59 protein-coding genes and 3 tRNA genes (1 of these 62 running past the window's edge) are annotated in these 57,671 nt (G+C 28.9%); 51 read left to right on the forward strand and 11 right to left on the reverse strand.

What is annotated here, in order from left to right; translation table 11 throughout:
- Positions 1-270 precede the first annotated feature (270 nt).
- From ACTTBN_RS02210 to ACTTBN_RS02235, 6 genes are read right to left on the reverse strand one after another with little or no spacing between them, the layout of a single operon-like run.
- Positions 271-1,047: a fumarylacetoacetate hydrolase gene (locus tag ACTTBN_RS02210; protein ID WP_440680769.1), complete on the reverse strand. Its 777-nt coding sequence runs from the start codon at positions 1,045-1,047 to the stop codon at positions 271-273.
- Positions 1,048-1,058: 11 nt separating this feature from the next.
- Positions 1,059-1,919 carry a DMT family transporter gene (locus tag ACTTBN_RS02215; protein ID WP_440680770.1) on the reverse strand — a complete coding sequence of 287 codons (861 nt, stop codon included), beginning with the start codon at positions 1,917-1,919 and terminating at the stop codon, positions 1,059-1,061.
- A gap of 16 nt (positions 1,920-1,935) precedes the next feature.
- Positions 1,936-2,736: a M23 family metallopeptidase gene (locus tag ACTTBN_RS02220; RefSeq protein WP_440680771.1), complete on the reverse strand. Its 801-nt coding sequence runs from the start codon at positions 2,734-2,736 to the stop codon at positions 1,936-1,938.
- A complete protein-coding gene (locus ACTTBN_RS02225; protein WP_440680772.1) occupies positions 2,721-3,479 on the reverse strand; it encodes an SDR family NAD(P)-dependent oxidoreductase in 759 nt (252 codons plus the stop codon). Before ACTTBN_RS02225 ends, ACTTBN_RS02220 begins: the two co-directional genes overlap by 16 nt.
- Positions 3,479-4,072, reverse strand: coding sequence for a TerC family protein (locus tag ACTTBN_RS02230; protein WP_075506621.1), 594 nt, complete (start codon positions 4,070-4,072; stop codon positions 3,479-3,481). Before ACTTBN_RS02230 ends, ACTTBN_RS02225 begins: the two co-directional genes overlap by 1 nt.
- Positions 4,072-5,667, reverse strand: a complete 1,596-nt coding sequence (locus tag ACTTBN_RS02235) for a GMC family oxidoreductase (protein ID WP_440680773.1) — start codon at positions 5,665-5,667, stop codon at positions 4,072-4,074. Before ACTTBN_RS02235 ends, ACTTBN_RS02230 begins: the two co-directional genes overlap by 1 nt.
- A gap of 140 nt (positions 5,668-5,807) precedes the next feature.
- On the opposite strand from ACTTBN_RS02235, the gene ACTTBN_RS02240 reads away from it, so the two are divergent.
- From ACTTBN_RS02240 to ACTTBN_RS02270, 7 genes are all read left to right on the forward strand, one after another.
- On the forward strand, positions 5,808-6,902 hold the full coding sequence (locus tag ACTTBN_RS02240; RefSeq protein ID WP_262589327.1) for a TRAP transporter substrate-binding protein: 1,095 nt from the start codon (positions 5,808-5,810) through the stop codon (positions 6,900-6,902).
- A 71-nt stretch (positions 6,903-6,973) separates the two neighbouring features.
- Positions 6,974-7,588, forward strand: coding sequence for a TRAP transporter small permease subunit (locus ACTTBN_RS02245; RefSeq protein WP_440680774.1), 615 nt, complete (start codon positions 6,974-6,976; stop codon positions 7,586-7,588).
- A complete protein-coding gene (locus tag ACTTBN_RS02250; RefSeq protein ID WP_262589325.1) occupies positions 7,589-8,923 on the forward strand; it encodes a TRAP transporter large permease in 1,335 nt (444 codons plus the stop codon). It begins immediately after the preceding gene.
- A gap of 26 nt (positions 8,924-8,949) precedes the next feature.
- On the forward strand, positions 8,950-10,407 hold the full coding sequence (locus ACTTBN_RS02255) for a cytosine permease (RefSeq protein ID WP_440680775.1): 1,458 nt from the start codon (positions 8,950-8,952) through the stop codon (positions 10,405-10,407).
- Between the two features lies 1 nt (position 10,408).
- A complete protein-coding gene (locus ACTTBN_RS02260) occupies positions 10,409-11,413 on the forward strand; it encodes an alcohol dehydrogenase catalytic domain-containing protein (protein ID WP_440680776.1) in 1,005 nt (334 codons plus the stop codon).
- A 193-nt stretch (positions 11,414-11,606) separates the two neighbouring features.
- Positions 11,607-12,257 (forward strand): DUF3047 domain-containing protein, encoded by a 651-nt coding sequence (locus ACTTBN_RS02265; protein ID WP_440680777.1) that lies wholly within the window; start codon positions 11,607-11,609, stop codon positions 12,255-12,257.
- Between the two features lie 199 nt (positions 12,258-12,456).
- Entirely contained in the window at positions 12,457-12,873 is a 417-nt protein-coding gene (locus ACTTBN_RS02270) for a YbgC/FadM family acyl-CoA thioesterase (protein WP_440680778.1), read from the forward strand.
- On the opposite strand, the gene ACTTBN_RS02275 is transcribed toward ACTTBN_RS02270, so the two are convergent.
- On the reverse strand, positions 12,866-13,546 hold the full coding sequence (locus ACTTBN_RS02275; RefSeq protein WP_440680779.1) for a uracil-DNA glycosylase: 681 nt from the start codon (positions 13,544-13,546) through the stop codon (positions 12,866-12,868). The two genes, ACTTBN_RS02270 and ACTTBN_RS02275, sit on opposite strands and share 8 nt — an antisense overlap.
- A gap of 2 nt (positions 13,547-13,548) precedes the next feature.
- Between ACTTBN_RS02275 and ACTTBN_RS02280 the strand changes: the two genes are divergently transcribed.
- Positions 13,549-14,106 (forward strand): histidine phosphatase family protein, encoded by a 558-nt coding sequence (locus ACTTBN_RS02280; RefSeq protein ID WP_440680780.1) that lies wholly within the window; start codon positions 13,549-13,551, stop codon positions 14,104-14,106.
- 10 nt (positions 14,107-14,116) lie between these two features.
- The gene (locus ACTTBN_RS02285) at positions 14,117-14,254 is read left to right on the forward strand and encodes a hypothetical protein (RefSeq protein ID WP_179850441.1); all 138 of its coding nucleotides are present in this window, start codon (positions 14,117-14,119) and stop codon (positions 14,252-14,254) included.
- Here ACTTBN_RS02285 and ACTTBN_RS02290 read toward each other — a convergent pair.
- Genes ACTTBN_RS02290 through ACTTBN_RS02300 form a run of 3 tightly spaced genes read right to left on the reverse strand, consistent with a single transcriptional unit; the run spans position 14,251 to position 15,080 of the window.
- On the reverse strand, positions 14,251-14,679 hold the full coding sequence (locus tag ACTTBN_RS02290) for a hypothetical protein (RefSeq protein WP_440680781.1): 429 nt from the start codon (positions 14,677-14,679) through the stop codon (positions 14,251-14,253). The two genes, ACTTBN_RS02285 and ACTTBN_RS02290, sit on opposite strands and share 4 nt — an antisense overlap.
- Positions 14,666-14,836: a hypothetical protein gene (locus ACTTBN_RS02295; RefSeq protein WP_179850442.1), complete on the reverse strand. Its 171-nt coding sequence runs from the start codon at positions 14,834-14,836 to the stop codon at positions 14,666-14,668. Before ACTTBN_RS02295 ends, ACTTBN_RS02290 begins: the two co-directional genes overlap by 14 nt.
- The gene (locus tag ACTTBN_RS02300; RefSeq protein WP_428080217.1) at positions 14,829-15,080 is read right to left on the reverse strand and encodes a DUF1289 domain-containing protein; all 252 of its coding nucleotides are present in this window, start codon (positions 15,078-15,080) and stop codon (positions 14,829-14,831) included. Before ACTTBN_RS02300 ends, ACTTBN_RS02295 begins: the two co-directional genes overlap by 8 nt.
- 83 nt (positions 15,081-15,163) lie before the next feature.
- Between ACTTBN_RS02300 and ACTTBN_RS02305 the strand changes: the two genes are divergently transcribed.
- The 42 genes from ACTTBN_RS02305 (at position 15,164) to lpxB (ending at position 56,920) form a co-directional block, all read left to right on the forward strand.
- A tRNA-Leu gene (locus ACTTBN_RS02305) sits at positions 15,164-15,248 on the forward strand.
- Between the two features lie 9 nt (positions 15,249-15,257).
- Positions 15,258-16,706, forward strand: coding sequence for a trigger factor (gene tig, locus ACTTBN_RS02310; RefSeq protein WP_440680782.1), 1,449 nt, complete (start codon positions 15,258-15,260; stop codon positions 16,704-16,706).
- A gap of 42 nt (positions 16,707-16,748) precedes the next feature.
- Positions 16,749-17,360: an ATP-dependent Clp endopeptidase proteolytic subunit ClpP gene (gene clpP, locus ACTTBN_RS02315; protein WP_440680783.1), complete on the forward strand. Its 612-nt coding sequence runs from the start codon at positions 16,749-16,751 to the stop codon at positions 17,358-17,360.
- A gap of 89 nt (positions 17,361-17,449) precedes the next feature.
- On the forward strand, positions 17,450-18,718 hold the full coding sequence (gene clpX / locus ACTTBN_RS02320) for an ATP-dependent Clp protease ATP-binding subunit ClpX (protein ID WP_428080214.1): 1,269 nt from the start codon (positions 17,450-17,452) through the stop codon (positions 18,716-18,718).
- Between the two features lie 60 nt (positions 18,719-18,778).
- Positions 18,779-21,157 (forward strand): endopeptidase La, encoded by a 2,379-nt coding sequence (lon, locus tag ACTTBN_RS02325; protein WP_075506633.1) that lies wholly within the window; start codon positions 18,779-18,781, stop codon positions 21,155-21,157.
- Between the two features lie 50 nt (positions 21,158-21,207).
- A tRNA-Val gene (locus ACTTBN_RS02330) sits at positions 21,208-21,283 on the forward strand.
- A gap of 12 nt (positions 21,284-21,295) precedes the next feature.
- Positions 21,296-21,372 (forward strand) — tRNA-Asp (locus ACTTBN_RS02335).
- Positions 21,373-21,460: 88 nt separating this feature from the next.
- A complete protein-coding gene (locus ACTTBN_RS02340; RefSeq protein WP_075506634.1) occupies positions 21,461-21,829 on the forward strand; it encodes an NADH-quinone oxidoreductase subunit A in 369 nt (122 codons plus the stop codon).
- 10 nt (positions 21,830-21,839) lie between these two features.
- Entirely contained in the window at positions 21,840-22,355 is a 516-nt protein-coding gene (locus ACTTBN_RS02345) for a NuoB/complex I 20 kDa subunit family protein (protein WP_425321967.1), read from the forward strand.
- A 2-nt stretch (positions 22,356-22,357) separates the two neighbouring features.
- A complete protein-coding gene (locus tag ACTTBN_RS02350; protein WP_075506636.1) occupies positions 22,358-22,963 on the forward strand; it encodes an NADH-quinone oxidoreductase subunit C in 606 nt (201 codons plus the stop codon).
- Positions 22,947-24,122, forward strand: coding sequence for an NADH-quinone oxidoreductase subunit D (locus ACTTBN_RS02355; protein WP_218836792.1), 1,176 nt, complete (start codon positions 22,947-22,949; stop codon positions 24,120-24,122). Before ACTTBN_RS02350 ends, ACTTBN_RS02355 begins: the two co-directional genes overlap by 17 nt.
- Entirely contained in the window at positions 24,119-24,727 is a 609-nt protein-coding gene (nuoE, locus tag ACTTBN_RS02360) for an NADH-quinone oxidoreductase subunit NuoE (protein ID WP_440634898.1), read from the forward strand. The genes ACTTBN_RS02355 and nuoE overlap by 4 nt, the downstream gene beginning before the upstream one ends.
- The gene (gene nuoF / locus ACTTBN_RS02365) at positions 24,720-26,051 is read left to right on the forward strand and encodes an NADH-quinone oxidoreductase subunit NuoF (protein ID WP_440651301.1); all 1,332 of its coding nucleotides are present in this window, start codon (positions 24,720-24,722) and stop codon (positions 26,049-26,051) included. Before nuoE ends, nuoF begins: the two co-directional genes overlap by 8 nt.
- Positions 26,044-28,074: an NADH-quinone oxidoreductase subunit NuoG gene (gene nuoG, locus ACTTBN_RS02370; RefSeq protein WP_440680784.1), complete on the forward strand. Its 2,031-nt coding sequence runs from the start codon at positions 26,044-26,046 to the stop codon at positions 28,072-28,074. The genes nuoF and nuoG overlap by 8 nt, the downstream gene beginning before the upstream one ends.
- Position 28,075: 1 nt before the next feature.
- A complete protein-coding gene (gene nuoH, locus ACTTBN_RS02375; protein WP_440680785.1) occupies positions 28,076-29,074 on the forward strand; it encodes an NADH-quinone oxidoreductase subunit NuoH in 999 nt (332 codons plus the stop codon).
- A 2-nt stretch (positions 29,075-29,076) separates the two neighbouring features.
- Positions 29,077-29,562 carry an NADH-quinone oxidoreductase subunit NuoI gene (nuoI, locus tag ACTTBN_RS02380; RefSeq protein ID WP_075506642.1) on the forward strand — a complete coding sequence of 162 codons (486 nt, stop codon included), beginning with the start codon at positions 29,077-29,079 and terminating at the stop codon, positions 29,560-29,562.
- Complete coding sequence (locus ACTTBN_RS02385) at positions 29,563-30,195, forward strand: NADH-quinone oxidoreductase subunit J (protein WP_440680787.1); 633 nt, start codon at positions 29,563-29,565, stop codon at positions 30,193-30,195.
- Complete coding sequence (nuoK, locus tag ACTTBN_RS02390) at positions 30,188-30,499, forward strand: NADH-quinone oxidoreductase subunit NuoK (protein ID WP_075506644.1); 312 nt, start codon at positions 30,188-30,190, stop codon at positions 30,497-30,499. Before ACTTBN_RS02385 ends, nuoK begins: the two co-directional genes overlap by 8 nt.
- A gap of 2 nt (positions 30,500-30,501) precedes the next feature.
- A complete protein-coding gene (nuoL, locus tag ACTTBN_RS02395; protein ID WP_440680788.1) occupies positions 30,502-32,415 on the forward strand; it encodes an NADH-quinone oxidoreductase subunit L in 1,914 nt (637 codons plus the stop codon).
- A complete protein-coding gene (locus ACTTBN_RS02400; RefSeq protein ID WP_440680789.1) occupies positions 32,415-33,896 on the forward strand; it encodes an NADH-quinone oxidoreductase subunit M in 1,482 nt (493 codons plus the stop codon). The genes nuoL and ACTTBN_RS02400 overlap by 1 nt, the downstream gene beginning before the upstream one ends.
- A 1-nt stretch (position 33,897) precedes the next feature.
- A complete protein-coding gene (gene nuoN / locus ACTTBN_RS02405; protein WP_440680790.1) occupies positions 33,898-35,316 on the forward strand; it encodes an NADH-quinone oxidoreductase subunit NuoN in 1,419 nt (472 codons plus the stop codon).
- On the forward strand, positions 35,316-35,852 hold the full coding sequence (locus tag ACTTBN_RS02410) for a biotin--[acetyl-CoA-carboxylase] ligase (protein ID WP_440680791.1): 537 nt from the start codon (positions 35,316-35,318) through the stop codon (positions 35,850-35,852). The genes nuoN and ACTTBN_RS02410 overlap by 1 nt, the downstream gene beginning before the upstream one ends.
- A 5-nt stretch (positions 35,853-35,857) precedes the next feature.
- On the forward strand, positions 35,858-36,604 hold the full coding sequence (locus tag ACTTBN_RS02415; protein ID WP_075506649.1) for a type III pantothenate kinase: 747 nt from the start codon (positions 35,858-35,860) through the stop codon (positions 36,602-36,604).
- A 1-nt stretch (position 36,605) separates the two neighbouring features.
- Complete coding sequence (locus ACTTBN_RS02420) at positions 36,606-38,264, forward strand: ribonuclease J (protein WP_440680792.1); 1,659 nt, start codon at positions 36,606-36,608, stop codon at positions 38,262-38,264.
- The gene (locus ACTTBN_RS02425) at positions 38,264-38,509 is read left to right on the forward strand and encodes a DUF1467 family protein (protein ID WP_075506651.1); all 246 of its coding nucleotides are present in this window, start codon (positions 38,264-38,266) and stop codon (positions 38,507-38,509) included. The genes ACTTBN_RS02420 and ACTTBN_RS02425 overlap by 1 nt, the downstream gene beginning before the upstream one ends.
- A gap of 1 nt (position 38,510) precedes the next feature.
- Entirely contained in the window at positions 38,511-39,845 is a 1,335-nt protein-coding gene (gene proS / locus ACTTBN_RS02430) for a proline--tRNA ligase (RefSeq protein WP_440680793.1), read from the forward strand.
- Positions 39,842-41,071: a lipoprotein-releasing ABC transporter permease subunit gene (locus ACTTBN_RS02435; RefSeq protein WP_440680794.1), complete on the forward strand. Its 1,230-nt coding sequence runs from the start codon at positions 39,842-39,844 to the stop codon at positions 41,069-41,071. Before proS ends, ACTTBN_RS02435 begins: the two co-directional genes overlap by 4 nt.
- Positions 41,064-41,741 (forward strand): ABC transporter ATP-binding protein, encoded by a 678-nt coding sequence (locus tag ACTTBN_RS02440; RefSeq protein ID WP_440680795.1) that lies wholly within the window; start codon positions 41,064-41,066, stop codon positions 41,739-41,741. The genes ACTTBN_RS02435 and ACTTBN_RS02440 overlap by 8 nt, the downstream gene beginning before the upstream one ends.
- On the forward strand, positions 41,734-45,150 hold the full coding sequence (dnaE, locus tag ACTTBN_RS02445) for a DNA polymerase III subunit alpha (protein ID WP_440680796.1): 3,417 nt from the start codon (positions 41,734-41,736) through the stop codon (positions 45,148-45,150). The genes ACTTBN_RS02440 and dnaE overlap by 8 nt, the downstream gene beginning before the upstream one ends.
- Before the next feature lie 130 nt (positions 45,151-45,280).
- Positions 45,281-46,090 carry a 30S ribosomal protein S2 gene (gene rpsB / locus ACTTBN_RS02450; protein WP_440680797.1) on the forward strand — a complete coding sequence of 270 codons (810 nt, stop codon included), beginning with the start codon at positions 45,281-45,283 and terminating at the stop codon, positions 46,088-46,090.
- Positions 46,090-46,941 carry a translation elongation factor Ts gene (tsf, locus tag ACTTBN_RS02455; RefSeq protein ID WP_440680798.1) on the forward strand — a complete coding sequence of 284 codons (852 nt, stop codon included), beginning with the start codon at positions 46,090-46,092 and terminating at the stop codon, positions 46,939-46,941. The genes rpsB and tsf overlap by 1 nt, the downstream gene beginning before the upstream one ends.
- Positions 46,942-47,493: a ribosome recycling factor gene (gene frr, locus ACTTBN_RS02460; protein WP_440680799.1), complete on the forward strand. Its 552-nt coding sequence runs from the start codon at positions 46,942-46,944 to the stop codon at positions 47,491-47,493.
- A complete protein-coding gene (gene uppS, locus ACTTBN_RS02465; RefSeq protein ID WP_440680800.1) occupies positions 47,490-48,164 on the forward strand; it encodes a polyprenyl diphosphate synthase in 675 nt (224 codons plus the stop codon). Before frr ends, uppS begins: the two co-directional genes overlap by 4 nt.
- Complete coding sequence (locus ACTTBN_RS02470; protein WP_440680802.1) at positions 48,164-48,811, forward strand: phosphatidate cytidylyltransferase; 648 nt, start codon at positions 48,164-48,166, stop codon at positions 48,809-48,811. The genes uppS and ACTTBN_RS02470 overlap by 1 nt, the downstream gene beginning before the upstream one ends.
- Positions 48,811-49,971, forward strand: coding sequence for a 1-deoxy-D-xylulose-5-phosphate reductoisomerase (locus tag ACTTBN_RS02475; RefSeq protein WP_440680804.1), 1,161 nt, complete (start codon positions 48,811-48,813; stop codon positions 49,969-49,971). Before ACTTBN_RS02470 ends, ACTTBN_RS02475 begins: the two co-directional genes overlap by 1 nt.
- Before the next feature lie 5 nt (positions 49,972-49,976).
- Positions 49,977-52,223, forward strand: coding sequence for an outer membrane protein assembly factor BamA (bamA, locus tag ACTTBN_RS02480; RefSeq protein WP_440680805.1), 2,247 nt, complete (start codon positions 49,977-49,979; stop codon positions 52,221-52,223).
- Positions 52,223-52,732: an OmpH family outer membrane protein gene (locus ACTTBN_RS02485; protein WP_440680806.1), complete on the forward strand. Its 510-nt coding sequence runs from the start codon at positions 52,223-52,225 to the stop codon at positions 52,730-52,732. Before bamA ends, ACTTBN_RS02485 begins: the two co-directional genes overlap by 1 nt.
- A gap of 6 nt (positions 52,733-52,738) precedes the next feature.
- Entirely contained in the window at positions 52,739-53,185 is a 447-nt protein-coding gene (gene fabZ / locus ACTTBN_RS02490) for a 3-hydroxyacyl-ACP dehydratase FabZ (protein ID WP_440680807.1), read from the forward strand.
- 52 nt (positions 53,186-53,237) lie between these two features.
- Complete coding sequence (gene lpxD, locus ACTTBN_RS02495) at positions 53,238-54,218, forward strand: UDP-3-O-(3-hydroxymyristoyl)glucosamine N-acyltransferase (RefSeq protein ID WP_440680809.1); 981 nt, start codon at positions 53,238-53,240, stop codon at positions 54,216-54,218.
- Positions 54,215-54,991 (forward strand): acyl-ACP--UDP-N-acetylglucosamine O-acyltransferase, encoded by a 777-nt coding sequence (gene lpxA, locus ACTTBN_RS02500; protein ID WP_440680811.1) that lies wholly within the window; start codon positions 54,215-54,217, stop codon positions 54,989-54,991. Before lpxD ends, lpxA begins: the two co-directional genes overlap by 4 nt.
- 1 nt (position 54,992) lies before the next feature.
- Entirely contained in the window at positions 54,993-55,787 is a 795-nt protein-coding gene (gene lpxI / locus ACTTBN_RS02505) for a UDP-2,3-diacylglucosamine diphosphatase LpxI domain-containing protein (RefSeq protein ID WP_440680812.1), read from the forward strand.
- Positions 55,784-56,920, forward strand: a complete 1,137-nt coding sequence (lpxB, locus tag ACTTBN_RS02510) for a lipid-A-disaccharide synthase (RefSeq protein ID WP_440680813.1) — start codon at positions 55,784-55,786, stop codon at positions 56,918-56,920. The genes lpxI and lpxB overlap by 4 nt, the downstream gene beginning before the upstream one ends.
- On the opposite strand, the gene gltX is transcribed toward lpxB, so the two are convergent.
- A protein-coding gene (gene gltX / locus ACTTBN_RS02515; RefSeq protein WP_440680814.1) for a glutamate--tRNA ligase crosses the window boundary here: on the reverse strand, positions 56,897-57,671 show its 3' portion. 626 nt of this gene lie beyond the right edge of the window; 775 of the gene's 1,401 nt are visible here — the last part of the coding sequence; the start codon falls outside the window, past its right edge; it ends in the stop codon at positions 56,897-56,899. The genes lpxB and gltX overlap by 24 nt on opposite strands.

Genomic DNA, 57,671 nt, shown 5'->3' on the forward strand with positions numbered 1-57,671 from the left:
GTATTAAATAACTTAAAATTATAAGAAAAAATTCATATTTAAATTGAAATAAGTAAGATTTAATTATTGATATGTCGGAATGAATAAAAAAACGATAATCTATTAATTCTCCTTGAATATAATAGCTTATAAATTCTATTATAAAAAAAAATACTAATATAACGCTTGTTAAAATTTTAATTAATATATTTTGAGAAATATTCGAGGTTAATAAAGCAAATAATAATAATAAAATTAATTGTGTTTCAACAAACATTGTTAAAAAATATATTAAACAATATTAGCCTTTACAGATCCAAGCTTATCTATTTTTGCAGAATACATTCCTTTTTTAATTATTGGAACAACTCCAACTGTAGATCCTGTAAAAACATAAAAATCTTTATCTAAAATTGTTTTATCTTTTTTAACTTTATTTAAAACAAATCTTAAAGAATTTATTGGATTAATATAAACAGCGCCAGTATTTCCATCTACACTTTGCTTAGCTTTTTTATTTGAAATATTAGTTTTTAAATTTCCTATATTTATTTTTTTAAATTTTTTCTTTTGACCTATTAAAAATTTTATATTTCCACCAAAATCACTACTTAAATCACCAAAAGAAGTAATACCTTTTCTTTTTTGTCTATATCCAACAACCTCAATGCAAGGTGCCATGTGAGAAATATATTTTGTTACATTCTTGTTAGTTATTTTGCCTTTTGTTGAAAAAAAAGTTTTTTTGATTAAATAACAAACTTCAAGTTCAATCCCTAAAGTGGATTTATTTATTTTTACTTTTTTTCCACTTTTAATTAAATTTTTTTTGAAAACGGAAGCTATAAACGGTTCTTTTTCTTTTAGTTTTTTCATTAATGGAATGCCTGTTCCACCAGCTTTAAAACCTATAATTGGGTCTTTAATTTTGCTTTCACATAATTTTCTAAATTTATTTGCCTCATCAAGTTTTTTTGTAAATTTTATAGGTATTGGTGAAATAATTTTATTTGTTAAAAAAGCATTTACTAATTTATCTGAAATTTTATCTTTAAGTGTTTTTGCCATAATTTTTTAATTTATTTGTTTGATGTTTGATTAATAACAAATATTCCTGAAGTTGTAATTATTATTGCACCTATAACAGTAAATAAATCTGGTATATCATCGTAAAAGAAAAATCCAAAAATTATAGCCCAAAATATTAATGTATAATGAAATGGCTGAATTATGCTAGCTCTTGCGTTTTTCAAAGCTAATATTTGAAAATAAATACCTAATGAAAAAAACAAACCAATTGGTACAAAGAAGTATAAAGATTCAAAGTCTACTGGTTGCCAAAAGCTAAATGCCAATATTGAGGTTATAACAATCCCAACTAAAGAAGAGTAGAACAAGGATACTTCAGGAGCATCATATTCAGTTATTTTTTTTGTTGCGATTTGATAAAGACCCAGAAAAAAAGCTGCTAGCAACGGAATAAAAGAATTTACACTAAATACATCAGATGCAGGTCTAATAATTATCAATACTCCAATAAAACCTATAAAGATTGCTATCCAAGTTTTGATTGATACTCTCTCATTTAAAATAAATACAGATAAGGCAACTATAATTATAGGTGCTAGTGCACCTATGCTATGAGCGTTCGCTAAAGACAGGTGTTTAAAAGATAAAACAAAAAAACCAGATTCTAAAATAGATAATAGACTTCTTATAATTTGAAGTTTTAAATTATTAGATCTATAAAAATTATTATTGTTAGCTCTTTTTGCTTCTATCAAGCTCAACAAAAGCACAAAAGTATATTTGATAAATAATAATTGAAATATAGAGTAATGAATAACAGCAGTTTTCTGAATTGCATCAAGGATTGAAAATGAAAAGTAAGCAATTATTGCAAAAATAATTCCTATTGTTTCTTTTGATTTGTAATTCATTTTTATTTTGTAAAAATTATTTTAAGACAGACATTGGATCCAATCTTGTTTGGAACCAATTTATTCTAAAATCTAAATGAGGTCCTGTAGATCTTCCTGTTGATCCTACCGTTCCAATAATATCACCTTGATTTATTAAATCACCTACAGAAACCAAAACACTTTCTAGGTGAGAATAAATAGTAGAAATTCCATGACCATGATCCATGATTACCGTTCCTCCTGTGTAGTACAAGTCATCTTCTGCCATTGTAACTACTCCTGATCCTGAGGATTTTATCATCGTTCCTTGTTTTGCAGCTATATCAATTCCGTAATGCGGCCATCTAGGCTTGCCGTTTAAAATTCTTTGACTCCCATAAACACCACTAATAATTCCTTCAACAGGCATAATAAATTTTTGTTTAAAAAACTGTAATTCAGAATTAATTGCTCTTGCTTCACCAATTGTATTATTTTCTTTTTTAATTCTTTTATAGACTGACTCGGGTGGGGTTACTTTGCTTTCTTCTAATCCATCTATTCTTTGAATGTTGTATTTTCTTTTTAAAACTTTTTTAGTTATTGTAGTTTTTTTTTCATCAAAGATTTTTGTAAAAGTAAGATCATATTTTTGATCTCTATCAATACCAAAAACGAAAAAACCATCCTTTGATACTCTTACTTCTTTTTTTCCAACAATTATCTTTGCACCAGGATTTGTTTTTCCTAAGATAAAATGGCCTTGTAAGAATTTACCTTGAAATTCTATTGCGTTTGCAGTTGAAAAAAAAAAGAAAAATATTAAAAAAAATCTATTTATTACTGAGCTGTCCATCCACCATCTATTATAATTGATGTTCCAGTTATCATTGAGGAAGCAGGTGAGGCTAAGAAACAAACTGTTGTTGCTACATCACTTTCAGTTGCTGCTTTTCCCATTGGAATATTTCCAAGTGCTAGTTTTTTAAATTTTTTATTTTTAAAGAAATTTTTAACCATTGGAGTTTCAACAAACGTAGGAGCTACTGTGTTAACTCTTATATTCCTTTTAGCTAACTCTACACCCATACCTTTTGTTAAACCTTCAATTCCAAATTTAGTCATATTGTAAACATTTCTTCCACCCATACCAACATGACCCAATTGAGAAGACATATTAATAATAGAGCCAGGTCTCTTTTTATTTTTAAGCATTTTTTTAACTACTAGTTGTGCAACATTAAATGCAGCTTTTAGATTTAAATCTACCAAGTAATTCATGCTTTTTTGTTTAATTTTTTCAAAAGGTTCGGGAATATTAGTTCCAGCATTGTTTACTAACACATCAATAATTTTGATTTTTTCTAATTTTGCTTTTAGATCTTCATAATTCATTACATCACAAGGAACTTTGATTACTTTACCTTTAATTTTTTTAATATCTTTTTCTAATTTATTTAAATCAGTTGGAGTTCTGCTTAATGCTATTACAGTTGCACCAGCTTCTGCGAGTGCAATAGAACAAGCTCTTCCAAGTCCTTTACCAGCACCAGTAACTAACGCGTACTTATTTTTAAGATTAATTTTTTGAAGATACATTAAAAGAATATTATTTTAATATCTGTATAAATCAACTCAACAGCTACTATTAATATTGCTAATAACCCAACCCATGCAATCCATTTGTATTTTTTTATCCATCCAGAAATTAATGTTGCAGCAGTTGCCATTAAAACAATCGATAGAACCAGTCCAAATACAAGTAATCCATAATGATCACCTGCAGCACCAGCAACACCCAAAACATTATCTAAACTCATTGTGAAATCAGCAAGTAAAACCGTCCAAATTGCTTTTAAAAAGCTTGAGTTATCTACTTTTATATCTTCCTCTGAATCTGATCCTTTGATTACATCAACATAAAGTTTGTAGACAATATAAAGAAGTAAAATTCCACCAATAAGTCTTAGTCCAGTAATTTGTAACAAATAAGCTGTTAGTAACGTTAATATTATACGTAATATTACTGCACCACCAATTCCCCAAAATATAACTTTCTTCCTTTGTTCAACAGGAAATTTTGAAGCTACCATTCCAATTATAATGGCATTGTCACCAGCTAGAACTAAATCAATAAAAATAATTTGTGTTAAAATAGCAATTTGTTCGGGAGTAAAAAATTCTGCAAACATTATTGTTGTAGTATCATGTCAGCACCTTTTTCTGCAATCATAATCGTAGGTGCGTTAGTATTTCCCGAAGTAATGTTAGGCATTATCGATGCATCAATAACTCGAAGATTTTCTATTCCTCTTACTTTTAATTTTTCATCAACTACTGACATCTCATCTTGACCCATTTTGCATGTACCAACAGGATGAAAAATTGTTTGTGCAAAATTTGATGCTTCTTTTACTAATTCCTCGTCATCATTAATATGAATACCTGGTCTATATTCCTCAGGTGTATATTTCTTAAAAGTTTCAGATTCCATTATAATTTTTCTTGTCAATTTTAATCCTTTGGCAGCAATCATTCTATCGTGATCAGTTGACAGGTAATTTTGTTTTATTTTTGCGTAAACGCGCGAATCTTTATCAATAATACTTACGTGACCTCTACTTGTGGGTCTTATATTAGAAACAGTTGGAGTGAATGCGTGAAAATCGTGATTTTTTGTAGCTCCCAATGTATCCATACTCATTGGTTGGACGTGCCATTGTAAATCAGGTAATTCTAAAGAAGGGTCACTTTTTGCAAACATACAAAGCTGACTCGCCCCCATAGTCATTGGGCCACTTCTTTTAAAAACATACTCTAATCCGATAAGTAAATTTCCAAATAAGCTATTAATTTTTTTGTTAAGAGATTTTAAACCATTAATTTTATAAATAGGTCTTAACATTAGGTGATCGTGTAGATTTTCACCAACACCATTTAAATTATGAACCATATCAATTCCTAATTTTTTTAGTTTTTCTGGATCTCCAATTCCTGATACTTGCAATATTTGAGGAGAACCAATTGCTCCAGAAGAAACTATAACTTCTCTGTTTGCTTCAGCTGTTTTCAATTCATTATCTTGCCAATACTCAACTGATTTTGCCTTTTTATTTTCAAAGTTAATTTTTTTAACATGAGCGTGAGTAATAATTGTTAAATTTTTTCTATGCTTAACAGGATTTAGATAACCAACAGCAGTACTACATCTAAATCCATCTTTTTCTGTTACCTGAAAATAACCACAACCATGATTATCACCTGTATTAAAATCTTTCGTTTTTGGTACACCAAATTCCTCAGCAGCGTTTTGAAACTCATCTAAAAGAGGAAGATGTATTCTTTGATCTGAGACAGAGAGAGGTCCACCAACTCCATGATATTCACTTTTGCCTCTTTCTTGATTCTCTGCTTTTAGAAAATAGGGAAGAACATCATCCCAACCCCAGCCAGTATTTCCAAGCTGTCTCCAAATATCATAATCTCTGTGTTGTCCTCGTATATATAAAAGTCCATTGATAGAAGAGCTTCCTCCTAAAGTTTTTCCACGGGGATAACGTATTGAAATATTATTCATGCTTTCATCTGGTTCTGTCTTGTAGCACCAGTCAGTATTAGGATTGTGCATCGTTTTAAAATAACCAACTGGAATATGGATCCATGGGTAATTATCTTTACCTCCAGCCTCAATCAAAAGAACTTTGTGTGAAGAGTTTTCTGATAGCCTATTTGCTAAAACACAGCCTGCAGATCCAGCTCCTAGTATAATAAAATCAAAATTATTCATAAATTAGAACTCTTATAAATTAAAAAAATTATATTTCTAACAAATCTGTTAAAAATTTTAAAATATACCAATATTAACACTTGTTTTAGTTTTCATTCTTTGACAAAGTTTCGACTTTAAAAATAAAGAGAGGGAAACAAATGAAAAAAATCATTTCAATGTTATTTGCAGTTGCAATGGTGTTTGGATTTATTTCAAATGCTAATGCTGCAAAAACACTAAAATGTCAGACAGTTCTTAACACAAAAGCTGATGAAGTTAAGATGTTAAAGGACTTTACTGACACAGTAACAGCGTTAACTGGTGGATCTCTTAAGTTTGAAATTATGCCAGCTGGAGCTGTTGTTGGTGTAAAAGAAACTTTAGATGCAGTTGACAAAGGCCTAATCGATTGTGGTTTCGCATGGACTCACTATTGGTCAGGTGACCATCCTGCAGCTATGCTATTCGGTTCTCCAGTAGCTGGTGGTGGTGTTGGTATTGACAACATTGCATTCTTATCATGGTTTCAGTATGGCGGTGGAAAAGAGTTATACGACAGACTATGGAAAGAAATGGGAAGAGACATCAAAGGATTTATGATTCAACCAGTTGGACCAGAAGCTTTAGGTTGGTTTCCAAAACCAATTAAAGATATGGCTGACTTTAGAAAATATAAGTTCAGAACTCCTCCAGGAATTCCAGGACAAACATATAAAGACATCGGTATCGCATCTGTAGCTATGGGAGGTGGAGATATTCTACCAGCTTTAGAAGCAGGAACAATTGATGCTGCTGAATGGTGTTGTCCAAAACCAGACTTAACGTTTGGTTTCCAAAAAGTATTAAAGCACTACTACCTACAAGGTTTACACCAAGTAGTAGTAAATGCTGACTTTTATATTACTGGAAAAACTTACAATGCTATGAGCGATCATGAGAAGAAGTCTCTTGAAGTTGCAGCTAATGCTTCATTAGCTAAGTCTTTAAGTTACAGAATCTATGAAAATGGTAAAGCTTTAAGAGAGCTTACTGAAGTTCATGGAGTTAAATTAGAGGACACACCTTCTGATTACTTCACAGAATACATGGCTGCAGCTAAGAAAAGTTTGGAAACAAACGCTGCTAACAATGCATTCTTTGCAGAAGTATGGGACTCTATGAAAGAATTTGCTGATATAGCAGTTCCTTTCTGGAGTGGTGCTCAAATGTCTAATGCGAAGCTAGGAATGGCTCACGCAGCAACATTAAAGTAATCCAATAATTAATCTATAATTCAATTAGAGCGGACTTAATTGTCCGCTCTAGTTTTTCTAAAAAAATTTTTATGGCTGAAGAACCGACCAAACTAGATATATCAGATGAAATGATAGCCGAGAGGCGAGGGGGTTCAGGAAAAATGCCAAATGACATGCCATCATGGATGGCAAGCTCAATTGTAAATATTGATAAATTTAGCAAATGGATAGGTAATGTTGTTTGCTGGATACTGATGCCACTTATTTTTGCTATGACTTATGAAGTTTTGGCAAGAAAACTTTTTCATGCACCCACAATATGGGCTTATGACATAAGTCGATTTTTATATGGTGCACTATTCATGCTAGGCGCAGGTTACGCACTTTCAAAAGGTGTTCATATAAGAGCAGATTTTTTATACAGAAATTTCAAAACAAAAAACCAAGGCATAATTGATTTTTGGTTATATTTATTATTTTATTTTCCAGGACTAATCGTCTTTCTTTACATGACAATTGGTTATGTAGGCGAATCTATTCAAAGAGGTGAAAGAGGAATGGATACTACATGGATGCCTTATATGTGGCCAATTAAAACTTGTTTATTGGTTGGTATAGTATTTTTATTAATCCAAGGTATTTCAGAATTATTTAAAAGTTATTGGGCCGCCACAAGAGGAAAATGGCCAGGAGAACATGAATAAATGTTAGCTGAATTTATAGATCCAGCATACTTAGGTTTTATTTTAGTAGGAGTAATGCTTTTTGCAATTTTCGTAGGATTTCCTATTTCATTTACACTTATATTTTTAGGTTTTGTGTTTGGGTATTTAGGATTTGGAAAATTGGTTTTCTATTTAATGACACTCCAGTTTTCGATGGTCATGACCGAACAAACCCTCGCCGCCGTCCCGCTTTTTGTCTTTATGGGTATTATGATGGAGCAGGCAGGTTTGATGGAAAGATTATTCTCATCATTCCAAATGATGCTAGCAAGAGTTAGAGGTGCATTATATTACGCTGTTCTTTTTGTTTCAGTTATTTTTGCAGCAGCAACAGGAATTGTTGGCGCTTCAGTAACCATACTCGGTATCATGGCTGCAAAATCAATGAATAGATCTGGCTATGACGTTAGACTTGCTGCAGGAACAATAACAGCAGGTGGTACTTTAGGAATTCTAATTCCACCAAGTATCATGCTTGTTGTGATGGGCCCAATTATGGAAATTCCAGTTATTGATTTATTCGCGGCAGCTATAATTCCAGGAATTCTTCTTGCAAGTTTATACGCTGGTTACACTACAATAAGATGCATGATCAATCCTAAATTGGGACCTGTAATTCCTGAAGAGATGAGAGCCGCTAGTATGAAAGAAGTTTGGATTGAATTTTTCTTAGGTCTAGTTCCTCCAGCAGCCTTGGTTTTTGCAGCATTAGGAAGCATCCTTTTTGGATTTGCAACTCCAACAGAAGCAGCTGGTTGTGGTGCAATGGGAGCTTTATTGCTTTCTTTAGCATACAAAAAATTAACTTTTTCAAAACTTCAAGAAGCTCTTGTTAAAACTTTAGAGATAACAGCTTTAATTATGGTTTTAGTCGCTGCATCAAACTTTTTTGGTGCTGTTTTTGCAAGATTAGGTACTCCAACTTTATTAACTGAATTTTTGTTAGGTTTAGAAATGAACAAATATTTAATATTAGCCATTGTAATGGTTGCTATATTTTTATTGGGTTGGCCTTTAGAGTGGGTACCAATCGTAATGATTATTGTGCCAATTATTTTACCATTGATTGAAGCTCTTGGCTTTAATCTTACTTGGTTTGCAATATTAGTTGCCGTCAATCTCCAGACCGCCTGGCTGTCCCCTCCAGTGGCACTGTCTGCGTATTTCTTAAAAGGGGTAGTACCTGAATGGGATTTAAAAGATATTTATTATGGAATGATGCAATTTATGGTTCTTCAAATAATTGGTTTAGTTTTAATCATAATATTTCCAAAAATTGCACTTTGGCTACCAACTCTCTTATATGGACAGTAGAAATTATTAGTTTAAGATAATTTTTAGTGAATCAACCAAAAGTTAAATACTCACTCTCAAATTGGGATCTAGTTTCAGTTAATCCAAATTATAAAACTTGGAATTGGAAAGACCTTTTTTGCTACTGGGGAGTAAATGTACAAAGTGTAATTGGCTTTTCTCTGATTGCCTCTCTTTACATAATGTATGATCTAAATTCTTTTGTGGTTTTACTTGGAACTTTATTAGGTTCATTTTTTGTTTATTTATTTGCTAATTTTATTGGAAAACCCTCACAAAAATTTGGATTACCTTTTGTAGTTTTGTTGAGATCTTCTTTAGGGTTTCATGGAGCTAAATTTTTTGGATTAATCAGAAGTTTAGTTGGAATTTTCTTATTTGGAATTCAGACTTATTTTTTATCAAAAATTTTAACTTATCTTATTAGAATATTTCTTTTTACCATTGATGAGTCTTTGTTAGTACAAGATATATTTATTTTTTATTTTTTTGGTCTAAATATTATTGATTGGTCTTCAATTATAATTGCAATTATTTTTCAAACCCTGTTGTTTAGTATTGGCGCTCAATATAATAGGAAAATTATTAATTTTTCAGCAATCAGTGTTTATACAGGTATAATTATCTTCTTCTTTCTAGTATTTTTAAGTGACGTTAAGTTAACATCAAAAGCATTTGTAAACATTTTAAATACCAAAAACTTTTTTGATGTTAATAATTTAGCACCACTTTTAACTGTAGCAGGAACTGTCTTTGCTTATTTCTCAATATTAATAATTAGTTTTGGAGATATTTCTAGAAATGTCAAAAATACTAAAGAGTTAGATAAAGGGAATTTGAGTTTACTTATAAATTTAATTATTTTCTCTTTTTTCTCCATCTTCATTGTTGCTGGATCAGATGCACTTTTAAATCAAAAATTTTCAGACATAAACAGAATTTTTACAAATCCAACTGATATAATTGGTAAATATGACAATATTCAAATAACTACATTAGTACTTTTTTTTATAGTAATAGCCTCAACATCTACGAATTTAGTAGCTAATTATATTCCTTCTCAATATTCGCTGATTAATTTTATTCCACGTAAATTGTCTTTAAGAAGTGCAAGTTATATAATTTCTTTCCTAGGTTTGTTGGTTGCTATTTTTTGGCTTACAATTTTAAGTCAAATTGGTATTTTATCTTTTATAGATACATTTGGTGCATTTTTTGGACCATTGTTTGGAGTGATGGTTGCTGACTATTATTTAATAAAAAACCAGACCTTGAGTAACAAAGATTTGTATTCAGTAGAAAAAGAAAGTAGTTATTATTATTCTAGAGGGTGGCATATCAAAGGTGTTTACTCAGCTTTTTTAGGTTTTATTTTTTCAGCATCAACAATTTGGAATTCAAATTTAATGTTTTTACAGTCTTATGCATGGTTAATTGGTGCATTTGTAGCCTGGATAACGTATTACTTGTTGGCAAAAAAATAATATGAAAGCTTTAGTATATACTGGAACACAAGAATTAGTTTACAGAGACGAACCTAATCCAATTGAAGTTTCGGGAGAAAGTATTTTAAAAATCCATGCTTCAGGAATATGTGGTTCTGATATGCACGCATATCATGGGCATGATGAGAGAAGAATTCCTCCGTTAATATTAGGCCATGAAGTTAGTGGTGAAGTCCAAAATGGTAAATTTAAAGGTAAAGACGTTGTTTTAAATCCTCTGATAACTTGTGGTAAATGTGAATACTGCACAAGTGGAAGAGAACATCTTTGTCCTCATAGAATTATTTTAGGCATGAATAAACCAATTGAAAGACAAGGGGTTTTTGCAGAATTTGTCTCAACGCCTGACACAAATATTTATGAAATCCCAGATGGATTAGATAAAAATGAAGCACCAGTAGCAGAGCCAACTGCAGTTTCTCTACATGCGGTATTAATTGGTGAAGAATCTTTAAAAAAACCTTTGTCAGAATGTAAAATTTTGATCCAAGGTGGTGGTGCTATAGGATTATTATGTGGTTTAATTTTATCTAAAATTAAAAATAGTAAAAATATAATTCTCTCTGATCCTAATAAATTGAGATTGAATGAGTGTTCAAAATATTTAGATGCAAAATATGTTGCACCAGACCATAACGAAATAGAAAGTAATAAATTTGATATTGTATTTGATACAGTTGGTTTAGAAATTTCAAGACAACAGGCTATTGAAGTGGTTAAGCCAGGCGGTTCAATTATACACATAGGCTTAACTCAGCCAGCTGGAACCTTTAATTTTAGAAAAATGACACTTCAAGAGGTGACCGTAATAGGCACTTATTGTTATACCAATAAGGATTTTGAGCAAACTTTGGCAATATTAGCTAACAAAGATATAGGTTCTCTAGATTGGATTGAATTTAGAGATTTAAAAAATGGTGGTGATGCCTTTAAACAAATTCATGATGGCACCTGTGTTGCACCTAAAATTATATTGATACCTTAGAATTAGAATTTAATTTTATAGCTCTAGAACTACCCATTTTGAGGTCATTAGACATAATTGGTGCAGATATCATTATTGACCAATAAATTAAAAGTAAAAAAATTGAAATTGTTTTCATATTATTTATTTAAAAATTAATTCTGATTTTTGCATGTTTAAATCTTGTCTAAATAATGTATTAACAACTTAAATTATGAAAATATTTTTTAAACTCATTTCAATTTTTTTGATTTCATTCAGCTCAGTTGTTGCAAATGAAATTGTAGTTTTTGAATTTACAGAAGCAGAACTTTCAGAATTAACTGTCAGAAAAGTAAGGGGAGCAAAGAACGAGACAAAATATACTGTTGGGAAAAATGAAAATGGAAATTTCCTTAAGGCTGTTGCCGATAATGCGGCTTCTGGTCTTGGAAAAGAAGTTAAAATTGATCTAAACAAGACTCCTTTTATAAATATTACATGGAAAATTGAGCAAGATTTATCTGGAATTAAAGAAGATACAAAAAAAGGGCATGATTTTGCTGCGAGAGTTTTTGCTGTTAAAAAAACAGGTGCAACACCATTATCAAACAGAGCAGTTAACTATGTGTTTTCAAGCAACAGGGATGTTGGACAAAGTTGGCCAAGTCCATACACAAAAAAATCTATAGACAATGTAATGGCCACAACCAAAACAAATTTAAATGAATGGGTAACAGTTAAATCAAATGTAAAAGAAGATTTTAAGAAATTCCATGATTTAGATTTAGATGAATTAGATGGCTTAGCAGTTATGGCGGATACAGATAATTCTAAAATGAAATCTATAGCTTATTTTCAGAATATTTATTTTTCAGCAAATTAATTAAAGTTTAGTATATTTTTTTAGCCCCATGCTCAGGACTGACAGTATGATTGCTACAATTACGTCTTCTATTGGAGTAGCATTAGGAACTCCAAAGTTCCATAAAATTACTCCAATCAACCAAATTATATAAACTTTCATTGTAGTTATTATATCTTAGTTTGTATAAAAATTTCTCATTATTTGATATTAATGAATAATGCATAAAACTTTTAGCCATAATGTTAAAATTTACTATGAAGATACCGACTCTGGAGGAGTAGTTTATTACGCAAATTATTTAAAATACTTTGAAAGAGCTAGAACAGAAGCATTATTAGCTATTGGTTTAAGTAATTTGAAAATTAAAGATGAGTTTAATTCTTTAATAATCGTTAAGTCATGCAATATTGAATATAAAAAATCAGCGTACTTAGAAGATAATTTAACAATAAGATCTTTTATTTCATCTTTATCAAAAACCTCTTTTGTAATGGATCAGTCAATTTACAGAGACGATTTATTAATTGTGGATGCAAAAATACATTTGGTATTTGTAAATACAATTGGAAAACCTACAAAAATTCCTGAGATAGTTTTAAACAACTTTGAGCCTTATATTTTAAAATCTAAATAGCTCTAACTTTTTTTATTTTTTTGAAAAAATTAACTATCATTTTTTCAGATATTAATTTTGTATTTACATTTCTAGGACTTGGATGATAACACGCGTACAATCTGATCTTGTTTGATAAATCATAATATTCCCCATGTTTAAAAATATACTTTCCATTTAAATTATTTTTACTTTTGTAATATTTAATGCAATTGTCAAAAGCAACTTTACCTAAAGCAACAATTGTTTGGATTTTACTTAAAGTTTCAATCTCATTTTGAAAATGATTTGAGCAATTTGATAATTCTTCATTTGTTGGTTTGTCACCAGGAGGAACACATTTCAGTATATTGGTTATAAAAGTTGATTTTAATTCCAATCCATCATTTAAACTTTCTGAATAAGGTAGATTAGAAATATTTGCTTTTTTTAAACAAGTAAACAAGAAATCACTTGATTTGTCTCCAGTGAAGGGTCTTCCTGTTCTAGTTCCACCATGCGCTGCTGGCGCTAAACCCAAAATTAATAATTTCGAGTTTGTCTTACCAAATCCAGGAACTGGTTTTCCCCAATAAGTTTCATTAATGTTTTGTTTTCTTTTTTCGGTGGATATTTTTTTAATAAAATTAATTAATCTAGGACATTTTCTACATTTAATAATTTTCTTATTAAGTTGTTTTAATTTATTATTCATTAATGAAAATTTTAAAATATTTTTTAATTATATTTATATTCTTAAATTCCCCAATTAAAGCAGATTCAAATGAAGCAATTGTTAGTGAGCTTCAAAAAGGTGGTAAATTGATATTTATTCGCCATGCTTATGCACCCGGGGGAGGAGATCCCGCTAATTTTGATGTCAATAATTGTGAAACTCAAAGAAACTTAAATGGTGAGGGAAGATTACAATCACAAAAAATTGGAAATTTTTTTAGACAAAATAATATTTCAATAAACAAAATTTACTCTAGTGAATGGTGCAGATGTAAAGAAACTGCAGAAATAGCTTTTAAAAATTATGAAACAAAAAATTTTTTGAATTCATTTTTTAGTGCAAAATTTGCTAAAAATAGAAAGCAACAAGTTATTGATTTTAATAAATTCTTAAATACGTGGGATCAAAAACAAAATATAGTTTTTGTAACTCATTACGTAGTAATATCTGAACTTTTAAACTACGCACCATCATCAGGTGAGATTGTTATTTCAGATAAAAATTTAAAAGTAATTGATACTTTGGAAATAGAATATTAAATTAGTAATTATGTCCTCAAAAAGAGCTATGCGACAAGCACAAAAACAAGCTTTTGCTAAACATAGATCAAATATTTCAAATAGTAGATTTGATTTTAAAAAAAAAAATTTAGATAAACTTAAGGAAAATAAAAAAAAGAAAACTTAACTTTGGTTTGCAAATTTTTCTATTTTTTTACATGTAGAAATTTTTGAAATCCCTTCCACATCATTCATAACACTTTTAATAAATATCTCGGGATTGTTCTTTTCAATTAATATTTGAGTATAAAACTGAGGATAACCGTGTTTTAAAGTAAAAATTTTACCATCTTCCTCATAAATATTTCTGACATACGAGTTTGATTTTTTTACACTTAAATCAGTAATTCTATATTTTTGATAAGTTTTTTCAGCATAAACATAATTTCTAGTCATAATTAATTCATTAAGATTAAATATGTATTCATTTTTTAAATATTTATCTTCTTTATGATCACATTTGCTTAAAATTATAATTTCTGAAAATGAGTGATTGATAAATGAGAAAGAAAGTAAAATGAGAGAAAAAAAAAATAAATTATTTTTTTTCATTTTTTTCAGCAAAAAATAATCCAATTAAAAAAAGTGCTGTCCACCCAATACCTAGTAAAGCTTTAGGGCTAGTCTCAGCGCTCCACATATCCAGAACCAAAGCACCAAAGATTAGTCCTATAATATAAATTATAACTACGATTGTTGATTTACTCATTTTTAAGACTTTTTTTGAATAAAGATATTCCGTTATTTATTTTATGCTCATAAGACTCGTTAAAACTATCTAACTGCCATCCAGTTAATCTTTTTCTAATACTTTCTAAATTATTTTGTTTCCATTCATCAGTAGTTTCTTCTTGTTTCCACTGTTTTTTTTCATCATTATTTCTTCCACAGCCATAACAATAACCTGTTGAAGGATCTGTTTTACAAATGCTAATACAAGGTGAAATAATCATTTTATTTATATTTTATATCCTTTTACACTATTATTCGGATTGGACAAATCGCTTCAATAATATATAAAGCACGTAATTTAACTGGGGCGATGGCGGAATTGGTAGACGCGCTGGTCTTAGGAACCAGTCGAGCAATCGGTGAAGGTTCGAGTCCTTTTCGCCCTACCATTAAAAATTATGAAAGTTACAGTAGAAAATAAAAAAGGGTTAAATAAAGATCTTAAAATTTTCATCGATAAAGAGACTATGAACTCTTATATGGATGAAAAATATGAAGAGATTAAAGGAACAGTAAATTTAAAAGGTTTCCGACCAGGAAAAGTACCAAAAGAAGTTTTAAAAAGACAATTTGGAAAAGCTTTATTTGGTGAAGTATTAGATAAAGTATTAAAAGAAACTTCAACCAAAGCTCTAGAAGAAAATAAAATTAAACCTGCTGGTCAACCAAAATTAGATCTAAAAACGTATGGTGAAGATAAAGAACTCGAATATGTATTGTCAGTTACAGAATTACCTAAAGTAGAGATTAAATCATTAGAAAACATTAAATTTGATGAATACGCTGTTAAAATAGATGATAGCGAAACGGATAAAAGAATTAAAGAAATAGCAAAAAACCAGCCTAATTTTAAAGAAGGTGCTGCTGACACAAAAGCAAAAGAAGGTGATCTTGTTGCATTAGATTATAAAGCAACGATTGATGGTAAAGAATTTAAAGGTAGTGAAGGTAAAAATACACAATTAACCTTAGGTAAAGATTTATTTTTAAAAGGTTTTGATAAACAATTAATTGGAGTCAAAAAGGACGATGAAAAAGTTGTAGAAGCAACATTACCAGAAAATTACCCTGAAAAAGAACTGGTAAATAAAAAGGCTAAATTCAATTGTAAAATTTTATCTGTTAAGCAATCTCAAGAAGTAAAAATTGATGATGATTTTGCTAAAAATTTAGGTGCAAAAGATCTAAAAGATTTAAAAGCTCTAATTTCAAAACAAATAAATGATGAGTATAAAAATTCTTTAGATCAACTTTCAAAAAATCAAATTTTAAAAGAAATTGAAAAAATTAAAGTTGAAGAAGTTCCAGAAAACTTAATTGAAGAAGAAGTTAAAATTCTTTCACAAGGAATGTCTGAAGATGAGGCTAAAAAAAATAAAAAATCTTTTGAAGAAAAAGCAAAAACAAGAATTAAAACTGGGTTAATCTTAAATGAATTTGGTGAAAAAAATCAAATCAAAGTTAGTGAACAAGAAATTCAAGCTGAAGTTCAAAAACAATTGAGAATGATGCCAGGACAAGAAAAAATGGTTATGGATTTTTATCAAAAAAATCCATCTGCTTTAGCTAGTCTAAGAGGGACAGTTTATGAGGAGAAAATTTTAAATCTTATAAAAGAAAAAGGTAAACCAAATAAAAAAGAAATTTCAAAAGATGAGGCGGAAAAAATCTTAAAAGAAGCTCATAAACATGATCACGATCACGATCATGACCATGATCATTCACATGATAATGAAACTAAGAAAGAAACAAAAAAGAAACCTACAGCAAAAACTTCAGAGAAAAATAAACCTTCTACAAAAACATCAAAAGCAAAACCAGCCGCTAAAAAAAACAAAAAAAGTTAGCAAAAAGTAATCACAAGTTGTATAAGTAGAAAGAATCAACTTATGACAACAAAATTATCAGAACATATGAGCAATCTAGTGCCGATGGTTGTAGAGCAATCAAGCAAAGGTGAGAGAGCTTATGATATCTATTCAAGACTTCTAAAGGAAAGAATTATTTTTTTAACAGGTCAGATTAATGACAATATTGCATCTTTAGTAACAGCCCAGTTATTATTTTTAGAGGCTGAAGATCCTAAAAAAGAAATTTATTTATATATCAATAGTCCTGGTGGACTTGTTACAGCTGGTCTAGGGATTTACGATACCATGCAATATGTAAAACCCGATATTTCAACTTTATGTATTGGACAAGCTGCATCAATGGGATCATTTTTGTTGGCTGCAGGATCTAAAGGTAAGAGGTTTTCTTTGCCCAACTCAAGAATAATGGTTCACCAACCTTCAGCAGGTTTTCAAGGACAAGCTACAGATATAGAAATTCATGCTAATGAAGTCTTGTCATTAAAGAAAAGATTAAATGAAATTTATTCAAAACATACTGGCAAAAATGTTGATGAAATAAAATCTGCTTTAGAGAGAGATAATTTCATGACCGCTGATGTCGCAAAATCATTTGGTCTTATTGACGAAGTAGTAGAAAAAAGATCATAATACACAATATATTGAAAACTTATTAATCCAAACTTGATTAGTATGAGTCTTCTATAATAAAGTAATAGAATTGATTCGTTTAAAAAATTATGAGTACAAATAATAAAAATATTCTTTACTGTTCTTTTTGTGGAAAGAGCCAACACGAGGTTAGAAAATTAATTGCAGGTCCAACTGTATTTATTTGTGATGAATGTGTTGAGCTTTGTATGGATATCATAAAAGAGGAAAGCAAAGATACTTTTGTTAAACACCAAGACGGTCTTCCTTCACCAAAAGAAATTTGTACAGTACTAGATGATTATGTAATTGGTCAATCACATGCTAAGAAAGTTCTGTCGGTAGCTGTACACAATCATTACAAAAGACTAAATTATGAAAACAAAACTAGTAAGAATGTAGAATTATCTAAATCCAACATTTTATTAGTTGGTCCTACTGGTTGTGGTAAAACTTTATTAGCACAAACTCTAGCTAGAATTTTAGATGTTCCATTTACAATGGCAGATGCAACAACATTGACTGAAGCAGGATATGTTGGTGAAGATGTTGAAAATATTATTTTAAAATTACTTCAAGCTTCAGATTATAATGTTGAAAAAGCACAACGTGGAATAGTGTATATCGACGAAGTTGATAAGATTAGTAGAAAATCTGAGAACCCATCCATTACAAGAGATGTATCTGGAGAAGGAGTTCAGCAAGCTTTATTAAAGATAATGGAAGGAACTGTTGCAAGTGTTCCACCTCAAGGAGGCAGAAAACATCCTCAGCAAGAATTTTTACAAGTAGACACAACAAATATTCTTTTTATTTGTGGTGGTGCATTTGCTGGATTAGACAAGATTATTTCTCAAAGGGACAAAGGTACTTCAATTGGTTTTGGAGCGGATGTAAAAAATACTCAGGATAAAAAAACAGGAGAGTGGATGAAGGGACTAGAACCTGAGGATTTATTAAAATTTGGATTGATACCAGAGTTTATTGGAAGATTACCAATGATAGCAACTCTAGAAGATTTAGATGAAAAATCATTGATAAAAATTTTACAAGAACCTAAAAATTCTTTAACTAAACAATATCAAGAATTATTTAAGTTGGATGGAGCGAAATTAACATTTAAAGAAAATGCTCTCAAAGAAATAGCGCAAAAAGCAATTAGTAAAAAGACAGGAGCAAGAGGATTGAGATCAATTTTAGAAAATATTTTATTAAAAACTATGTATGATCTCCCAAGTCAAGACAACATTGAAGAAGTAATTGTTGATGCAGGAGCCGCAAAAGGTCAATCACAACCAATTTTAGTTCATTCTAAAGGCGAAAATAAATCTAAGTCTGGCAAAACATCAGCGGCTTAATACCCTTAATAAGTAACAAAAACCTATTGCAATATAATATATAATATCCATATTAATCTCATGGACGTTAAAATATCATTGCCGTTATTACCTTTAAGAGACATTGTAGTCTTCCCAAGCATGGTAATACCCCTGTTTGTAGGAAGAGATAAATCTATTTCTGCACTAAATGAGGTGATGAAAAAAGATAAGAAGATCATTCTTGTAACACAAAAAAACTCAGAGATTGATGATCCTAAAAAAACAGACGTATTTATGTATGGTTGTGAGGGAAGTATCCTACAATTATTAAAATTACCAGATGGAACTGTAAAAGTTTTAGTAGAAGGAATTAAAAGAGTTAAAATTTTAGACTTTAAAGATAATGAGAAATTTATTACGTGTGACTATACATATTTCAATGACATCTTACCAAAAGATGAGGATTTATTTCCTTTAGCTGCTACTGCTTTAAGAAGATTAGAGAAATTAACTTCAATAAACAAGAAAATTTCGAACGAAACAATAAATACAATTAAGCAGTTAAAAGATCCTTCTCAAATAGCTGATAATATTGCTTCACATATCACAGCTACAATTTCAGAAAAACAACAAATTTTTGAAACAGTTGATGTTAAAAAGAGATTAAACGCCATAATTAAAATTATGGAGAATGAAACAAGTATAATTGGTGTAGAAAAAAGAATCCGAGGACGAGTTAAAACTCAAATGGAGAAAACTCAGAGAGAATACTATTTAAACGAACAGCTTAAAGCTATTCAGAAAGAACTTGGTGAGATTGAAGACGGCAAAGACGAAACTACAAGTCTAAATAAAGCTATCACAAAAGCAAAAATGCCAAAAGAAGTTGAAAAGAAATGTCTACAAGAGCTTAAAAAATTGAAGAACATGAGCCCAATGTCAGCTGAAGCTACTGTGGTTAGAAACTACCTCGATTGGATGACGGAACTACCTTGGCACAAGAAAAGTGAAGTTGATATCGATTTAACGAAGGCATTAAATATTCTTGATAAAGATCATTTTGGACTAGAGAAAGTTAAAGAAAGAATAATAGAATTTTTAGCTGTTCAAAAAAGAATGGAAAAAATTAAAGGCCCAATATTATGTTTAGTTGGTCCCCCCGGTGTTGGTAAAACATCTTTGGGTAAATCTATCGCAAAAGCAACTAACAGAGAATTTGTTAGAATGTCCGTAGGTGGGATGAGAGACGAAGCAGAAATAAGAGGTCATAGAAGAACTTATATCGGATCATTACCAGGTAAAATAATTCAAATGATGAAAAAAGCTGGAACAAAAAATCCTCTAATTTTATTAGATGAGATAGATAAAATTGGAAATGATTATAGAGGTGATCCGTCCTCAGCATTATTAGAAGCGCTAGACCCAGAACAAAATACAACTTTTAACGATCACTATTTAGAAGTTGATTATGATTTATCTGATGTAATGTTTGTAACAACGGCAAATACTTTAAATATATTGCCTCCATTATTGGACAGAATGGAAGTAATTAGATTAGCTGGTTATACTGAGGATGAAAAAATTAGTATAGCTAACAAATATCTACTTCCAAAACAAATCAAAGATAATGGTGTTAAAGAAAAAGAAATGAAATTGGAAGACGACATTATAAAAGAAGTAATTAGAGGTTATACAAAAGAGTCAGGAGTTCGAAACTTAGAAAGAGAAATTTCTAAACTTGCTAGAAAAGTTGTTAAGAAAATTGTAGCGGGTGAGGAAAAAGAAGTTCAAATTAATAATAAAAACTTATCTGATTTTCTTGGTGTAGCTAAATTTAAGTTTGGAGAATTAGAATCTGAAAATAGAGTGGGTATTGTAACTGGACTTGCTTGGACTGAATATGGTGGTGAAATTTTAAAAATTGAAACAGTAACTATGCCAGGAAAAGGAAGAATGCAAATTACAGGTAAGCTAGGTGATGTAATGCAAGAATCTGTAAAAGCTGCAAAATCTTTTGTTAGATCAAAATGTTTAGAGTACGGGATTATTCCACCTCTATTTGAGAAAAAAGATTTTCACATTCATGTACCAGAAGGAGCAACACCTAAAGATGGCCCATCTGCTGGAATAGGAATGGTTACTTCAATTGTTTCATCGATTACAAATATACCTGTAAGAAGAGATGTTGCGATGACTGGTGAGGTAACATTAACAGGTCAGGTATTGCCAATAGGCGGTCTTAAAGAAAAATTATTAGCAGCTCATAGAGCTGGAATTAAAGAAGTTTTGATTCCAAAAGAAAACGAAAAAGATTTAGTGGATATGCCTAAAAAAATTATAGATGATATTAAAATTACGCCCGTTGAATATGCTGACCAAGTAATTAAAATTGCTTTAACTAAAGAACTTAAACCTACAGAATGGGTTGAGGTAGATTTAGCTAAAAAAGACGATAAATCTCAGGCTAGTATTCAATAATAATTAATTTACTTTATTTAAGTGTTGATGTAATAAGTAGCTCTGTTTTGGGGCGGTTAGCTCAGTTGGTAGAGCATCTCGTTTACACCGAGGGGGTCAAAGGTTCGAGTCCTTTACTGCCCACCAAACAAATTAAGTGGGGGTGTAGCTCAGTTGGTTAGAGCGATCGCCTGTCACGCGATAGGTCGAGGGTTCGAGTCCCTTCACTCCCGCCACTTTTTCCCAATAAACTGTCTGTTAATATTAATAAAATGTGACTTATCTTCCCTTCAACATCAGATAAAAACTGATATATAGATTTTCATGTTATCTGAATTTTTAAAAGATTACCTACCGATTATTCTATTTTTAGTTATTGCTCTTGGTTTGAGTGTTGCTTTTGTAGTGTTGAATTTTTTACTTTCTCCAAAAAAACCTGATCCAGAAAAGTTGTCTGCGTATGAATGTGGTTTCGAACCATTTCAAGACTCTAGAATGGAATTTGATGTAAGATTTTACTTAGTTGCAATTCTATTTATTATATTTGATCTTGAAATTGCCTTTTTATTTCCATGGGCAATATCATTAGGAAACATTGGTCTATTAGGTTTTTCATCAATGATGATTTTTCTATTCATACTAACAGTTGGTTTTATTTATGAATGGAAAAAAGGTGCTCTAGATTGGGAATAAAATTAATTTAATGAACGATAAAATAGAACAAGTTCCTGAAGAGTTTAAACAACTTGCTAAAGATTTTAGTAAAAATGGTTTTATAACGACATCGTTGGATAATTTAATTAATTGGTCCAGATCTGGCTCTTTGCATTGGATGACTTTTGGTCTTGCATGCTGTGCAGTTGAAATGATGCAAACAGCAATGCCTAGATATGACTTAGAAAGATTTGGAGCTGCTCCGCGTGGATCACCAAGACAATCAGATGTGATGATTGTTGCCGGAACATTGACCAACAAAATGGCACCAGCATTAAGAAAGGTCTATGATCAAATGCCAGAACCTAGATATGTAATTTCTATGGGTAGCTGTGCTAATGGTGGAGGTTATTATCATTATTCATATTCAGTTGTTAGAGGGTGTGATCGTATAGTTCCAGTTGACGTTTATGTTCCAGGATGCCCTCCTTCTGCGGAGGCATTATTATATGGAATTTTGCAATTACAAAAAAAAATTAGAAAAAAAGGATCTTTTATAAGATAGTCATGAATAGTTTAGAGGATCTAGAAAAAAAAATTAATTCTGAATTAACCACGAAAATTAATAATTCAGAAATAAAACATAATCAAATTTATCTAGAAACAGATAAAGATGATTTTTTAGATGTAATATTATTCTTAAAAACTAATCTTGATACAAAATTTCGGCAGTTAATAGATATTACTGTAGTGGATTATCCTGAAAATAATCAAAGATTTCAAGTAGTTTACTTATTTTTAAGTCATGAATTTAATCAAAGACTAGTTCTAAAATACTCCATTTCTGAAAATGAAGTTATACCTTCTTTAACAAGTGTTTTTCCTGCAGCAAATTGGATGGAAAGAGAAGTTTTTGACATGTATGGTGTAAATTTCAAAGATCATCCTGATTTAAGAAGAATACTTACAGATTATGGATTCGAAGGACATCCTTTAAGAAAAGATTTTCCTTTAACTGGTCATTCTGAAGTTAGATATAGCGAAGATCAAAAAAAAGTTATTAGCGAACCAGTTAAACTAGAGCAAAATTATAGAAATTTTGATTACGAGAGTCCTTGGGAAGGAACAAAATACATTAAAGAAGAAATTGAAAATAATGACAAAAAAAATTAAAAATTTAAATCTAAATTTTGGTCCTCAACATCCAGCAGCTCACGGTGTATTAAGATTAATATTAGAATTAGACGGTGAGGTTGTTGAAAAAGCAGACCCACATATAGGTTTGCTTCACAGAGGCACTGAAAAATTAATTGAAAACAAAACATATATGCAGGCTGTTCCTTATTTTGACCGTTTGGATTACGTAGCTCCAATGAATCAAGAACATGCCTTTGCTCTTGCTGTAGAAAAAATTCTTAAAATAGATGTGCCGATCAGAGCTCAGTATATAAGGGTTATTTTTTGTGAAATAGGACGAATATTAAGTCATATTCTTAACGTAACAACTCAAGCACTTGATGTTGGCGCTTTAACTCCATCACTTTGGGGTTTTGAAGAACGAGAAACATTAATGACATTTTACGAAAGAGCTTCTGGATCAAGATTACACGCCAACTACTTTAGAGCAGGAGGTGTTCACCAAGATTTACCAAAAGGTTTAGAGGAAGATATCTCAAACTTTTGCGATACATTTCCAAAAGTGATTAATGATTTGGAAAGTCTTTTAACAGACAATAGAATTTTCAAACAAAGAAATGTTGATATTGGAATTGTAAGTAAAGAAGATGCTTTAGATTATTCTTTTTCAGGAGTTATGATTAGAGGATCAGGAGTACCTTGGGATTTAAGAAAGTCCCAACCTTATGATTGTTATGAAGATTTAGATTTTAAAATACCAGTTGGAAAAAATGGTGATTGTTACGATAGATATTTATGCAGAATTGAAGAGATGAAAGAGAGTGTTTCTATTATCAAACAGTGTTTATCTAAAATGGAAAAAGGACCAATTAAATCATTAGATGGCAAAATTAGCCCGCCATCAAAAAAAGATATTAAGCAATCAATGGAAGCGTTAATTCATCATTTTAAACTATTTACTGAGGGTTATAGAGTGCCTAAGGACGAGATTTACACAGCTGTTGAAGCACCTAAGGGAGAATTTGGAGTTTATTTAATTTCTGATGGTTCAAGCAAACCTTATAAATGCAAGATTAGAGCTCCGGGTTTTTCACATTTGCAATCAATGGATTATTTAATTAAAGGACACATGTTAGCAGATGTACCAGCGGTTTTAGGTTCATTAGACATTGTTTTCGGTGAGGTGGATAGATGAGTTTAAGAAAACCAGCAAAAGATCAACCAGAAAGTTTCGAATTTAATACTACCTCTTTAGAGGCAGCAAATAATATTGTTGCAAAATATCCAAAAGGAAAACAACAAAGTGCTGTGATGGCCTTACTTTATATTGCTCAAAGACAAAATAATAATTGGATACCATTAGCTGCAATGAAGTATATCGCTAAGTTTTTAGACATGCCTTATATAAAAGTTTATGAGGTTGCCACTTTCTACACAATGTACAATCTATCTCCAGTTGGAAAATATTTTGTTCAAGTATGCACTACAACACCTTGTATGATAAGAGGTGCAAATAAATTGGTTGAAGCTTGTAAGGAAAAAATTTCTGAAAATGAATGTGAATTATCAAGTGATAAGAGTTGTTCATGGATGGAAGTTGAATGCTTAGGTGCATGCGTGACTGCTCCTATGATGCAAATAAATGATGATTATTACGAAGATCTTGATAAAGAAAAAACATCTGAGATTTTAGATAAAATTTTAAACGGAGAGACTCCAAAACCAGGTTCATACAGAGGAAGAATTAATAATGAGCCAGAGAATAATAGAAAAACACTAATGGATTTAAAAAATGCTTAAAGATCAAGATAGAATTTTTCAAAATTTATATAATGATAAAGGTTCTGATGTAGCAGCGTCACAATCAAGAGGTGATTGGGTAAACACTAAAGAAATTACTGAAAAAGGAAGAGATTGGATTATTAATGAAATTAAAGAGTCTCAACTTAGAGGTCGTGGTGGAGCAGGATTTCCTACTGGTTTAAAATGGTCATTTGCACCCAAAGAAGTTGGATCCAGACCACATTATTTAGTTATTAATGGTGATGAGTCTGAACCAGGCACTTGTAAAGATAGAGATATTTTAAGATTTGAACCTCATAAACTAATAGAGGGTTGTCTAATAGCATCATACGCAGTTCAAGCACACGTTTGCTACATATATATTAGAGGAGAATATTTTATTGATGGTCAAAAACTTCAAGCTGCAATTGATGAAGCTTATGAGAAAAAACTATTGGGAAAAAATGCAGCTGGAACTGGCTGGGATTTAGATATTTATATTCATTATGGAGCAGGAGCGTATATTTGTGGTGAAGAAACAGCATTACTTGAAAGTTTAGAGGGTAAAAAGGGTCAACCAAGACTAAAACCACCTTTCCCAGCTTTGATTGGTTTATATGGTTGTCCAACTATAATTAATAATGTTGAAACGATTGCTGTGGTACCAACTATTTTACGAAGAGGAGCGAAATGGTTTGCTTCTTTAGGAAGAGAAAAAAATACAGGTACTAAAATTTTCTGTATTTCTGGAAATGTTAACAATCCTTGTAATGTAGAAGAGGAAATGAGCATTCCTTTAAAAGAATTAATAGAAGTTCACGCTGGTGGAGTGATTGGCGGATGGGATAATTTACAAGCTGTAATACCAGGTGGATCCTCTATGCCTCTAATTCCAAAAGACAGATGCGAAACATTAAAAATGGATTTTGATGCGTGTGTCGAAGAAAAAAGTGGATTAGGGACAGCAGGGATAGTGGTTATCAATAAAGATCAAGACATTATTAAATGTATGGCGAGAATTGCTAGATTTTACAAACATGAAAGTTGTGGACAATGTACACCTTGCAGAGAAGGTTCTGGATGGATGTGGAGAATGCTTGAACGTATGGCAAAAGGTGATGCAACTAAAGATGAAGTAGACATGTTAGGAGATGTAACAACCCAAATCGCTGGTCATACAATTTGTGCATTTGGGGAAGGTTCTTCATGGCCAGTTCAAGGTTTGTTAAGACATTTTAAAAAAGAAATTCAAGAAAGAAACAATTTGGACCCAATTGTTCAGAAAAAAAATAATATACCTTATTTGGTTGATCAACATTTATTAGATAAAAAAAATGCTTAAATTGAAAGTAAATGACATTGATGTAGAAGTTGAAGAAGGGTTAACAGTTCTTCAAGCCTGTGAAAAAGCAGGAGTTGAGATACCTAGATTTTGTTATCATGAAAAATTATCTATAGCTGGAAATTGCAGAATGTGTTTGGTTGAAATGGAAAAATCACCAAAACCTATTGCGTCATGTGCAATGCCTGCCGCAGAGGGAATGAATATTAAAACAAATACAAGTTTAGTTGAAAAAGCTAGAAAAGGTGTAATGGAATTTTTACTAGCAAATCACCCTTTAGATTGTCCTGTATGTGACCAAGGTGGTGAGTGTGATCTTCAAGATCAATCAATGTTTTATGGGGTAGATAAATCAAGATTTAAAGAAAATAAAAGAGCAGTTCCAGAAAAAAATATGGGCCCATTAATCAAAACTCAAATGACAAGATGCATACATTGTACAAGATGTGTGCGATTTGCTACTGAAGTTGCAGGCGTTCCAGAACTTGGTGCTATAGGTAGAGGTGAGGATATGCAAATTACAACATATCTTGAGCAATCAATGCAATCAGAATTATCTGCCAATGTAGTTGATTTATGTCCTGTTGGAGCTTTGACATCAAAACCTTATGTTTTTGAAGCGAGACCATGGGAGTTAAAAAAGACTGAAACAATTGATGTCATGGATGCAATAGGTTCAAACATTAGAGTTGATACATACGATTGGGAAGTAAAAAGAGTTCTTCCAATAATTAATGAAGATATTAATGAAGAATGGATTTCAGATAAAACCAGATATGCGTGTGATGGCTTACTTCATCAAAGATTAGATACCCCGTATATTAAATACAATGGTAAATTTGAGAAAGCTTCGTGGCAAGAAGTTTATAAAATAATAAAATCTAAATTAGAAAATACATCAAAAGAAAAAGTATCTGGTTTTGTTGGAGATTTAACAAACATGGAAACTGCGTACATTTTTAAAGAATTTTTTGACCGAACACTTGAAACTGATAATTATGAATCAAGATCAGATAATAGATATATTAATATTTCAAAAAGAGAAAATTATTTGTTTAATTCCTCAATTAACGGAATTGAAGATGCTGATTTAATTTTATTGTTAGGCGCCAATCCTAGGTATGAAGCCACAATTTTAAATGCAAGAATTAGAAAATCTTATCTAAATAATAGTACAAGAATTGTATCATTAAATGATTGTGGAGATCTAACTTATCCTTATGAAAGCTTAGATGGACAAACTAAAACAATAAAAGAAATTATAGATGACACACATAAACTTTCAAAAGAAATAGAAAGTGCAAAAAAACCAATGATAATTATTGGTGAGTCTTTATTAAGATTAGAAAATGCACAATATTTATTTGATAATTTAAAAGATTTTTTGAATAAAAAAAACAAGTTCTCAGAAGAGTGGAATCCTTTGAATGTTTTATCATGTGATGCAGCAACTGTAGGAAATTTTGATTTAGGGGTTTTAAATAATAAAACAAATTTAATAGAAGATTTAAAATCAAATAAATTTGAAATAGTGTTTTTAATAGGTCAAGATAATTTAAATTTTGTTAAAAAAAATGAATTTGTTATTTATCAAGGGAGCCATGGTGACAAAGGGGCAGAGTGCGCAGATATAATTTTACCTGGCTCAGCTTATACAGAACAAGACGGTTATTATACAAATTTAGAGGGAAAAATTCAAAAAGCATTTAAGGCTTCTTATCCACCTGGAGATGCAAAAGAAGATTGGTTGATAATAAATGAACTAGCTGAATTCATGAATAATAGAAAATTGTTTAACGATAAAGAAGAGCTAGATAGCAGCATGTTAAATTATTTAAAATTGCAAAGTGAAAAACAAACTGAACAAAATAATAACAAATCGAATTCTGATTTTAATAATGAAAATTTAAAAATTGAAATTAAAGATTATTATTTTTCTAATGTTGTTGCTAAATCATCAAAAACTATGATCGAGTGCAATAATACAAAAATGAATTTAAAATCAACAGGCACAGAAGGTTAAGATGGAATATTTGAATATAGTCTTTCAAGAGGTATACAAAATTTTATTTTTGTTAGTTCCAGTTTTGGTTTCTGTAGCTATGATTGTGTGGCTAGATAGACGAGTTTGGGCTTTTGTCCAAAAAAGACAAGGACCTAATGTAGTTGGACCATTTGGATTACTTCAATCTTTAGCTGATGCGTTGAAATATATTTTTAAAGAAATAATCATCCCATCAAGCTCAAACAAAGTAATCTTCATATTAGCACCTATCGTTACTATGACATTAGCCTTGATAGCTTGGGCTGTTATACCATTTAGTGCAACACAGGTCTTAGCTGATATTAATGTTGGTATACTTTATCTATTTGCTGTTTCATCGCTAGGTGTTTATGGAATAATTATGGGAGGATGGGCTTCAAACTCTAAATATCCTTTCTTAGGTGCAATTAGATCTGCAGCGCAAATGGTATCATATGAAGTTTCTATTGGGGTTATTATTATCAATGTATTGTTGTGTGTAGGCTCATTGAATTTGAATGACATTGTAATTGCTCAACAAAATCTATGGTTTGTAATTCCCTTATTTCCAATGTTTGTAATATTTTTTATCTCCGCTTTAGCTGAAACTAATAGACCACCTTTTGATTTACCCGAAGCTGAAGCAGAATTAGTTGCTGGATACCAGACAGAATATTCAGGAATGATGTATGCAATGTTTTGGTTAGGTGAATATGCAAACATCTTATTGATGTGTGCTATGGGAGCTATATTATTCTTAGGTGGATGGTTATCTCCGATAGATATTTATCCATTTAATTTAGTTCCAGGTGCAATTTGGTTAATTTTAAAAATTTTACTTTTATTTTTCTTATTTGCTTTAGTAAAAGCAATTGTACCAAGATATAGATATGACCAATTAATGAGATTAGGTTGGAAGGTATTTCTTCCTTTGTCCTTAACTTGGGTTGTTTTAACTTCAAGTTATTTATTTTACTTTAACCTTTTACCAACAAACTAATTATGAATTTATCTAGATTTTTTAAAACTATTTTCATGGTAGATTTTGTAGGAGGATTATTCATTGCAATAAAAGAATTGTTTAAACCAAAAAAAACAATCAACTATCCTTTTGAAAAAGGAAAAATTAGCCCTAGATTTAGAGGTGAGCACGCTTTAAGAAGATATCCAAATGGTGAAGAAAGATGTATTGCATGTAAACTTTGTGAAGCTGTATGTCCTGCTCAAGCAATCACAATCGAGTCTGCTCAAAGAGAAGACGGCAGTAGAAAAACAACTCGGTATGATATCGACATGATGAAATGTATTTATTGTGGTTTATGTGAAGAAGCTTGTCCTGTTGATGCTATAGTGCAAGGTCCAAATTTTGAATTTTCGACAGAGACAAGAGAAGAATTATATTACACAAAAGAAAAACTATTAGATAATGGTGATAGATGGGAGAATATTCTAGACGCTAACATAAAAGCAGATAGTTCACATAGATAAATGATTGCTCACGCTATTTTCTTCTACACTTTTTCTATAATTGCAGTTGTTTCTGCAATAATGGTTACAGTATCTAAAAATACTGTCCATTCAGTATTTTTTTTAATATTAGATTTTATCAGTATTTCTTGTCTATTTATTATGATTGGTGCTGAGTTCTTAGGTATGATAATGTTAATTGTTTACGTTGGAGCCGTAGCAGTTTTATTTCTTTTTGTTGTAATGATGCTAAATGTTGCTCAACAAAAAAATCAATGGTTTGCGTCTGCTGCTAGCTCAAAACATATTCCTGTTGGACTAATTATTAGCACAATCATTTTCTTTGAATTAATTATTGTAATTGGTGGATGGAAGTATAAACCAGAGATTTTTGATGTTAACAATTCATTAAAAGTTTCAGACTTAAGTAACACACACTCACTAGGTCAAGTATTATACACTGATTACATACATATATTTCAAGTCAGTGGTATGATTTTGTTAGTTGCGATGGTTGGAGCAATCGTTCTGACTTTTAGACAAAGATCAAACGTAAAAAGACAAAGTTATATAAAACAAATTTCTCGTGAAAGAGCAGAAGGAGTAAGTGTTGTAGAAGTTGCTTCTAACAAAGGAGTTAAAATAGATGACTGAGATAGGTTTAGGACACTATTTAACTTTAGGTGCTGTGATTTTTTCAATTGGAGTTATTGGAATTTTTCTTAATAGAAAAAATATTATTGTTATATTAATGAGTATTGAATTGATTTTATTAGCTGTAAATATCAACTTAGTTGCTTTTTCAATTTTTCTTGGAGATTTAGCTGGTCAAGTATTTACCTTATTTATTTTAACTGTAGCAGCTGCAGAAGCTGCGATTGGTTTGGCTATAATCGTTGTTTACTACAGAAACTCTGGAACTATCAGAGTTGAAGAAATTGATGAGTTGAAAGGATAATAATGGAACTTTCAATTTTATTTCTTCCATTAATAGCATCAATTATTTCAGGCTTTTTTGGACGTTACATTGGTGATAGAAATTCTGAAATAGTAACTAGTGTATTAGTTTCTATATCTGCAATTTTATCAATAATTGTATTGTATCAGGTAATTGTTAATCAATATGAGGAAAATATTGTTATAGCAACTTGGATTAATTCAGGTTCACTTGATGTTAATTGGTCAATGTTAATTGATCCTCTATCAGCTGTGATGTTGGTTGTAGTTACTTCTGTATCAGCATTAGTCCATATTTATTCTATCGGATACATGTCTCACGATCCACATAAACCAAGATTTATGGCTTACCTATCATTATTTACATTTGCAATGTTAATGCTTGTAACATCAGATAATTTTATTCAACTATTTTTTGGTTGGGAGGGAGTTGGTCTTTGTTCTTACTTCCTAATTGGTTTTTGGTTTAAAAAAGAAAGTGCCAATGCAGCTGCAATCAAAGCATTTGTAGTTAATAGAGTAGGTGACTTTGGTTTTGCGTTAGGTATTTTTTTGGTTTTTTATTTATTTGGAACTGTAAATTATGATGAAGTTTTCCAACAAATTCCAACAGTTGTAGATAAAGATTTATCCTTCTTAGGTTTTGAGGTTAAAGCGATAGATTTGGTTTGCTTATTGTTATTTATCGGAGCTATGGGTAAATCAGCTCAAATCTTACTTCATACATGGTTACCTGATGCGATGGAGGGACCAACGCCAGTTTCTGCTTTAATTCATGCTGCAACAATGGTTACTGCAGGCGTATTTTTAGTTGTTAGATGTTCACCTATATATGAATTTTCTCCAGTAATTTTAAACTTGATTACTGTAGTTGGAATGACAACAGCTTTTTTTGCTGCAACGGTAGCTTTGGTTCAAACAGATATTAAAAAAATAATTGCTTATTCAACTTGTAGTCAGTTAGGTTACATGTTTTTCGCAGCTGGTGTAGGAGCTTACAATGTTGCTATGTTTCATTTATTTACGCATGCATTTTTTAAAGCTTTATTATTTTTAGGATCAGGATCAGTAATTCATGCTTTTAAAGATGAGCAAAATATTAACAACATGGGAGGTGTATGGAGAAAATTACCTTACACTTATGCTTTAATGATTATAGGAACTCTTGCTTTAACAGGTTTTCCTTTCTTATCAGGCTTTTATTCAAAAGATGCAATTATTGAATTTGCATATTTGAAAGGAAATACAACAGGTTATTATGCAGCTGGTATTGGAATAGTTACTGCATTTTTAACGTCAGTTTATTCGTGGAGACTAATATTCAAAACATTTCATGGCGAATATAATAATAAAGAGATTAAAATTGAGGAAACGCACGAGTCACCTTTGGTAATGCTTGTTCCGTTATTTGTGCTTTCTATTGGTGCAATTTTTGCAGGCATGTTATTTAAGGATTTGTTCATTGGACATGGTGGTGAAAATTACTTTTGGTCAGAATCAATCAAATTTTTAGAACCTCTAAGCACAGATCATCCACCAACATGGTTTTTACTTTTAACACCTAGTTTAGTTATCCTATCAATACCTATTGCTTATTACTTATTTGTTAAGAACAAAGAGTTGCCAAATGAAATAGCTTCAATGAATAAACCTTTATACAATTTCCTTGTCAATAAATGGTACTTTGATGAGTTGTATGAGGTTATTTTTATTAAATCATCGAAAAAACTAGGGACATTTTTATGGAAAGTTTGTGATGGAACTATAATAGATGGATTTGGTCCTGATGGAATTTCTTCTTTTATAAAAAAATGTTCAATTAAAGCAAATAAATTTCAAAGTGGTTTTATCTATCAATATGCTTTTGTAATGTTGTTAGGTTTTTCTGCTTTATTAACCTTCTTGATAGTTAAATAATGAGCTTTCCAATTTTATCATCTTTAATCTTGTTACCAACTATAGGAGCTCTTTTTCTTTTTTTTACAAAAGATAAAGATGGAAATAATTTAACGGCTAAATATGTAGCTTTATTTACAAGTATAGTTAATTTTTTAATTTCTATTTATTTATGGATATCTTTTGACCAAAGCATATCTGATTTTCAATTTGTTGAAGACAGAACATGGATTGAAGGATTTATTAATTATAAAGTTGGTGTCGATGGAATTTCTATATTATTTATAATCTTAACAACCTTCATAACTCCACTTTGTATTATTTCAGTTAACAATTCAGTAAAAAATAGATTAAGAGATTTTTTAATTGCAATTTTAATCATGGAAAGTTTCATGATTGGTGTGTTTTGTGCACTTGATTTAGTTGTTTTTTATTTATTTTTTGAGGCTGGATTAATTCCAATGTTTTTAATTATTGGTATTTGGGGTGGTCCAAAACGTGTTTATTCTGCATTTAAATTTTTCCTTTATACTTTACTTGGATCGGTCTTAATGCTGGTTGCGATCATTTCAATATACTGGATATCAGGCACAACAGATGTAGTTAAACTTTATGAAATTGGAATTGACGCTAAATACCAAAATTTATTGTGGTTAGCTTTCTTTAGTTCTTTTGCAGTAAAAACACCTATGTGGCCTGTTCACACTTGGTTGCCAGATGCCCATGTTGAAGCTCCTACAGCCGGTTCAGTTTTGTTAGCTGCTATCTTGTTAAAAATGGCAGGATATGGTTTTATTAGATTTTCACTAGGGTTATTTCCTGTGGCCTCTGAAGTATTCACACCTCTTATTTATACTTTAAGTGTTATAGCAATAATTTTTACTTCTTTTATCGCTTTAATGCAGGAAGACATGAAAAAGCTAATTGCATATTCATCTGTTGCACATATGGGTTTTGTAACTTTAGGTATTTTTACTCTCCAACAGCAAGGTATAGAAGGAAGTATAATTCAGATGATTAGTCATGGATTAGTTTCTGCAGCTCTATTTTTATGTGTTGGTGTTGTTTATGACCGTATGCATTCAAGGATGATAAATTCTTATGGTGGTATAGTTGCTATAATACCAAAGTATTCGATTTTATTTATGTTATTTACATTAGCTGCTTTAGGGTTACCTGGAACAAGTGGTTTTATCGGTGAATTTTTAATTTTAATGGGTGCCTTTAAGGATAATTTTTTAGTAGCTGTGTTAGCAAGCATAGGAGTAATTTTAGGAGCTGCTTATATGCTTTGGTTATATAAAAGAGTTGTTTTTGGAAAATTAGTCAATGAAGATCTAAAGCAAATGTTAGATTTAAATAAATCAGAATATTTAATCTTATCTTGTTTAGCTATTCCAACCTTATTTTTTGGTTTTTATCCAGATCCTCTGATTAATACAATAGAGGTTTCAGTTTCAGATTTAATAAATATGCATAACATTAATTTAGCGAGCAAATAATATGGAAAATTTAAATTTAATTTTACCTGAAATTTTTATCTCATTATCAATAATGTTTTTACTTGTGTTGGGCGTGTTTAAAAAAAATAGTTCAGGGATTACTTTTAACTTGTCTTTATTTGTATTTTTGATTGCTGCTATAATAGCTATTAACGAAACTTTCTCTGTGAATAGAGAAACCTTGTTTAATGGTAGTGTTGTAATAGATAAGATGTCTTCATTTATGAAGATCATTACATTATTAGGTGGTTTTCTAGTATTGGTTATTTCTTCTAGTTATTTAAAAATTTTTAAAATTTTTAATATTGAATATCCAGTTTTAATTTTGAGTTCTGTACTGGGAATGATGGTCATGATTAGTTCTAATGATCTTATTGTATTTTATATGGGTCTAGAGTTACAATCATTAGCCTTATATGTTTTAGCAACTTATAACAGAGATCAACTAAAATCATCTGAAGCAGGTTTAAAATATTTTGTATTAAGTGCATTATCATCAGGATTATTACTTTATGGATGTTCACTAATTTATGGTTTTTCAGGATCCACAAACTTTGATGTGATTTCCACACAACTTAATTCAAATGAGTATGTACTGACTTTTGGTATAGTTTTTATTTTAGTAGGTTTAGCGTTCAAAATTTCAGCAGTGCCATTCCATATGTGGGCACCAGACGTATACGAAGGATCCCCAACTACAGTAACTTTATTTTTTACAATGTTACCAAAAATTGCGGCGTTAACTGTATTTATTAGATTTTTATATGTACCTTTTTTAAATCTAATCGATCAATGGCAAATGATAATTGTATTTTTATCTATTGCCTCAATGCTATTTGGTGCAATTGCAGCAATTGGACAAACAAATATTAAAAGACTAGTTGCTTATAGCTCTATTGGACACATAGGCTACACATTGGCTGGTCTTGCCACTGTTTCTAATGAAGGAATTCAAAGTTCAATAATTTATATTTCAATTTATGTTGTAATGAATTTGGCCCTTTTTTCTTGTTTGTTAATGCTTAGAAGAAATAATCAATATTACGAAGATATTGATGACTTATCTGGTTTATCGAAAAATCATCCATTATTATCACTTTCTTTACTTGTAATATTGTTTTCATTGGCAGGGATACCACCATTAGCAGGATTTTTTGCTAAGTTTTATGTTTTCAAAGCGGTTTTAGAACAATCAATGTATTTTTTAGCTATTGTTGGATTGTTATCTACTGTTGTTGCAGCTTTCTATTACTTAAGAATAATTAAGATTATGTACTTTGATAAAGAAAAAGATAAATATGATACGGATCATAGTTTATGGTTAAAATTTTCATTAACTTTTTCTACAATATTAATTCTTTTATACTTCATATTTCCAAGCCAATTAATTGAGGTAGTATCAAGAATTAATATTATTTAATGAAATTTAAGAAATTTAATTTTAAAATAATAAAAAGTACTAACGATACAGCTGCAAGAATAATAAAAAAAACTAACTATAAATTTGGTATGGTTGTTGCTGAAAAACAATTTAGTGGTCGAGGTCAGTATGGAAGAAAATGGATTTCATATAAAGGTAATCTATTTGCCTCTTTTTTTCATCCATTTGATGAAAATAAATTTTCAATAGAAAGAGTTACAAAGTTAAATTGTAAATTAGTTAAACAAACACTCTCTAAATATATAAAAAATAAAATTAACTTTAAAAAACCAAACGATTTATTAATTAATAAAAAAAAGATTAGTGGGATTTTACAAGAAATTATAACGAAATCAGATAAAAAATTTTTAATTACAGGAATAGGGATTAATGTAATAAAAAATCCAAATATTAAAAATTATCCAGCTACAAATTTATATAGAATAACAGGAAAAAAAATTAATAAATCTGAATTAGAAAAAAATTTGAAACTAGTTTTTGAAAATAGAATATCAAAAATGTATAAAATAAATTAATTAATATGTATATTTTAGGTGACATAGGAAATACTGACACTAAAATTTTTTTAGTTTCCAAAAGAAATAAAATTTTAAAAAGAATTACTTTTATTTCAAAAAAAATAAGTAATAACCAATTAAAAATCTTATTTAAAAAAAATAAAATACAAATAAATAAAATTGAAAAAATATTGTTTTGCAGTGTTGTCCCAAACACTTTTAAAATTATAAAAAACTACTTTTCTAAAATCACTAAAGTTAAATGCAACGAGGTAAAAAACCTGAATTTAAAATCAATGATTAAAATTAAAGTTGATTACAAGCAGGTAGGCTCTGATAGAATTACAAATGCCATAAGCTTATTGGATAACAAAAATAATTATATAATTTTAGATTTTGGTACCGCTACAACATTTGATGTTTTAATAAAAAATACGTATATGGGAGGAATAATAGCTCCTGGAATTAAGTTGTCTCTTAATACTTTGTCAGACAGAGCTACTTTAATCCCAAAAATTGAGCTTAAACGTATGAAAAAAGTAATAGGCAGCAACACACTTTCTGCTGTTAGATCAGGTTTTTTTTGGGGTTATGCCGGTTTAATTGACAATATGATTAATTTAATTAAGAAAGAGACAAGAAAATCCTTTAAAGTTGTATTGACAGGTGGATTTTCTGATTTATTTACAAGTTCAATAAAATCGAAAGTTAAACATAACCAAGATATTACAATTAAAGGTCTAATAAAGATTTCTGAGCAAATAAAATAATATGAAAGATGAATTGTTATTTTGTCCACTAGGTGGATCTGGTGAGATTGGTATGAACATGAATTTGTTTGGTTACGGTCAACCAAGCGATCATAAATGGATAATGGTAGACATTGGTGTAACTTTTGCCGATGACACTATACCAGGTGTTGATTTAATTTATCCTGATCCTGGATTTATTGTTGAAAGAAAAGATAACTTGTTGGGTATAGTTTTAACTCATGCACATGAGGATCACATTGGAGCAATCGCACATTTATGGCCAAAATTAAGATGTAAAATATTTGCTACTCCATTTACAGCAGTTTTGATTAGAGAGAAATTTCGAGAAAAACAAATAGATATTACTAATGATTTACAAATTGTTGAATTAAATGGAACTGTTTCATTAAATCCATTCCAAATTGAATATATAACTTTAACTCATTCAATTTTAGAACCTAATGGCTTAAGAATAAAAACTCCTGCTGGTGTTATTTTACACACAGGAGATTGGAAAGTAGATCCCAATCCACTTATTGGTGAAAATATTAATGAGAAGAGATTAAAAGAAATTGGTGATGAAGGAGTATTAGCAATGATCTGTGACTCTACTAATGTTTTTAGTGCAGGCAAGTCTGGATCTGAACTTGACGTTAGAAAAAATATGTTAAATGTAATGTCGAGATTGAAAAAGAGAATTATCATCACTTCATTTGCATCTAATGTAGCAAGAATGGAGACAGCATTTTATTGTGCTGAGCAAACAGGAAGACAAATTTCACTAGTTGGAAGATCGATGCATCGTATTTATAAAGCTGCACGTCAATGTGGATATTTAAAAAATACAATTGAACCAATTGACCCTCGTGAAGCTAAAAATTTCTCAAGAGAAAAAATAGTTTATCTTTGCACAGGTAGCCAAGGAGAACCAATGGGAGCGATGATGAGAATTTCTAGTTATGTACACCCTGATGTTTTTATTGAAAAAGGTGATGCTGTGATATTTTCATCAAAAATTATACCTGGAAATGAAAAAAAACTTTATAAATTGCACAACCAACTTGTTAAAGATGGTATAGAAGTGATATCTGAAGAAACTGAATTCGTTCATGTTTCTGGTCATCCAAATAGAGAAGATTTAAAAGAAATGTATCAATGGGTTAAACCTAAATGTGTAATACCTGTACATGGTGAACATAGGCACATGATAGAACACATAAATTTTGCAAAAGAAATGCAAGTTCCATATCCTGTACAAGTAGAAAATGGTGATATAGTTAAGTTATATCCTGGTAATCAGCCTGAAGTTTATGACAAAGCTCCAAGTGGTCGATTATATTTAGATGGCAATGTAAGTGTTGATCCAGACTCGCAGTCAATAAAAGATAGAAAAAATTTGAGTGCAAATGGATATCTTGAAGTAACTTTAATGATAACACCTAAAGGAAATATTCATAACAATCCTGTGCTTTCTTTTCGTGGTTTGCCTGTAGATGATAGAGAAGAATTTGTTTATGGACTAGAAGAAGAAATAGAAAAAACATCTAGGACATTTAAAATTGGAAGCAAGCAGCAAGAGCATAATTTAATTGATGCATTGAAAATTGCCTGTAGGAAATTTTCTAAGGAAAAAACGGGTAAAAAACCTTTCACTAATATTAACTTAGTCAGAATTTAATGAGTGTAACTGGTTTAGCAATTATCTATGTAATTATATGGTGGATAGTCTTCTTTGCTATACTTCCTATTGATGTAAACAGAGCAAAAACAGTAAAAATTGATGGTGAAGATCCAGGATCACCTGAAAACCCAAAAATGTTGAAAAAATTCTTGTATTGCACTGGTATAACAACTGTAATTTTTATCATTATTTATTTACTAATAAAATTTGAATATTTAAATTTAAGAAATATGATTAGTTAAGATGCTTTTATCAAATTCATTTATTCCGATATTAAAAAATAATCCTTCTGAAGCAAAAATTAAATCTCATCAATTAATGTTGAGAGTTGGTATGATAAAGCAAGCTTCTGCAGGAATATACTCATGGTTGCCTTTAGGCTTTAAGGTAATGAAAAAAATAGAACAAATTGTTAGAGAAGAGCAAAATAAGATTGGAGCTCAAGAAATATTAATGCCAACAATTCAATCTAGTGAGATATGGAAAGAAAGTGGTCGATATGATGATTATGGTGAGGAAATGCTTAGAATAACTGATCGTCAAAATAGAGAAATGCTTTATGGACCTACCAATGAAGAGCAAGTTACAGAAATTTTTAGATCTTCAATTAAATCTTATAAATCATTACCCCAACTAATGTACCACATACAATGGAAATTTAGAGACGAAATAAGACCTAGATTTGGAATAATGAGGGGGAGAGAATTTTATATGAAAGATGCCTACTCATTCGATGTATCAGACGAAGAAGCCTTTTTTTCTTATAATAAATTTTTTCTTTCATATTTAAAAACTTTTAAAAGATTAGATCTAACTGCAATACCTATGGCTGCTGACACAGGTCCGATTGGAGGAAATTTATCTCATGAATTTATTATCTTAGCAGACACTGGAGAAAGTAAAATTTTTACTGATAAAAGAATTTTTGACTTAAATAGTGATGATACTCAATTAGAAAAATCTTCGTTAGAAGAAATGAGAAAAAAATATGAGCAATTTTATGCTGTGACAGATGAAAAGTTTAACAAAGATGAATTTGAAAAAATAGTTTCTAAGGAAAATCAATTAATCACAAAAGGTATTGAGGTAGGCCACATATTTTATTTTGGCGACAAATATTCAAAACCTATGAATGCATCAGTAGATTTACCAGGTGGAAAAAAAGATTTTGTTAAAATGGGTTCTTATGGAATTGGTGTATCAAGGCTAGTTGGGGCAATAATAGAGGCAAAATATGATGAAAAAAATGAAATCATGAAATGGCCATTGTCTGTTGCTCCATATGATATTGCTTTGATACCGATGATAAATAAAAACGATAATTCAGCACTTGTTAAAGCCAATAATATTTACAGTGAGTTATTAAAAAATAATATTGATGCTCTTATTGATGATACTGATGAAAATTTTTCATCCAAAATTAAAAAAATGAATTTAATTGGGGCTCCGTATCAAATTATCATTGGAAAGAAGAGTGAAGGTGATTTATTAGAGTTCAAAGAAACAGGTGGTGAAACTCAAAACTTACCTTTAAGCAAAATTATAGAAATTATAAATAAACAAAAAAATTCAATTTGATTTCTACTTTAGAAAAAGAAATTACTTTAAGATTTTTAAAAGCTAGAAAAAAGGATGGCTTTTTAAATGTTATTTCAATATTTTCTTTCATCGGAATAAGTCTAGGTGTTGCTGTTCTTATTATTGTTATGTCAGTAATGAATGGTTTTAGAACAGAATTAATCAATAAAATTGTAGGATTTAATTCACATATTACTGTTAAACCTTATTCAAATTCAATAGATGAAGATAAAATAAATAATAAACTAAAGTTAATCTCTAAGAATATTATTTTTAGTAATTCAGGAGAGGCAATTATTCTAAAAAACAATAATACTAAAGGAATAGTGTTACGAGGCTATAAATACAATGATCTTTTAAATTTAGAGGTATTAACAAATGAAAAATTTAAAGGTGAATTAAATCAATTTGATAAAAATTTCATATCAATTGGAAGTGAACTGAGTTTTTCTCTAGATCTTGAAATAGGAGATAAATTGACTTTAATGTCACCGTCTGGCGTTCAAACAATAATTGGCAGTATGCCAAAACAAAAAACTTTTATAGTTAATTCAATCTTTAACAGTGGTTTAGCAGAGTTTGATAACAATATTGCATTTATTGAACTTAATATATTAGAAGAGTTCTTTGGATATGATTCTACTGAGAGAAATTTAGAAATTTATTTGAAAAATCCAAATAATATTGAATCCCAAAAATTAATAGTAAAACAAGTTTTTGATGATGAGTTTGTTTTTAGTTGGGCTGATATGAATAGTTCATTATTTTCAGCTCTAAAAGTTGAAAGGAATGTTATGTTTATTATTTTGTCATTAATAATAATTGTTGCTGCATTTAATATTATTTCAGGATTAACTATTTTAGTGAAAAACAAAACAAGGGATATTGCCATCTTAAAATCAATTGGAGTTTTAAATAAATCAATAATTAAAATATTTTTTTTAGTTGGAGTAATAATAGGTACTTCCGCAACAATTTTTGGTATTTTTTTAGGTGTAACTTTTTCTATTTACATTGAAAATTTTAGACAATTATTAAGCTCAGTTTTCAATATAAGTTTATTTCCTGAAGAAATATATTTTTTAAGCAAAATGCCTTCTGAAATTAATCTGACATCAATTATTCTAATTTCAGTTTGCTCAATAATTATAACTATTTTAGTATCTATTTTTCCAGCTTTTAAAGCAGCTAGATTAGATCCAATCAAATCTTTAAAATATGAGTAAGTATTTAGAATTAAAAAGTATATCTAAAAGCTTTGAGACTGAAAAAAAGATTAAAGTCTTAAAAGGTTTGTCGCAAAATTTTGAAAAAGGTAAAATTTATTCGCTCATGGGCCCATCTGGTTCAGGAAAATCAACTTTGTTAAATTTAATTTCTTTAATAGACAGACCTTCATCAGGTCAAATTATGTTTAATCAAAATCAAATAAATTTTAATGATACAGAAGAAAATGATATTTTTAGATCAAAAAAAATTGGTATTGTTTATCAACAAAACAATCTTCTTTCTGACTTTACTGCTTTAGAAAATATTTATTTAGCATCACTTGCTAGCAACAATGATAAAGAATTAGCAAGTACAAAGGCTAAAAAATTATTAAAAAAAATTGGTCTTTCAAATAGATTAAATCACTTTCCTTCTCAACTTTCAGGTGGAGAGGCTCAAAGAGTAGCTATAGCAAGAGCTATTGTAAATGATCCTGAAATAATCTTAGCGGATGAGCCAACAGGTAGTTTGGATATGAATACTGCAAAAGAAGTTTTTAAACTTTTATATAATCAAAAAAAATCAGATAGATTAATAATATTTGCAACTCACAATAGATTTTTTGCTAATAAGGCAGATTGCCTATTGGAGATGAGAGATGGTATTATAAAATCATCTAATGTCTGAGTCATTAAATCAAAACTTTAATCATCTAAAAGTCCATTCACAATATTCTATATGTGAAGGTGCGGCCAAGATTGATGATTTACAAGAATATTGCAAATCAAACAAAATTAAATCTTTAGGAATAAGTGATACTTCTAATTTATGTGGAGCTTTAGAATTTGCAGAAAAAATTTCTAAATCAGGAACACAGCCAATTATTGGTACTCAAATTAATTTTAAAATAAATGATACAACTGGACTGTTACCTTTATTTGCTTTGAATGAAACAGGTTATAAAAACATTATTGAATTATCCTCTAATTCATATTTAGAAAATGATGAATTAAGTGGCCCTCATGTAAATTTTGATGAATTATTAAAAAGTTCTGATGGTGTTTCAGTTTTTTCAGGTACTATTTTAGGTCTTTTTGGAAAATTATTTGATAAAGGAAAATTTACAGAAATAAACGAAATTTATTTAAAAATTAAAGAAGTTTTTGGCGATAGATTTTATTTAGAAATTCAACGCCATAATGATACAAATGAAAATGGGTTTGAAAAATTTAACCTAAAACAATCTGTAGAATTAGAAATACCAATTATTGCTACTAATGAAGTTTTTTATTTATCAAAAGATATGCATGAAGCACATGATGCTTTGATTTGTATTGGTAACAAAACTTATATTAATGAAAAAAATAGATTAAAATTAAGCGATCAACATTATTTAAAAACTAACTCAGAAATGACTGAGTTATTTGCTGACATACCAGAAGCTTTAGAAAATAATTATAATTTTCCTTTAAGATGTAATTTTAGACCATTATTCTCTAATCCAATACTACCAAATATTAGTAGTGATAAAGATGGCAATGCAGATGATCTTTTAACTAAATATTCTTTGGATGGACTGAGAGATAAATTTTTAAAAGTTTTTAATATTAAAGATAGTGAACTTGAAAATGATAAAAATTTTATTCTTTATAAAGAAAGATTAGATCATGAGCTTTCAATAATTATAAAAATGAAATATTCGAGTTATTTTTTAATTGTATCTGATTATATAAAATGGGCTAAAGAAAATGACATACCAGTTGGTCCTGGCAGAGGTTCAGGTGCTGGGTCATTGGTAGCTTGGTGCTTATCAATTACTGATGTTGATCCAATTAAATTTAATTTAATATTTGAGAGATTTTTAAATCCTGATCGAATTTCTATGCCTGATTTTGATATCGATTTTTGCGAGGATAAAAGGGACCTTGTTTTTGAATACTTGACTAAAAAATACAAAGATAGTGTCGCTCATATAATTACTTTTGGTAAACTTAAGGCAAGGATGGTGATCAGAGACGTTGGTAGAGTTATGGGATTACCCTATGGGTTTATAGACAGCATATCAAAAATGATACCTTTTGATCCTTCTAGGCCTCAAAATTTAACCCAATGTATAGCTGGAGAACCAAGATTGCAAAAGCTCATTAATGAGGACAATAGAGTTAAAAAATTAATAGAGTTATCATTGAAATTAGAAGGTCTGAATAGAAATGTTGCTACTCATGCAGCAGGAGTTGTTATTGCAGATAAAAAATTAACAGAAGTAGTACCTTTATATAAAGATACTTCTGCAGATTTACTTTTACCCTCAACACAATTTGATATGTATTCTGCTGAAAATGCTGGTTTAATAAAATTTGATTTTTTAGGTTTAAAGACACTCACAGTAATTAATAACACTCAAAAATTAGTTAGGAAAAAAGATAAAAAATTTAACATCGAAGATATTAATTATGATGATCAAAAAGTTTTCGATCTTTTATCAACTGGTAAAACTGTAGGCCTATTTCAAATTGAAAGTGCTGGAATGAGAGAAGCTTTAATTCATATGAAACCCAATCATATTGAGGATATTATTGCACTAGTAGCATTATATAGACCAGGCCCCATGAGCAACATACCAACTTACAATGACTGTAAACATGGAAAGCAAAAACCAGATTATTTACATCCATTATTGGAGGATATTTTAAAACCTACTTATGGAGTAATCATTTACCAAGAACAAGTAATGCAGATTGCTCAAAAATTATCTGGATTTACTGCAGGACAAGCTGATCTTTTAAGAAGAGCAATGGGTAAGAAGAAGAGAGCAGAGCTAGAGAAACAAAAACAAGGTTTTATTGCAGGGGCAGTTAAAAATGGCATAGCCAAAGATGTTGCCGCAGGAATATTTTTAAAAATTGAACCTTTTGCAGAATATGGTTTTAATAAAAGTCATGCCGCAGCTTATGCAATAATTTCTTATCAAACTGCATATTTAAAAACTTATTATCCTAAAGAATTTATTGCTGCATCAATGACGATGGATATTTCTAATCAAAATAAATTAAGTGAATTTTATGAAGAATTAAAAAGACTTAATATTGAAACAATTAGACCTGATATCAATGAATGTTTTGCTGATTTCAGAACTATTAACGGAAAATTTTATTATGCATTAGGAGGAATTAAAGCTGTAGGTTATGAAGCAATTTCCAATATTGTGAAAGAGAGAGAATTAAACGGAAAGTTTGAATCTATTAATGACTTTATAAATAGAGTTAACCCAAAAGATATAAATAAATTACAATTAGAAGGATTAGTAAAAGCAGGAGCATTTGATAATTTAAACTCAAATAGGCAATCAATCTTTAACTCTATACCTAATTTAATTTTAAAAAATAAAAATATTTTTGAAAACAAACTAGCCAATCAAATAGATTTATTTTCTGATAATATTAAAACAGAGGAAGAAATTTTATTTAAAATAGAAGATTGGAAATTTGAAGAGAGATTATCTAAAGAATTTGAAGCAGTAGGATTTTTTATATCTGATCACCCATTAAATCAATTCACAGAAATTTTTGAAGATTATAAAATTAATGATTATGCGAAATTTACTTCAGATGATAATTCAGAAAATGTTAATGTAGCTGCAACATTACTTAAGGTTCAAGAAAGAAAAACTGCCAAAGGAAATGCTTATGCTGTTTTAAAGTTAACAGATTTAAATAGTGTATTTGAAATATTTATTTTTTCTGATCTGTTGGAGTCAAATAGAGAAATTTTGAAAGAAGGTAATTCATTAATTTTAACCTTGATTAAAAATATTTCTAATGATGAAAACCGTCTTAAAAGGATTAATGTTCAAAAAATTGCTTCTTTAAAAGATTTATTTAATACTCCAATTAATGAAATATTATTTAATGTTAAATCTATTGAACAAATCCAAGAGATTTCAAAATTTTTAAGTAAAGATGGTAAAACTCGAGTAAAATTTAATCTTTTAACAAAAGACAAAATTTTAAATTTTCAATTAAAAAAACCAATCAAACTTGATAGGAAATCTTTAAATCTTTTAAGAAACCAGCAAATTCAAGCAGAAATCAGCTAAATAAAACTTGTTAATTTTGCTAAATATTTGTAAATAACCAATAAATTAAATTAACACGCACACAGTTCTTGGTTTTATACCTCCGGTCCTTAATTGGAAATTACTGTGGTGGCTTAACCGGGAAAAAAAAATGAAAATACCTAACTTAACAATTCAACAATTATTAGAAGCAGGCGTTCATCTTGGACATAAGACTTTAAGATGGAACCCAAAAATGAAAAAATATATTTTTGGTAAAAGAGACTCAATTCACATTATAGACTTAACCCAGACACTTGAATTGACAAAATTAGCTTTAGAGAAAGTTTATCAAACAATTGCAAATAATGGAAAAATTTTATTTGTATCAACAAAAAAACAAGCATCTGAAGCTATAGCTGAAGTTGCAAAAGAAACAGATCAATATTTTGTTAATTATAGATGGCTAGGCGGAATGCTTACCAACTGGGGAACTATATCAAATTCTATAAAAAAACTCAAAAAATTAGAAATTGATTTAGCAGCAGAAAATAGAGGTTTTACTAAAAAAGAACTTTTGAAAATGAGTGTTAAAAAAGACAAACTTCAAAGATCTTTAGGGGGTATAGCTGAAATGAAAAAAGTTCCAGATTTAGTTTTTGTAATAGATACAAATTACGAGTCATTGGCTATAGCAGAGTCTTCGAAGTTAGGAATACCTATTATAGCAATATTAGATAGTAACTCTAATCCTGATAACATTGATTATCCTATACCTGGAAATGATGATGCTAGACGAGCTATTGATCTTTATTGTAATTTAATTAAAGAAACAATCAATAGCGCTAAGAGTTCTATTCAACCAAGTGAAAAAAATAATTCTGAAAATAAATTTGAGGAAAAAAATAAAACAATTCAAGAATTAGATAGAGAAAAATTAGAAAAAAAATTTTCCCAAGAAGATAAGGAGACATTAAATTAATGAGTGATATTGAAAAAGTAAAAAAATTAAGAGAAGCAACCGGAGCTGGTTTTAAAGATTGTAATTTAGCCATAAAAGAATCTGCAGGTGATTTAGACAAAGCTATTGAAATTTTAAGAGTAAAAGGAATTTCAAAAGCCTCAAAAAAAATGTCTAGGGACGCAAAAGAAGGAGTGGTTGTTGTAAGTGGTGATGAAAACAAAACCTCTATAATAGAAGTTAATTGTGAAACAGATTTTGTTGCTAAAAATGATGATTTTATTTCTTTTGTTAAAGAACTTAGCGAATTAAATAACCAAAAGAACTCAAATATTGAAGCTTTAAAAGCTTCAAAGATGAAAAATGATGTGACTGTTGAAGATAATTTAGTTGCTTTAATCGCTAAAATTGGAGAAAAAATAACAATTGGTAAAGCTAAAACTTTTGAAAATAACGATGGTTTAAATAACCATTATTTACATACAGTTGTTAAAGACAATGTTGCAAAATTAGCGGTAATTGTTTCTTTAAATACTAAGGAAAAATCAGAATCAGTTAAAACTTTTAGTAAACAATTATCCATGCATATTGCAGCATCTAATCCTTTAGCTTTAGAAGCTAACTCGATAGATCAATCAATAATAGATAAAGAGCAAGAGTTAGTATCTGAAGAATTAAAAAACTCAGGCAAACCTGAGGATATTGCAAAAAAAATTAGCATAGGTAAAATGAACAAATTTAAAGAGGAAAATGCTCTGCTAACTCAAGCATGGGTTATGGAGCCTAAAAAGAAAGTTCAAGATGTTTTAAAAGAACTTTCTATAGCTGATTTAAAAATTAAAGAGTTTTATAGAATTAAGATAGGAGAATAAATGTTTGATGAGAAATCATACAGCCTCAAAATGGATAAAGCCATTGAGGTATTCTCAAAAGAATTATCTTCTCTAAGAACAGGAAGAGCAAACGCATCTATGCTCGATCTAATTAAGGTTGATGTTTATGGTCAGCAAATGCCCGTAAATCAAATTGGAAGTATAACTACACCAGAACCTAGAATGATTAATATTCAAGTATGGGATGCTAATAACGTTCCTCTAGTTGATGCAGCTATAAAAAAATCAGATTTAGGATTGAACCCTCAAATAGATGGTCAATTAATAAGATTGCCAGTGCCAGAGTTAAACGAAGAAAGAAGGACTGAATTAAAAAAATTGATTAAATCTATTGGAGAAAAATGTAAGGTATCAGTAAGAAACATTCGAAGAGAAGCAAATGAAGATCTTAAAAAATTACTAAAAACTAAAGAGATAAGTGAAGATGAAGAAAAATCTCATGAAAAAAAAGTACAAATTATTACAGATGATCACATTAAGCTAGTTGATGAAAAAGTTTCTTTAAAAGAAAAAGAAATAATGACAATATGAACCCTTTGAATCATGTAGCCATTATCATGGATGGCAATGGTCGATGGGGTTTAAAAAAATACAATTCAAGAAACAAAGGTCATAGAGCCGGCTTAGATACTGTAGAAAAAATAATTAAAATTAGTATTAAGCAAAAAATAAAACACTTAACACTTTTTGCTTTTTCTACAGAAAATTGGAAAAGACCCAAATCTGAAATAAATTATTTATTTAATTTATTAGAGAGTTTTTTAAAACTTAAATTAAAAAAATTTCATAAAAATAATATTAAATTAAAAGTTATAGGAGAAAAAAAATTTTCAAAAAAATTAAATAATTTATTATTAAAGAGTGAAAAAATTACCAAAAATAATACAGCATTACAGATTAACTTAGCTTTAAATTATGGATCTAAAAATGAAATAGTTAAAGCTATAAAAAAAATTAATGGTAAAAAATTAGAGGTAACAGAAAAAAATATAACAAATTCTCTTTATACAAAAAATATTCCAGATCCAGATATACTAATCAGAACAGGAAAAACAAAAAGATTAAGCAATTTTTTACTTTGGCAGATATCGTATACTGAAATTTTTTTTTCACATAAGTTGTGGCCAGATTTTCAAGAAGCAGACTTTTTAAAAATAGTAAACAAGTTTAAAAAAATAAAAAGAAATTATGGAGATATTTAATGGAAGTTGAGCTTAAAAAAAGAATATTTAGTTCTATTATTCTTATCCCAGTTGTTTTTTTTATTGTATTAAAAGGGTCTTTTTATTTTTTTTTATTATTATTAATTTGTTTTTTTATTTCATGTTATGAGTGGCACAAAATGTCCAAAAATAAATATTATCATATTTTAGGTTTTCTTTACTTATGTGTATCTTTTTATTCAATTTTACAATTACGTATAGCTGAGGAAAATTCATACAATTTTTTTTTAATTATTTTATTGATTTGTATTTTTAGTGACTTAGGTGGTTACTTTTTTGGAAAAATTTTTAAAGGTCCTAGGTTAACAACTTATAGTCCAAATAAGACATATGCTGGATTAATAGGGGGGTATGTATTATCTCTAACTCTAATTCCTCTAATGATTTATTTTAAATTAATAGCTCATAGTCAAATATTAATAATAGTTATATTTTTCTTACTTGTATCAACAGTTAGTCAAATAGGTGATATAATTGTTTCAATTTTTAAAAGGAAATCAAAAATAAAAGACACAGGAAATTTAATACCTGGACACGGTGGTATTTTGGATAGAATTGATGGTATGTTATTTGCTTTTCCTTTTGCTTATTTTGTTTTGTTTAATAATTTATTTTTTAATATTTAATGAAAAAAAAAATTGTAATACTAGGATCAACAGGATCTATTGGTAAATCTCTGCTTAATATTATCGCTAAAGATAAGCATAATTTTAGAATTGAATTACTTTCTGCTAAAAAAAACTACAAGTTATTAATTCAACAAGCAAAGAAATTTAAAGTAAAAAATATTATTATTACAGATAGCAAATATTATAGAATTGCTCTGTCTAAAAAAATAAAAAAAATTAATATCTATAATGATTTCAATGATTTAAAAAAAATAATTCCAAAGAAAATAGATTATGTTATGAGTTCGATCGTTGGACTAGACGGTCTTGATCCAACTATTAAATTGATAAAATTTACAAAAAAAATAGCTATAGCTAATAAGGAATCAATAATTTGTGGTTGGAGTATCATCCGTAGAGAATTAAAAAAAAATCAAACTGAATTTATGCCAGTTGACTCTGAGCACTTTTCAATTTGGTACGCTTTAAAAAATATTCCATTAAATAAAATAAAAAATATATATATAACTGCTTCTGGTGGGTCATTGTTAAATATTTCTAAAAATAAATTTGATAAGTTAGATCTTAATAAAATTTTAAAGCATCCAAATTGGAAAATGGGAAAAAAAATAACAATTGATTCCTCAACTATGATGAATAAAGTTTTTGAAATTATTGAGGCCAAAAAAATATTTAATTTAAAATATAACCAACTTAAAATTATTATACATCCTAAATCTTATGTTCATGCAATTGTTGAATTATTTGATGGTATGATAAAAATTATTGCTCATGATACTACAATGGATATTCCTATTTTTAATTCCATTTATAATCATTCAAATAAAAAATTTTATTCAAAAGATATTGACTTTAATAAATTAAATAATCTTTCATTTGAAAAACCTAACCAAAATAAATTTTTAAGCCTTAAAATTTTAAAAAATTTACCAGAAAAAAATTCTTTATTTGAAACAGTTTTGGTTGCAGCAAATGATGAATTAGTAAATCTATTTTTAAATAAAAAAATAAAATTTAGTAAAATAAATCAAACCTTAGATAAAATAATTCAAAAAAAAGAGTATCAAAATCTTAAAAAAATTCTTCCAAGAAAAATTTCAGACGTTATAAATGTTAGTAACACTGTAAGATATAAAATTAGAAATAATTATATTTAAAATTAATGATTGTAAGATTAGTAAAAATTATATTTGCATCTTTTTTAATTGCTTTAATTAATATAACTTATTCTTATTCTGATATAGTAAAACAAATTGATGTAGATGGAAATGAGAGAATATCAGATGAAACTGTTAAATTATTTTCCAAGATTAATGTTGATGATAAGCTTGACGAGACGGATTTAAATAAAATAATTGAAAATTTATATGAAACAAACTTCTTTAAGGATATTTCTATAAAATTTTTAGACAATATTTTAACTATTAAAGTAGTTGAAAATCCAATAATTGAAAATATTGAATATAGAGGTATTAAAACAAATAGAGTTCTCGATGTTCTTAAAGAAGATCCATTAATAAAAGAGAGATCCTCATTTAATAAAATTATCTTAAAGAAAGAAAAATCTAGACTGCTAACAATACTTAGAAATTTTGGTTATATAAATTCTGAGCTTGATATATATGTTGATGAGAAAAAAAATAATCTACTAGATTTAATATACGAATTTAAATTAGGCAAAAGAGCTAAAATTAAAAAAATAACTTTTGTAGGTAATAAAAATTTTAAGGATAGTAAGTTAAGAAGAATAATAACAAGCACAGAATATAAATACTGGAAATTTATCTCGGGAAGAAAATTTTTAAACGAAAGTATAGTTGATTTTGACAAGAAACTATTAGCTAATTTTTATAAAAATAATGGTTATTATAATGTGGAAATTAACTCATCCTTTGCAAAATTAATTGATGATAATGAATTTGAGCTTTTATTTAATATAAATGCAAATCCAAAAGTTTTCTTTGGAGAATTAATACTAAATTTACCTTCTGATTTTGATAAAAATAATTTTACCAAGATAAATAAAATGTTTGAAAAATTAAAAGGTGAGCCTTATTCCATTAATTCTATTGATAAAATCTTAAAAGAAATCGATTTAATTACCTCTCAAGAACAATATCAATTTATCAACGCAAATGTAATTGAAAATTTAATTGATAACAAATTAAACCTTGAATTTGAAATATTAGAAACAGAAAAATTTTATGTTGAGAAAATAAATATTTTTGGAAATAATATTACATCAGAAAATGTAATTAGAAATCAATTTGAAATTGACGAAGGAGACCCTTACAATGAAATTTTATTAAATAAATCTATTAACAATATAAAAAGTTTAAACTTTTTTAAAAAAGTTGAAAAAAAAATTATAGATAAGAAGACTACCAAAACTAAAATTGTAAATATATCTGTAGAGGAAAAACCTACAGGTGAAATTGCTGCATCAGCAGGTATTGGAACTACAGGTGGTTCATTTGGTTTTAGTATTAAGGAAAACAACTTTCTAGGTAATGGTATTAAGCTCGATAGCAATTTCACTGTATCAACGGGCTCACTTAAAGGTAAATTTTCTGTAACTAATCCAAATTTTAACAATACTGATAAGTTATTGTATTTATCAGCTGAAGCTTTAGAAATTGATAATTATTCCAGTTATGGGTATAAAACGAATAAAACTGGGTTTAGCATTGGAACTAACTTTGAGTATCTCGATGATTTTTTTCTTGGTGTGGGCAATTCTCATTTTTATGAAAAAATTGAAACAAACTCAACTGCATCAGCTAGACAAAGAGCTCAAGAAGGTAATTATTGGGATTCGTTTTTAAATTTAGATTTTAATTATGATAAAAGAAATCAAAAATTTCAAACAACATCAGGTTTTAGATCTTTTTACTCATTGGATTTGCCTATTTTAAGTGAAACGAATTCTTTAAAAAATTATTATAGTCACGCTTACTATTTTGAACTTTATGAAAAAAATATCTCAAATATATCTTTTTTTTTAGAAAGTGTTAATTCACTAAATAATAAGAACGTTAAATTATCTGAAAGAATTAATATACCATCAAGGAGATTAAGGGGATTTGAGACAGGTAAAATAGGACCTAAGGATGGAGATGATTATATTGGAGGTAATTTTGCTTATACATTAAATTTTTCATCAACATTACCTCAAATTTTAGAAGAATCTCAAAATGTTGATATATTAATTTTTGCTGATGTAGCCGATATTTGGGGTGTAGATTACAACTCCTCATTAAATAATAGTAAGGTTAGAAGTTCAGTAGGTATTGGTCTTGATTGGTTTAGCCCAGTGGGTCCAATGAATTTTTCTTTATCACAACCAATAACTAAAGCAAATAGTGATATAACTGAATCTTTTAGATTCAATTTAGGCACTACATTTTAATGATAAAAAAAAATTTTTATTTTAATTTTATTTTTTTAATATTATTTCAATCTAATTTATATGCTGAAATTAAAATCGCTTATCTTGATTTTGATGTAGTTTTATCAAAAATAGAGAAAGGTAAAATTTTATTTCTAGATCTAAAAAAAAAAGAAGAAGCTAAATTTAAAGAATTTAATTCTAAAGAAGCCAAACTTAAAGAAGAAGAAAATAAATTAAAAGGAAGTCAAAATTTAATATCAAAAGAACAATTAAATATAAGTCTAAATCAATTTAATAAAAAAATACAAAATTACAGAGAATTCAAAAGCAATGAAATTGAAAAATTAAAAAAAGATAGAAAGGATGAGATTTTTAAGCTTTTAGATATAATAAATCCGATAATTCAGGAATATATGGCTAAAAATTCTATTTCTATGTTATTTGATAAAAAAAACATTTATATAGCTGACAAAAATTACGATATAACTGATGATTTGATTGAAATAATAAATAAGAGCTTTAAATAATACAAAATGGAAAGTTTAAATAAAAATCAAATAAAAAATTTAATTCCTCATCGTGAACCCATGTTATTGATTGATGAATTAAATGATATAAATAAACTTTCATCAGCCACTGGTGTAGTAAATGTTAAAAAAGATAGTTTCTTTGTTCAAGGTCATTTTCCTGATCAACCGGTAATGCCAGGTGTTTTAATTGTTGAAGCTTTTGGTCAATCTGCAGCAGCTTTAACGGCTCACGGAATTGATAAGTCAACTTATGAAAATAAATTAGTATTTTTAATGAGTGTTGAAAAAGCTAGATTTAGATTTCCAGTTATACCGGACTGTAAATTGCTATTAAAAATTCAAGCTATCAGATCTCATGGTAGAGTTTGGAAGTATAAAGGTGAAGCTTTTGTAGAAAATAAAAAAATGGCTGATGCAATTTGGTCAGCAACAATTGTAGACAAGAAATAAATAGCAATAATTATTGATATTATTTTTCTAAATGCTTTGTTAAAAAGCATAAATGAGTAATCCTTTTTTTATAAATAAAGGTCCATTAACAATAGGTATAATTTTAAATTCTATTAACACTAAGAGCAATTTTGACAATTTAGACTCTGTGGTTTTTGATGTTAAAGATCTTGTTACAGCTTCTAATAAAGATATTACATTCTTTCATTCAAAAAAATATGAACCTGTAGCATCAACCACTAAAGCAGGCTATTGTTTAACTACTAAGAAATTATCACATATTTTGCCAAAAAATTGTAAACCGATTGAAGTTGAAAATGTTCTTGTCTCAACAGCAGTCATTACCTCAAAGTTTTATCCTGATTCAATTACAGATGATTTTGATGTTAGTGCATCTAATATTGAAAAAACCCCCTTTAAAAATTCTGTTAGTCATGGTCAAAATGTATTAATTGGAAAAAATGTTAAAATAGGATCAAATTGTTTAATTGGACATAATACCATCATTGAAAGTAATGTTGTAATTGGAGATAACTGCTCAATAGGATCCAATGTTATTATTAGAAATGCCTTAATAAAAAGAAATGTTTCAATATTAGATGCTTGTGTAATAGGAAAAAAAGGATTTGGTTTTTTTCCCAGCAATAACAAAAATATTCGTTATCCTCATATCGGCATTGTAATAATTGAGGATAATTGTGAAATTGGTTGTGGTGCAACAATTGACAGAGGTTCTTTGTCAAATACTGTGATTGGTAAAAACACTTTTATAGATAATCAAGTCCATATAGCCCATAACAATAAAATTGGACAAAATTGTATTATTGCAGGACAAGTTGGTTTTGCAGGAAGCTCAACGCTTGGAGATAATGTAATGATTGGTGGACAAGCGGGAATATCAGGACATTTGAAAGTAGGAAATAATGTTCAAATAGGCGGTGGTTCAGGAGTGATTAAAGATATACCTGATAATTCTAAATTTATGGGTTATCCAGCTAGAGATTTAAAAAAATTTATCAAAGAGAACAAATGATACATAAAACAGCAATAATTGATCCTAAAGCAAAAATATCTTCAAACGTTGAGATTGGTCCATATTGCGTAATTGGTCCAAATGTTGAGATTGGAGAGAACACTATTATTCAATCTCATGTAAATATTACTGTTAGTACAAAAATTGGAAAGGGAAATAAGATTTATCCTTTCGTTTCAATTAATGATCCTCAGGACTTAAAATATAACGGCGAACCTACAAATTTGATAATTGGTGACAATAACAAAATTAGAGAATATGTAACAATAAATCCTGGAACAGTTGGTGGTGGTGGCAAAACAGTTATTGGAAATAACTGTTTGTTTATGATTTCATCACATATCGCACATGACTGCCAAGTTGGAAATAATGTAATAATTGCAAACAATGTTCCTTTGGGAGGCCATGCTATCATTGAAGATAATGTTGTTATTGGTGGTAATTCAGCTGTTCAGCAATTTACTAGAATTGGAAAAATGGCAATGATAGGAGGTATGACAGGTGTACTACATGATGTAATTCCTTATGGATTGTCTACTGGTAACAGAAATTCATTACAAGGATTAAACTTAATAGGATTAAGAAGAGCAAAGTTTGAAAATAAAGATATACTAAGTTTAAGTGAAGCTTATAAGGAGATATTTGCTACAAGGAATATCTATGAAAATATAAGTAAATTAAATTGTTCTTTTCAAGAAAATCAATTAGTTAAAAATGTAATTGATTTTATAACAAAAGATAAAAAAAGATCTATTTGTACACCATTTTCATAAAATGATAGGATTAATTTTTGGAGATACTGATTTTCCAGATCATATTTTAAAAAAAATTAAAAAAAAGAAAGTAAAATATTTAATTATTGATCTATCAAAATCAAAAAAATTTAAAAAAGATAAAAAATCTTATGCAGTATCTATTGGCCAATTTGGCAGAATAATAAATATACTTAAAGAAAATAACTGTAAAAAAGTCTTATTTGCAGGAAAAGTAAAAAAACCAAATTTTTCTAAGTTAAGATTAGATTTTAAAGGAATTTATTATATACCCAGAATTATTAAAGCATCAAAACTTGGAGATGCAGCTATATTAAAAGAAATTATTATAATATTAGGTCAAAACAATATTAAAACTGAAAATTCACTAAAATTTAACCCAGAACTCTCTTTAAAGAGAGGTAATTTTTCAAAAATTAAACCAGATAAGCAAGATCAATTGGATATTCAAAAAGCAATTAAAACGTTAAATAATTTAAGAGAATATGATTTTAGTCAAGGGGTCGTTGTTAGAAATGAAAAGGTGATTTCCATTGAAGGAAAAGGTGGTACTAAAAAATTACTTAAAAAAAGTAGAAGTAAAAAGTTTAGAAATCATGGTGTATTAGTAAAACTTCCAAAAAAGAAACAAGATCTTAGAATTGATTTACCAACTATTGGATTAAACACTTTAAAACAAAGTAAAACTGCTGGATTAAAAGGAATTGTAGTTAAAAATAAACAGCATGTTTTTTTAGATAAAAGTAAATGCATTAACTTTGCTAATAAAAATAAGATGTTTATCTCAGTAAAATGAAAAAGATTTTTATTCTCACAGGCGAACCTTCCGGAGACAAGCTTGCTTCAAAAGTTATATCTAAACTTCAAAAAAATCGTAATGATATTCAGTATTCTTGTGTCGGTGGTACTCATTTAATTTCATTAGGAATAAAATCTATTTTTGATCTTAAAGAAATTACTTATATTGGTTTTACAAGTGTTTTATTAAATATTTTTAAAATAAAGAATAAAATAAACAAAACTGTAGAGGAGATAATAAAATTTAATCCTGATATTTTGTTTACTGTAGATAGTCCTGATTTTACATTAAGAGTTGCTGAAAAAGTAAAAAAAATCAATAACCAGATTACGACTGTACACTATGTAGCCCCACAGGTATGGGTGTGGCGAGAGGGTAGAGTTAAAAAATTTAAAAAGTTTTTAGATCATATCTTGTTATTATTTGATTTTGAAAAAAAATATTTTGATAAAGAAAATATTCCAAATACATTTGTCGGTCATCCATTATTAGAAAAAGAAATAAATAATAGAATTGATATATCTGATATTATATCAAAAAATAAAAAAATTATTTCTCTTTTTTGTGGCAGTAGATCATCCGAAGTAAATTTATTATTGCCAATCATGATTGATTTTATAAATTTAATGAATTCAAAATTTGATAATTTCATTTTTGTTTTTCACGCAACTGACGAAAATAAGAATTTAATTAATATTAAAATAAATAATACTAATTTAGAAAATGTTGAGGTTATTTCTGATGAAAATATTAAAAAACAAATATTAAATAATTCTATTTTTGCAGTTTCAAAATCTGGAACAATTTCTTTAGAAATTTGTAATGCAAAAGTTCCTTCTATAATTATCTATAAAATGAATTTTTTTAATTTTTTAATTGTCAAAATGTTAGTAAAAATAAAATTTGCAAATATTATCAATATTATTAATAACAGAGAAATAATTCCAGAATTAATCCAAAAAGAGTGTAATGCTAAAGAGATATACAATTCAGTTGTTTATTTTTTAAAAAATCCAGAATTAATGAAAAAACAAATTGAAGATTGTGAAAAAACTTTGACTAGAGTTAGATCAAAAACTTCATCTTCTGATGAAGCAGTATCAGTATTAACCCAGTTTCTTGTTGACTAGCCTTTTTCCTACTTCCTCTTTTCCTAGAGAAATGATCACATCATAAATGCCAGGTCCAAATTTTGAGCCCGTTAAAGCAATTCGTAAAGGCTGTCCTACGCCTTTAAAATTTGTATCGTGTGATTTAATAAGTTCATTTACTATTGGCTCCAATGTTTCTTTACTTAGTTCATAAAGGTTAGAAAATTTATTTGAGAAATCAGAAATTACTTTTTTAGCCTTATCATCAATTAGTTTTATATCGTCTTGATTAAAATTTACTTCATCTGTAATAATATATCGGCAATTATTGTATATATCTTCTAATGTTTTTGCCTTATTTTTTAAGAATGTTAGTGATTTTTTGATCTTATCTTTTTTGTCTGAGTTAATTTCACTTTTATATAATTTGCAGTATTCATCTAGTTGATTGAATAAATCGTTCTCACTAATATTTTTAATATAATGTTCATTCATCGATAAAATTCTACTCATATCTAGTTTAGAAGGAGATTTTCCTATTCCTTCAATATTGAAGTATTTAATACTCTCATCTAATGTAAATATTTCCTTGTCTTCAAAAGACCACCCCAATCTCAATAAATAGTTCCTTAATGCATCAGGCATTATACCAATTTTTGAATAATCATCTAATGTGGATGCATTATCTCTTTTCGATAATTTTTTACCTTCTATTGTATGAATAAGAGGTATATGAGCAAATTCTGGTAAATCCCAGTTCATTGCTTCATATATTTGTATTTGTTTAAAA

It is taken from the genome of Candidatus Pelagibacter sp. HIMB1623, assembly GCF_052047695.1.
Taxonomy (GTDB): domain Bacteria; phylum Pseudomonadota; class Alphaproteobacteria; order Pelagibacterales; family Pelagibacteraceae; genus Pelagibacter.

What these genes read in the sequence shown, in the direction of transcription:
- ACTTBN_RS02210 (WP_440680769.1), bottom strand. Translation starts at nt 1,047, where the DNA reads ATGGCAAAAACACTTAAAGATAAAATTTCAGATAAATTAGTAAATGCT.
- ACTTBN_RS02215 (WP_440680770.1), bottom strand. Translation starts at nt 1,919, where the DNA reads ATGAATTACAAATCAAAAGAAACAATAGGAATTATTTTTGCAATAATT.
- ACTTBN_RS02220 (WP_440680771.1), bottom strand. Translation starts at nt 2,736, where the DNA reads ATGGACAGCTCAGTAATAAATAGATTTTTTTTAATATTTTTCTTTTTT.
- ACTTBN_RS02225 (WP_440680772.1), bottom strand. Translation starts at nt 3,479, where the DNA reads ATGTATCTTCAAAAAATTAATCTTAAAAATAAGTACGCGTTAGTTACT.
- ACTTBN_RS02230 (WP_075506621.1), bottom strand. Translation starts at nt 4,072, where the DNA reads ATGTTTGCAGAATTTTTTACTCCCGAACAAATTGCTATTTTAACACAA.
- ACTTBN_RS02235 (WP_440680773.1), bottom strand. Translation starts at nt 5,667, where the DNA reads ATGAATAATTTTGATTTTATTATACTAGGAGCTGGATCTGCAGGCTGT.
- ACTTBN_RS02240 (WP_262589327.1), top strand. Translation starts at nt 5,808, where the DNA reads ATGAAAAAAATCATTTCAATGTTATTTGCAGTTGCAATGGTGTTTGGA.
- ACTTBN_RS02245 (WP_440680774.1), top strand. Translation starts at nt 6,974, where the DNA reads ATGGCTGAAGAACCGACCAAACTAGATATATCAGATGAAATGATAGCC.
- ACTTBN_RS02250 (WP_262589325.1), top strand. Translation starts at nt 7,589, where the DNA reads ATGTTAGCTGAATTTATAGATCCAGCATACTTAGGTTTTATTTTAGTA.
- ACTTBN_RS02260 (WP_440680776.1), top strand. Translation starts at nt 10,409, where the DNA reads ATGAAAGCTTTAGTATATACTGGAACACAAGAATTAGTTTACAGAGAC.
- ACTTBN_RS02265 (WP_440680777.1), top strand. Translation starts at nt 11,607, where the DNA reads ATGAAAATATTTTTTAAACTCATTTCAATTTTTTTGATTTCATTCAGC.
- ACTTBN_RS02270 (WP_440680778.1), top strand. Translation starts at nt 12,457, where the DNA reads ATGCATAAAACTTTTAGCCATAATGTTAAAATTTACTATGAAGATACC.
- ACTTBN_RS02275 (WP_440680779.1), bottom strand. Translation starts at nt 13,546, where the DNA reads ATGAATAATAAATTAAAACAACTTAATAAGAAAATTATTAAATGTAGA.
- ACTTBN_RS02280 (WP_440680780.1), top strand. Translation starts at nt 13,549, where the DNA reads ATGAAAATTTTAAAATATTTTTTAATTATATTTATATTCTTAAATTCC.
- ACTTBN_RS02285 (WP_179850441.1), top strand. Translation starts at nt 14,117, where the DNA reads ATGTCCTCAAAAAGAGCTATGCGACAAGCACAAAAACAAGCTTTTGCT.
- ACTTBN_RS02290 (WP_440680781.1), bottom strand. Translation starts at nt 14,679, where the DNA reads ATGAAAAAAAATAATTTATTTTTTTTTTCTCTCATTTTACTTTCTTTC.
- ACTTBN_RS02295 (WP_179850442.1), bottom strand. Translation starts at nt 14,836, where the DNA reads ATGAGTAAATCAACAATCGTAGTTATAATTTATATTATAGGACTAATC.
- ACTTBN_RS02300 (WP_428080217.1), bottom strand. Translation starts at nt 15,080, where the DNA reads ATGATTATTTCACCTTGTATTAGCATTTGTAAAACAGATCCTTCAACA.
- tig (WP_440680782.1), top strand. Translation starts at nt 15,258, where the DNA reads ATGAAAGTTACAGTAGAAAATAAAAAAGGGTTAAATAAAGATCTTAAA.
- clpP (WP_440680783.1), top strand. Translation starts at nt 16,749, where the DNA reads ATGACAACAAAATTATCAGAACATATGAGCAATCTAGTGCCGATGGTT.
- clpX (WP_428080214.1), top strand. Translation starts at nt 17,450, where the DNA reads ATGAGTACAAATAATAAAAATATTCTTTACTGTTCTTTTTGTGGAAAG.
- lon (WP_075506633.1), top strand. Translation starts at nt 18,779, where the DNA reads ATGGACGTTAAAATATCATTGCCGTTATTACCTTTAAGAGACATTGTA.
- ACTTBN_RS02340 (WP_075506634.1), top strand. Translation starts at nt 21,461, where the DNA reads ATGTTATCTGAATTTTTAAAAGATTACCTACCGATTATTCTATTTTTA.
- ACTTBN_RS02345 (WP_425321967.1), top strand. Translation starts at nt 21,840, where the DNA reads ATGAACGATAAAATAGAACAAGTTCCTGAAGAGTTTAAACAACTTGCT.
- ACTTBN_RS02350 (WP_075506636.1), top strand. Translation starts at nt 22,358, where the DNA reads ATGAATAGTTTAGAGGATCTAGAAAAAAAAATTAATTCTGAATTAACC.
- ACTTBN_RS02355 (WP_218836792.1), top strand. Translation starts at nt 22,947, where the DNA reads ATGACAAAAAAAATTAAAAATTTAAATCTAAATTTTGGTCCTCAACAT.
- nuoE (WP_440634898.1), top strand. Translation starts at nt 24,119, where the DNA reads ATGAGTTTAAGAAAACCAGCAAAAGATCAACCAGAAAGTTTCGAATTT.
- nuoF (WP_440651301.1), top strand. Translation starts at nt 24,720, where the DNA reads ATGCTTAAAGATCAAGATAGAATTTTTCAAAATTTATATAATGATAAA.
- nuoG (WP_440680784.1), top strand. Translation starts at nt 26,044, where the DNA reads ATGCTTAAATTGAAAGTAAATGACATTGATGTAGAAGTTGAAGAAGGG.
- nuoH (WP_440680785.1), top strand. Translation starts at nt 28,076, where the DNA reads ATGGAATATTTGAATATAGTCTTTCAAGAGGTATACAAAATTTTATTT.
- nuoI (WP_075506642.1), top strand. Translation starts at nt 29,077, where the DNA reads ATGAATTTATCTAGATTTTTTAAAACTATTTTCATGGTAGATTTTGTA.
- ACTTBN_RS02385 (WP_440680787.1), top strand. Translation starts at nt 29,563, where the DNA reads ATGATTGCTCACGCTATTTTCTTCTACACTTTTTCTATAATTGCAGTT.
- nuoK (WP_075506644.1), top strand. Translation starts at nt 30,188, where the DNA reads ATGACTGAGATAGGTTTAGGACACTATTTAACTTTAGGTGCTGTGATT.
- nuoL (WP_440680788.1), top strand. Translation starts at nt 30,502, where the DNA reads ATGGAACTTTCAATTTTATTTCTTCCATTAATAGCATCAATTATTTCA.
- ACTTBN_RS02400 (WP_440680789.1), top strand. Translation starts at nt 32,415, where the DNA reads ATGAGCTTTCCAATTTTATCATCTTTAATCTTGTTACCAACTATAGGA.
- nuoN (WP_440680790.1), top strand. Translation starts at nt 33,898, where the DNA reads ATGGAAAATTTAAATTTAATTTTACCTGAAATTTTTATCTCATTATCA.
- ACTTBN_RS02410 (WP_440680791.1), top strand. Translation starts at nt 35,316, where the DNA reads ATGAAATTTAAGAAATTTAATTTTAAAATAATAAAAAGTACTAACGAT.
- ACTTBN_RS02415 (WP_075506649.1), top strand. Translation starts at nt 35,858, where the DNA reads ATGTATATTTTAGGTGACATAGGAAATACTGACACTAAAATTTTTTTA.
- ACTTBN_RS02420 (WP_440680792.1), top strand. Translation starts at nt 36,606, where the DNA reads ATGAAAGATGAATTGTTATTTTGTCCACTAGGTGGATCTGGTGAGATT.
- ACTTBN_RS02425 (WP_075506651.1), top strand. Translation starts at nt 38,264, where the DNA reads ATGAGTGTAACTGGTTTAGCAATTATCTATGTAATTATATGGTGGATA.
- proS (WP_440680793.1), top strand. Translation starts at nt 38,511, where the DNA reads ATGCTTTTATCAAATTCATTTATTCCGATATTAAAAAATAATCCTTCT.
- ACTTBN_RS02440 (WP_440680795.1), top strand. Translation starts at nt 41,064, where the DNA reads ATGAGTAAGTATTTAGAATTAAAAAGTATATCTAAAAGCTTTGAGACT.
- dnaE (WP_440680796.1), top strand. Translation starts at nt 41,734, where the DNA reads ATGTCTGAGTCATTAAATCAAAACTTTAATCATCTAAAAGTCCATTCA.
- rpsB (WP_440680797.1), top strand. Translation starts at nt 45,281, where the DNA reads ATGAAAATACCTAACTTAACAATTCAACAATTATTAGAAGCAGGCGTT.
- tsf (WP_440680798.1), top strand. Translation starts at nt 46,090, where the DNA reads ATGAGTGATATTGAAAAAGTAAAAAAATTAAGAGAAGCAACCGGAGCT.
- frr (WP_440680799.1), top strand. Translation starts at nt 46,942, where the DNA reads ATGTTTGATGAGAAATCATACAGCCTCAAAATGGATAAAGCCATTGAG.
- uppS (WP_440680800.1), top strand. Translation starts at nt 47,490, where the DNA reads ATGAACCCTTTGAATCATGTAGCCATTATCATGGATGGCAATGGTCGA.
- ACTTBN_RS02470 (WP_440680802.1), top strand. Translation starts at nt 48,164, where the DNA reads ATGGAAGTTGAGCTTAAAAAAAGAATATTTAGTTCTATTATTCTTATC.
- ACTTBN_RS02475 (WP_440680804.1), top strand. Translation starts at nt 48,811, where the DNA reads ATGAAAAAAAAAATTGTAATACTAGGATCAACAGGATCTATTGGTAAA.
- bamA (WP_440680805.1), top strand. Translation starts at nt 49,977, where the DNA reads ATGATTGTAAGATTAGTAAAAATTATATTTGCATCTTTTTTAATTGCT.
- ACTTBN_RS02485 (WP_440680806.1), top strand. Translation starts at nt 52,223, where the DNA reads ATGATAAAAAAAAATTTTTATTTTAATTTTATTTTTTTAATATTATTT.
- fabZ (WP_440680807.1), top strand. Translation starts at nt 52,739, where the DNA reads ATGGAAAGTTTAAATAAAAATCAAATAAAAAATTTAATTCCTCATCGT.
- lpxD (WP_440680809.1), top strand. Translation starts at nt 53,238, where the DNA reads ATGAGTAATCCTTTTTTTATAAATAAAGGTCCATTAACAATAGGTATA.
- lpxA (WP_440680811.1), top strand. Translation starts at nt 54,215, where the DNA reads ATGATACATAAAACAGCAATAATTGATCCTAAAGCAAAAATATCTTCA.
- lpxI (WP_440680812.1), top strand. Translation starts at nt 54,993, where the DNA reads ATGATAGGATTAATTTTTGGAGATACTGATTTTCCAGATCATATTTTA.
- lpxB (WP_440680813.1), top strand. Translation starts at nt 55,784, where the DNA reads ATGAAAAAGATTTTTATTCTCACAGGCGAACCTTCCGGAGACAAGCTT.